This is a genomic window from Pseudoalteromonas sp. L23, from assembly GCF_021728455.1.
Taxonomy (GTDB): domain Bacteria; phylum Pseudomonadota; class Gammaproteobacteria; order Enterobacterales; family Alteromonadaceae; genus Pseudoalteromonas.
In genome coordinates this window covers 1-57,671 of the sequence record NZ_JAKKCW010000011.1, presented here as the reverse complement: position 1 = coordinate 57,671, position 57,671 = coordinate 1, and the positions used below count along the sequence as shown (strand labels likewise).

The window sequence follows — 57,671 nt, the reverse complement described above, 5'->3', positions numbered from 1 at the left end:
AAATTTTAAAGCAAACGCTGGGTAATCAGTATCGTATGAAGTTTGCAAAGTCTGGAAAATTGGCGCTGGAGCTAGTAGATAAGGAACTACCTAACTTAATTTTACTCGATGTTATGATGCCTGAAATGACAGGTTTTGAAGTCTGCTCCAAATTAAAAGAAGATCCTACCACTGCGAGGATCCCGGTGATTTTTGTGACCGCCTTGAGTGAAGAGTTTGACGAAGCTCGAGGCTTTGAGTTAGGTGGTGTTGATTACATCACAAAGCCTATCAGCCCTGCGATAACTAGAGCGCGAGTGAAGACGCACTTGTCTTTAGTCAGTGCTACTGAGCTTAAAAGTGCATACGTTGAACTGATGCAGCGGCTCGGTCAGGCGGCGGAATACAAAGACAATGAAACAGGCCAGCATATTGCGAGAATGAGCCGCTACTGCTTTGTGCTTGCTAAAGCTTGTGGTTTACCGGAAGCGTATGCAGAAGATTTGATGCTCGCCGCCCCGATGCACGATATTGGCAAGGTCGGTATTGCCGACAGCATTTTGCTGAAACCTGGACGTTTAGATGCCGAAGAATATGAGGTGATGAAACAACATGCTGAGCTGGGTGCAAACATACTTGCGGACTCTGATTCAAAACTCGTCAAGCTTGCATATTTAATGGCGATGGAGCACCACGAGAAATTTGATGGAAGCGGTTATCCAAAAGGATTAAAAGGGGAAGAAATCTCACTTGAAGGACGGATCTGTGCGCTTGCGGACGTGTTTGATGCGCTTACTTCAAAGCGCCCATATAAAGAGGCTTGGCCTATCGAAAAGGCATTGGCCTTCATTCATTCTGAAAGTGGTAAGCACTTTGACCCAAAGTTAGTTGAATTGCTCGATGAAAACCTACCAGAAATCCTAAAGATTAAAGCGCAGTATGACTAATCCCCGGTGCGTGGTAGACATTATTCTCAATTTCCCATTGATGAAATTGAAAACGGTGTTTACCAATCAGCGCCAGTCCCAGTTTTTCGTAAAATCGATTTGATTCGTTCTCGACCCAAGTATAGAGCCAGTACCGCTCGCCAAGTTTGTCTACCATATGAGAAAGTAACCGCCGACCTATCCCACATCCTTGAAACCGGCCTAGCACATAGAGTCTCTCTACTTCAAAGCCAAGATCTTGCTGGTGGTATCTCGAGTGACGGTTAGCTTGAATATAACCTTGTATCGCACCTTGATGCGTTGCGATGTAAATGCTTATCTCTTCTTGCTGTAGCAAAGATATAAAGTAGGTTTCTGTAAAGGTAGAAAGCGCATATTCTGCGTATTCTTGTCGGAGTCCTTGGACTGCATAGGTATCGAGCCAAACCTGAATCGATAGCGCGGCAAGCTTTAATGCATCAGAGGGTACAGCTGGGCGAATTGTGGCGTTGGGCATTACGTTACCTTATCCATTATTTGCGCATATTGGTAATACGCTAGTTGGCCCACTCTTCTTAATTGTGGCATTGGAAATTTAGGCAGCGGCTTTGTATAGATGGGTAAATCAGGCACTTTATGACCCATTAATTTTTCAGCAAGACGAATGCTTGCCTGAGCACTAAATGCCACACCTGAGCCACAATATCCGAGCACATATCCAGTGTTATTTTCACTGTAGATATGGGGGAGATCATCAAGTGCGGCGGCAATATAGCCACTCCAGAAGTAATGAACTTTAGCATTGAGGTTAGGAAAGCAATCGTTAAGCGCTGAACGCAAGTTGTGTTGGTATTTTGCGTTATCCTGATCGTGGCCAAACACCGCACCTCGTCCACCGAACAAAATGCGATTGTCGGGAAGGCGACGATAGTAGTATTTAAGCCGTCTGGTATCCATGACGACTTGCTCTGTCATTAAGCCATTGACAGCAAGTTGCTCATCGCTGAGTGGTTCAGTCACGATAATACTACTTAAAATAGGCAGGTAACGTCCTTGAGTTAATGGCGAAAAATGTCGTTGAGCGTAGGCATTTGCTGCGATCACGACTTTGTTCGCCGAGACTCTGTGGCCATTCACTTCTAGCTGGTGGTTGCCATTTTGGTTCTGGTAATGAGTGACCAAACTATTTTCATAAAGTTGCACACCAGCTTGCTGTGCTAAAGCCTTGTAACCTAGTAACAGCTTCAAAGGGTGAACACCAAACGCGTTGTCAAATCGCAATGCGCCAAACCCTTGCTGGTTGTGCATATAGGTTTCGGTCAGTTGTTGCTGAGACAGTAACTGATGGCTCTTGCTACCCATGGTTGCAGTGAGAAATTCGGACTGCGCTTTTAGTAGCGAAAATGCTTGCTGATTGTGTGCAACTTTCAAATAGCCAGATGCTTGCACGTTGCAATCAATGTGATTGGCGTCGATATGTTCACGGACCAAAGCAACGGCGTTGTTGTACTCTTGATATATGGCTTTACTGACATCCAGACCATACTTTTTGGCCAGTTGCGCATAACCAAGCCGTCCCGTACTTGGTAGCACAAATCCCGCATTTCTCGCGCTCGCGCCAAAGCCAACTTGATTGGCTTCAAATAGGGCAACGCTTTGGTGATGAGTGGTTGCCAAATGGTAGGCGGTAAGTAAGCCCGTAAAACCACCACCGATCACAGCGATATCTACTTGTAATGATTTATCTAGCGAAGGGGTGGGGGTACCTATAGGGCAGGTTGCAGCCCAGTAGCTATTGGCAAAAGCTTGGCCTTGGCAATGTGGCTGAGTGAGTGGATCAAACCCTGACATCTTAAAACTCCAATACCATTTCTGCTGCTTGGCAATGGCATTCAGTACCACAAATAGTACAAACATAGCCGTGATAGATACAGTCGTCTAACCACTTATCATCATGGACTTTAATCAGTTTGCCACCGGCCTTAGTAAAGTATTTTACGGCTCCGTTACCTGGGCTTTGTTTCCAAAGATGTGCAACGCCAGCTCTCGCGCCTTGTTGTGTTAATGCTGTTATTGCGTGTTTTAGTAATTGGGGGCCAATACCTTGGCCCTGTGCGTTCGGTGATACCGCGATACATTTAAAATATGCCATATCATTTTGATCAACAGGCCACAATGTTGGCGAGCACCACTTATCTATAGGCCATTGCCCTGCACTGTATGATGTTCTAAAACCGAGCAACTCACCTTCATTGTTTAGCGCAACAAAGGAAGCATTAATGCCCTCTTTACAGCCTTTTTGGTGCATTTGTTCAATACTTACGTCATCAAGATAATTATCACCATGAACGAGATTGCCAAGTGCGATAACACTGTCGAAATGTTGCGACTGTAAAGGAATGATTTTCATAGGCTGCTCCATTATTGTTATTTGTTGTGAGGTCCTAGCATACCACTTTAATCATGTACCAAAAACGCGAAGATTCGGCAATTTTAACTGGCGCTTTTTGAGTAGTGGTAAGAATAAAAAGTGAACAAAATTTGACAGCGATGTCATTTTGTTAATAATTGTTGAACCGGTGATCTTCACCGTTAACAACAACATGTAAAGGAAAAATATGAAAATTCTAAAATTAGCGACCGCAGTTTCGCTTGCTATAACTGCAAGTCAGGTGATAGCAATGAGTCCGCAACCCGATCCACAAAACCCCAATGGTTATATTGTCTCTCGGGTGGCGTTAAATAATGCAGAAAGCGCGAAAACCAACAACCCTATGTATGCTATTTGGTCTAAAGCACTGGAAACAAGAGAAAATACGGTTGTAGAGGCGATTGTGCCGGGCTTTGTAAGTAATCCTGATAATGTAAAAAGGGCTGAGCGGGTATTTGGTCAAACCCAGTGGCAATTTCTTACCCAAATGGCGGCGCCTGAATACACCTACACGCGTTTTTTACGTGCCATTGGTAAGTTTCCCGCATTTTGCGGCGACTATACTGACGGCCGAGATGCTGATGCAATTTGTAAACGCTCTATTGTGACTGCTTTTGCGCATTTTGCCCAAGAAACAGGGGGGCATATTGCCAAAGATAATACTTCTGATAACCCTCTCGGGTTAGAAGAATGGCAACAAGCTTTGGTGCATGTGCGTGAAATGGGTTGGTCAGAAGGACAAGTTGGTTATACCACAGGGTGTGGACAAAATGACTGGCAAAACCGCCGCTGGCCATGTGGGGCGGGACAAGGATATTTTGGCCGAGGCGCTAAGCAGCTTTCATATCACTTTAACTATGGCGCGTTCAGTGAAGTCATGTTTAACGGTGATGCAACGGTGTTATTAAACAATCCGGGCTTAGTGGCTGACTCTTGGCTAAATTTAGCGTCTGCGATTTGGTTTTTCTTAACGCCGCAAGCGCCAAAACCTGCAATGTTACACGTTATTGATAGAACTTGGACGCCATCATTGCGTGAAAGTGAGGCGGGGATTGGTTATGGCTTTGGTACCACGATTAATATTATCAATGGTGGTATTGAATGCGGCGCGCAAAATAAAGACAAAGGCCAGCCCGTTAACCGTATTCGTTATTGGGAAGGACTCTCGCATTATTACAACATCACCATTGAAGCCGATGAAGAAAATACCTGTTGGCAGCAAACACCATACGGAAGCTTAAATCTTGACGGCGCAACTGATGTACTCTACACCAACTGGGAAGGTGATTGGGCTTATTATGCAGATCGCCCCGGAGGATATTCATTTGAGTGTAAACTCGTGGGGTATCAAACGGCTTATTCAGCGCTTGTACCAGGAGACTACGAGAAATGCGTGACAAACTTTTATCAATCACACGCAAGCTGGCCTGAAGTACGAGTTGTCGATGATTTACCAACCAATCCTACCGAACCGCCTGTTGACGGTGTACCCGCTTGGGATGCCGACAAGGTTTACTTAAAAGGTGATAGAGCGAGCTACAATGGTGTGATCTACGAAGCAAAATGGTGGACTAAAGGCAATATACCTGCTGCCGATGGCTCTGGCCCTTGGTTGGCTGTTAACTAGATAGTGTTGGCGGGTTTCCCGCCTCTATTCTTAATAGATTTATTTTTTTCTAAAACTCACCTTGTATTACTTTTAGTTCTATTTATTTTTTAAAAACACCCCGTCTTATTACTACTGAAATTTTATTGTTATTTATTTGATTTTTTGTTTTTATTAATTGTTTTTTGATCGTTTTTGGTTTTTTATATTTTTTAATATTTAAAAAACTGTATGTTGTGTTTTTCAAGTTTTTGAAAAAAATTCCCAAATTTGTTCTTTGTTTCGCTTAATTGAGTTTTTATTGATGTACATTTTGTTGTTTTTATATGTAACTTCGTTGTGGCTAAGGTGCTAGGATGGTATTCCCTTTTGCTCACAGATTAACCAAAGAGTACTCCGTCCTAAAATCACCTTTCCAATCTGTTCTTCTTCGTTTCGCAGCTAAACGGTCTTTTTACCTTGATGTTGCGCAACTTGTTGAAATAAGGCTAGCCCATTATCAACATCAAATGCACTAACCACATTTAGCGCATTGTACACATTGTCTTTCCAGCATCCTCGAAGCATCTATCAATTGCTATGTGTGGCTTTTGAGGTGCTTCTCGACGAGAATTAATCCATTTTAACAGTGCCTCGAGTAAAGTATCTGCATCTAATGCTCTGATTATATTAGCAACACAATGACGTTTTGGAATGTCATTTTCAAAGGAACAATGATGCCTTAGCCAATCCAGTTGCAGCTCACCAAACTTTTGAATTGATTTCCATCCGTCAGCGCCACTAAATATGGCAATCAAAGTTAATATGTCGACAAGACCATTACATCAGGTTCTTTAATATTAACATCAGTTCTAGGGTCTTCAATTCAGCTTAAATGTGCAATGATGCTCATTGTAACGACCTAAAAAATTGCAATGCTCAATCAGATCATAAAAGCCCAATACTCGTCAATTTACAGTTCGCTCCCGTCCTGAGTAGCTAATTAGGACTTTGTACTAATTTGTTACGTTATAGTGCCTGTTTGACAATCCATGATATAGTCTCTAAGAAAATTTTTGTTAATTTGTTATGGTTGAATATTTTGCTTGGTAGGCAAAATATAATGTATCGAGCACCATTCTAAGGATAGGTTTTATGGTTAAAAGAACAGGTACTTTATTTGCCGTTTCGTCTTTGTTATTTGTTTTTGGTTGCGGTGGAGGGAGTGATTCAAATGATCCTATACCGGATCCAATTAAGCCGCCGCCAGATCCTGTTATAGTTGAGCCCGATCCCAGTGTGTTTATGGACGCAATTGAACAGCAGGGCAAACAGTACGTCGCAGATGCAATTGAAGTAATAACCTCGCAAGGCATAAACTGTACAGATACGACAGCGACCCATGAAATGTGCGATATCGTTAATGTAAAGTTTAATGATGGAGTGTTTGACCAATCTCGGACAAAGTCATCGCAAACATTGCTAGTTTTAGATTATGGAATGGACTTTCATACGGCGCTTAGATACCGCTCTCGAGTCAAGGCTGCGTTTAAATATGACCCTCAATCCAAAACTTTTATCGCGGATAACCCAGAGGTAAACATTTCAAAGCTGGGAGTTAAACTTTTAACAGAGGTCAATCAGTTTACCTTTACGAATGAAAAATTTGACTCTCCGCAGCCTGCATTTCTACCCGCCGCGTGGTTATCTGATCTCGCTATTAAATATAGGGCAGTAGTGCCTGCAGATAAAGCAGATAGAGTCACGAAGCGTAATTTTAATAGTCATGGCACTAAGGTATTTGGTTATCTTGCTCAGCATAACCCTGAGGCAGAGTTTGTTGTTATTGATACCGAGTCTTTCTCACCTTTTATTCAGCATAAAAACGCGCTCTGTGCGCAAGATATTGGCGAGTTTTCCAGTTACATGGCAAGTGCCGCAAGCTCGCTGACGGCGGATATTATTGAAGCGAACGAAGTTGAATTTATTAACTATTCGGGTGGCTTTACGCTACAAGATGTGTATATCGCATGGGAGCAGAATGCGTGTGCGGGAGAGCTGAATAGCGCAAAAGCTACTGAATTTTTATATGCTTTGAAGCCTGTTTATGAGGCAATATTTAGCTCTCCCAAAGCGCTTGCATTTCATGCTGGTAATACTGATGCTGTGACAAGCAATGATGACTTGGATCTAATGCAATTTAGCAATCGAATTCGGGTTTATCAGTATTCAACTTCAGCAAAAAACACGACAATTCAGCCATTTGGAAAATCTGAGTGGCAACAGGTTTATATAGAGCAGCCAGACAGTTTTGTGGGCAATGAAAGCATCGATTTGTATATTAATGTCGGCTATGACCCATACGACAGCACGGCAAAAAATAGTACGCCTAAAATGGAACCTGATGTACTTGGTATGCGCTATGGTGTAGAGCAAGCCTTGTATGGCTCCTCTTGGACAACACCAGTTGCAACATCATACGCGATAAATGAGCAGGTAAAGCTTGCTACTGAAACGGGTGTGAGCACCTTTGACCCTCAGGAGCTAAAAACAAGACTACTACCAGACTCTTGTAATGATTCTGGTGGCTATCAAGGAAACGAGACGCTCGCTAAGTTTATTGAACAAGGGCAGGGGATCTGCCGTATTCAGGACCCATTGCGTCACCGAGCTGATGAGCTCAACCGTATTGGATATTTAAGCCGATAATCGACTCGCTGTAATAATGTAAAAATGAATCGAAGTCGCATATTGTTGTGTGCTTCGATTCATTACCTTAATTTTAGCTAATATCATAAACTCCAATTGAAGCCCCTTGGTATGCGCGCTAAAATAGTGTTTTAGCAATAATCGAGACCATATTGTGTCTGTAACTCGCTCGTTAGTTCAAACTCTGTCTGAGTGCATTGAACATGTACTAGATACTTCTCTTCATGCCGATAAAGCATTAACTCAACTGCTACAGAATAACCCTCAGTGGAGCCTTGATGAAAGGCAATATGTGGTAAGTAACTATTACCATATCTTTCGCTTTAAGCGGTTACTGGCTTACTTACTTGAGCATGAAGAAATGCCGCTAGATGGCTTTGGTTACTGGTTAACTTGCCAAGTTGTTACAGCGCAGCCGCTTCCTGAATGGTTGGATACTGAGCGTTATAATCTGGAAAAGCTACAAAGTTTAATCGAGCAGGCGCCTCAAGCTGTTCGCTTATCTTTACCTGATTGGTTGAATGAGGTTGCAAATGAGCAACTGGGTGAGCAGTGGCCTGCGGTTGCATCCGCACTAAATCAAAGTGCTCAACAATATTTGCGAGTAAATAGCCTAAAAAGCGATATAGCAACAGTGACAGAGTCCTTAGCAAAAGAAGGGATCAAGGTTTCACACGTGGCGCTTGACTCTCATGTCGCGCTAAAAGTTGAGTCCAATAGCCACCTGTTCCGCTCTCAAGCATTTCAGTCTGGTTGGTTTGAAATGCAAGATGCAGGCTCTCAGCAAATTGTACCTTTTTTAGAAATAAAGCCTGGTCATAAAGTGGTTGATGCCTGTGCAGGCGCCGGTGGTAAGAGTTTGCATATAGCGGCGCTGATGGAGAATAAAGGTCGCTTGTTGTCTATGGATATTCACGAACATAAGCTTGAAACGCTGAAACAACGCGCGAAACGTGCAGGTGTGCATGTTGCTGAAACGCGTGTTATTCAAAATAATAAAACCATTAAGCGCCTAAAAGAGAAGTTTGATCGCGTGCTATTAGATGTGCCGTGTTCAGGTCTTGGTGTATTAAAGCGTAATCCAGATGCAAAGTGGCACTTGAATTCGCAAAATTTAGACACACTTATTGCTTTGCAAACCGATATTCTGGCGCGCTACAGTCAAATGTGTAAAGTGGGCGGCAAACTGGTGTATGCAACTTGCTCCATTCTTCCTTCTGAAAATGAGCAGCAGGTTGAACGCTTTTTGGCAAATAACCCCAATTGGCAGTTAGAAGACTCACTACGTTTACTTCCAGGAGTAAATTCAGAGTTTGACGGTTTTTACGCCGCACGATTAGTAAAAAATAGTTAGGAAACGAAATGAACCCAATCATTGCATTACTTAAAGAGCACAATATTTCGGATGAACAGATCCAAGCGGTATTTACCCAGCTGACTGAAAATCCAATGATGGCGATGGCGACTATTCAACAACTAGGTATTCCACCCGAAAAACTTCAACAGTTGATGGGCTTGGTAATGCAAAATCCTGCACTGATCAAAGAAGCAGTTAACGAATTAGGTCTTGATTTTGAAAAGGTTGAGGCTGCAAAAGCGCAGCTAAAACAGTAACATTAATGGCTAGGGCTAGACAAGCTCAGGCTTGTCTAGCCCTAGCTGAATAACTCACATACAGATCAAATTTTGTGAGTAAAACCACTGTATACCCCAAATAAAAATGTGAGAATAAAAGAAAATAGTGACGAGCCTATTGCATAGGCTAGGACTGCCTTACCCCAATTTCTCCACTTTACCAACTCATGTTCCGCCATTTTATAGTTAAGTATTATGCTGTACAAACCAGAAAATAAGAGCGAAAAAATTGCGTAAAGCTGCTCGCCGAAGATACCAAGCAGTAGTGGAATTGAGAATAACAGGACGCTTAAGGTTAGAATGAGTAGGTGTCCTATAGCGTACTCCAGCATTGTGTAGGGTACAGAGCGATACACTAGCTTAGAGGCTAATCCGAGTAAAAATGCCAGGATAAAGACGCGATAAACATGAGTTGCCTCATAAAGTGCGATTTCAGATTGCCATTTGAGCTGATCTTTCGATTCCAAAAGTTGACTGCTGGATATGAAACTGATTTCAAGTAGATGCGAGGCCAGCACGATCACGGTGAGTAGAATAAAACTAAACTTGAAGGGATTACCAAAGCGGCTTCTCTGCCCATTCAAATATCCAAGAATAGTCTTAAAAGGTCTAAGTAATAATCCAAAAAGCAACTTAAAAAAAGGGGATTCGAGTTCAAGCAGTGCGCTTTGAAGCAAAATGCGTAAGTGTTTAAAGGTCAGTCTTGAGGCTTTTTTCTGTCCGCAACCTGAGCAGTACTCGCCAACAAGTTGAGTGTGACAATTTAAACAGTGCGATTGATTGTCAAAATTTGCGTGATCCATAGATGTATTTATTATTTTTTAATATCGATGAATGCTACCTTTTTTTGTCTCTAATAATCAAACAAAATAGGTGTTAAGGCCCACTTTTCCAGTACCCCATCTGAACTTATCGTCGTAAGTACATTACTATCGGAGATGTGTACATCATAAACGGTGCTGCCCAGATTCAGTAGTGCAATTGGCCAACTGACAATCTCTTTTCCCGACGTTAATTCCCATAGCGAAATATATTCCTTAGAAGAGGTGGTTAGCAGAAATTTGTCGTCAGCGACGAATTGCGCACTACGAAAAAACTTGAAGCGCTGAGGATAGGATAGAGATAACACTGCTTGACCTGTGCGCGTATCAATGAATTTTTGGTCTTGCAGGGCGTCTGATACGAACAGCCAGTTTTCATTTTGTGATAATGCCAAACTGGTAATACGATGAGGCAGCTCATAATCTACAGTGACTTCTTTACTAGTTAACTCAAGCTTTTTAGCGTGGCCGTCTAAAGAGGCCGAGTAGAGCGAGGTCAAACTCCGGTTAAAAATCAAATGTGTAATGCTACTTTCATGAAGGTTTATTCTGGTGATGATCTGCTCATCTAAACTCAAAAGTAGTATGCTGCCGTCATTGTAGCCAAGGGCGATAAACTGCTCGTCACTGGACCACAGAGCCTTGGTAACGCGAATGAATGAGTCAAGTTCAGGTAATGGATAACTGACAACTTCGTTTGAGTGTAATTGCCAGATGTTAAGTTGGGTGTCTGAAATACTGAGAATACTGCGCTTGCTCGGCGCTATTAAAGCATCGCGAAAAGTAAGTTGGTATTTACTTCCTTCAATTTGTTTCATCAACTGTTGGCTTTGGTTATCCCATACTTGTAGCAAATGATCGTCAATGAGTAATAAGGTTAGCGCCGCGTCATTTGAAAGTTGGGCGAGGCTGACTGGCAACTGAGTCAATTGTATTTGCTCTGTTGGCTCTAGAGTTTGCCTTTTGCTACATCCGGTGAGGATAAGCAAAGCGACTATCATTGCGTAAAAAGCGAGTCTCATTCTATACCTTAAGTTTTAGCCTTTCCCTCTTTCTCAAAGAAAGTTAAACACATCCTAATGACAGTACCAAAAATGGCTTGTGCTGTATTTATATATCGGCGTAAGGTAAAGCTCCATTAATATTAACCTTGGAGTATGGAGTGAAAGGGTTTCTTGGTTTAGTGTTACTTGCCGCAATTTGGGGTGGCTCATTTTTATTTATGAAGGTGGCTGCCGGTGTCCTTGGTCCTGCTGTACTCATTGAATTTCGAGTCTTATTTGGTGCGTTAACGCTCGCCGCGGTTGCTTTAGTACTAAAGCGTAATTTACATTTTTGGCAGTACAAAAAGCATTTTTTAATCCTCGGACTGTTTAACTCAGCGTTACCTTTTATGTTATTCGCTTATGCCGTGCAAACGCTTGATGCTTCTATGCTCTCAATTTTAAATTCAACCGCACCATTTTGGGGGGTGTTAATCAGTGTGTTTTGGTTAAAAGTGCCGACTCAAAAGTCGGTGTGGCTAGGATGTGGATTTGGGATTGCAGGTGTTATCACACTAGTCGGGTTGGATAGCACTGTATTGGACGAGGGTGCATGGTTACCTATTATTGCAACCCTGTGTGCGACTCTGAGCTATGCGGTGGCCTCTCATTACACCAAAACGGCACCAAAAATGAGCGCATTCAATCATGCCCATGGGAACTTATGGGGCTCTGCGCTATTGGTATTGCCTTTTATTTGGTTTATGCCAATGAGAGAAACGCCTGACTCTACAGTGATAAGTGCGGTAGTTGGACTTGGCATATTATGTACGGGCGTTGCCTATATTCTCTATTTTAAGTTAGTCGAAGATCTCGGCGCGGCGTCTGCTTTATCTGTTACCTTTTTAATTCCTGTGTTTGGGATTTTATGGGGGCATCTCTTTTTACAAGAGCAAATAGGTGCTAACACAATCCTTGGTAGTATTTTAGTTTTGCTTGGAGTCAGTTTAGTAACTGGGTTACAAGAAAAGATATTCCCACCAAAAGCGATGAAGGAGCTGTAGGTGAGAAGTGACAGCCCCTCAACATGGTGCTGTAAAAGCGTTTCCCAGAAACGATAAAAGGGCCTAAAAGGCCCTTTGGTGAAGTATCGTTCAAGTTAGTGTGGTCACTTTAACCCCTTAAAGCAACCAACCAATTGTTTTGCAACTGCGGCTTATCTCAATAAGTTTCTAAGCTAGCGAGAGGAAGAAACCTGCAATTGCTGCACTCATGAGGTTAGCCATAGACCCTGCTAACACTGCTCTGAGCCCTAGGCGAGCGATATCCTTTCTACGACTTGGGGCCATACCACCAAGTCCGCCTAGTAAGATGGCAATCGACGATAAGTTAGCAAATCCACATAAAGCAAATGTGACAATCGCTTGAGTGTGCGTGCTCAACGTATCGCGATAATTCATATAATCTAGGTAGGCAACAAACTCGTTAACTACCAATTTTTGGCCGATAAAACTACCTGCCGTCACGGCTTCCGACCAAGGTACCCCAAGTAGCCAAGCAACAGGGGCAAAGACGTAGCCTAAAATTTCTTGTAGCGTCAGTGTTGGGTAATCAAAAATTCCACCAATACTGCCTAGTAAACCGTTTAGTAGCGCAATAAGTGCCACAAACGCAAGTAGCATTGCACCTACGTTCAGTGCCAAGTGCATACCGCTTGATGCACCAGATGCTGCTGCATCAATTACGTTTACTGGTTTATCATCACCACTATCTACATCAGATAGGTTTTCGTGTGGCTTCTCGGTTTCTGGTACAATCATTTTTGCCATTAAGAAACCACCAGGAGCTGCCATAAAGCTCGCGGCAATGAGGTATTTAAGCTCAACACCAATCGCCACATAGCCCGCCATAACAGAGCCTGCCACCGTCGCCAAACCGCCCACCATAACTGCAAACAACTCTGATTGCGTCATTTTTGGAATAAACGGTTTTACGATCAAAGGGGCTTCCGTTTGGCCGACAAAAATATTTGCCGTAGCTGAAAGCGACTCTGGTCGTGACGTTTGTAGTAACTTTTGCAAGCCACCACCCAAAATTTTAATGATCCAGTTCATAATACCAAGGTGATACAACACAGCAACGAGCGCTGAGAAGAACACGATCACTGGTAATACCTGAATCGCAAAGATAAACCCTAGCGAGTCTTGTTTGGCTAATGGCCCGAACAAGAAACCGATACCGTCATTAGCATAGCTAATCACTTTGGCAACTGCGCTAGACATTGAAGCTAATACATTTTTACCCGCTTCAATAAAGAGTACAAAGCCACCAATAAGGACTTGCAGTAAAAATGCAACGCCTACGGTACGCTTATTAATAGCACTGCGATTTGTCGAACACGCAAATGCTACGCCTAGGAGCATCATCATGCCCACTAAGCTCATAATTGTTGTCATGCCAATTTCCCGTTATTCTTGTAGCAAATATTTTATTTTACTTTTAATAATATCAATCGCAACGCGATTCATACCGCCACGGGTCACAACCAAGTCGGCATTATGCTTGGATGGCTCGATAAACTGATAAAACATCGGTCTTACCGTCGCCTGATATTGTTCTACCACAGATGACAGACTTCTTCCTCTGTGCTCTATATCTCTTTGCATGCGACGCAGCAAACAAATATCCAAAGGTGTATCAATGAACACCTTGATATCAAACTCTTCACTTAATGCAGGATCGCTCAGTAGTAATATACCCTCGACGATTAGTATCTTAGCAGGGTTTACTATTCGGGTTTTATCACTACGTGTATGCTGTCCGTAATCGTAGGTAGGAACCTCTACGGATTCACCTAGGCGAAGCTTAGTTAAATGCTCGCGTAACAACTCGTGTTCAAACGCATCAGGATGATCATAATTCGTTTGAGTACGATGCTCTATAGGTAAATGCGATTGATCTTTATAATAGGCGTCCTCTTCGATTACCGCGATAGTGCCTGAGGCAAGCTCATTCACTAATTCGTTGTAGATCGTTTGACTAAAAAGAGACTTACCAGACGCAGACGCGCCAGCTATGGCTATAATAGTTCGTGTCACTAAAGTTCACACCCAGCAGTTGTTTATGTTGGAAGATCACAATAGCAAAAAAGACACGATTAATCTCTTTTGCCTCGCTTAATGAGCAAATTTAACGGGTTTAGCGGACTCAAAACAGGACTTATGTCCGCTTAAGGGCGACAGAGCCAAATTAGCAAGATCGCAGCTTTTCGTGAATTTTGTGACTATTTTATGACAGCGGACTTATGTCCTGTACGATTTTTTTAACCAAACATAAAGTAACCAACGCTTAAGGTAACCATGTATTTAAGAATAAATAACAGCCTGAGCAGTATAGAGAGGTATCTATGGCAAGAGCAATCATTTTAATGGCGGATAGCCTAGGCATTGGCGCAGCACCGGACGCAGAAAAGTTTGGTGACGTAGGCGCGAATACTCTCGCTCATTTATTACAGGCGTATAAAGAAGAAAAAGGACAAGCGTTAGACTTACCTAATCTTTCTAAACTAGGCCTTATTGCAGCATGTGAAGCTGCAGGTAAAGAAACCTGCGCCGTGGCGCAAACCATAGAGCCAAGTGCTGCTTGGGGATATGCAAAAGAATTATCGAGTGGTAAAGACACGCCGTCTGGCCACTGGGAAATGGCTGGGGTGCCAGTATTGTTTGAGTGGGGTTACTTCCCAAATACTAACCCATGCTTCCCACAAGAATTTATAGATGAGTTGTGCAAACGTGCAGACATCCCTGGTATTTTGGGTAACTGTTACGCGTCGGGCACAACGATTTTAGAACAGCTGGGTGAAGAACACGTACAAAGCGGTAAGCCGATTTGCTACACCTCAGTTGATAGCGTCTTTCAAATAGCCGCTCATGAACAATCGTTCGGACTTGACAAGCTTTATCAAGTATGTGAAATCGCACGGGCACTGCTTGATGAAATGAATATAGGACGAGTGATTGCGCGGCCATTTATAGGCACTTCAAGTGCCGACTTTATTCGTACTGGTAACCGCCGAGACTATTCGGTATTACCGCCTTCGCCGACTGTGCTAGATAAGCTAGCCAATGACGGTGGCGAAGTAATTAGTATTGGTAAAATTGCAGATATTTATGCGCATCAAGGGATCACGCAAAAGCACAAAGCGCCTGGTCTTTTGAATCTGCTAGCAAAGACAAGCGAAGTGATGGACACAGCACCAGACCATAGTCTTATCTTCACTAACTTAGTCGACTTCGATGAAAAGTTTGGTCACCGCAGAAATGCAGTGGGATATGCAGAAGCACTTGCTGAGTTTGACGCATTTTTACCTGAAATTATTGCCAAACTAAAAGCTGATGACTTGCTTTTAGTGACTGCCGACCATGGTTGTGACCCAACCGCAGAAGGCACAGATCATACGCGAGAGTACGTGCCTGTATTGGCGTATACACCGGGTATGAACAATACTCCGTTAGGAGAAAGACAAAGTTTTGCTGACATAGGTCAAACGCTTGCCCAGTGGTTTGATTTAGATGCAACGCAGTACGGTGAAGGCTTTAAGGCCGAGATAAAAGCCTAACTAAAGGAAACAATATGAGCACTCCACACATTAGCGCAAAGCCAGGTGATTTTGCAGAAACGGTATTAATGCCGGGCGATCCACTAAGAGCAAAATACATTGCAGAAAACTTTTTGGAAGATGCTCGTCAGGTAACTGACGTTCGCAACATGTTTGGTTTTACTGGTACTTACAATGGTAAACCAGTTAGCATCATGGGTTCAGGCATGGGTATTCCATCTATGTCAATCTACGCTCGTGAGCTTATTGTTAGCTTTGGTGTTAAGAACCTGATTCGCATCGGTACATGTGGTGGTATTAGTCAAGACATCAAGATCCGCGATGTGATCTTTGCACAAGGCGCAAGCACAGACTCAAATGTGAATCGTGCTCGTGTACGTGGCTATGACTTCGCTGCAATTGCTGATTTTGGTTTATTAGAAAATGGTGTAAACGCTGCTCGCCGTTTAGGTATTGAAGCAAAAGTTGGTAATGTTTTCACTACAGATACTTTCTATCAAGCCGATGGCGAATTTTATAGAGAATTAGACAAGCTAGGCGTAATGGCTGTTGATATGGAAACAGCTGGTTTATACGGTGTAGCGGCTGAATATGGTGCAAAAGCGATGGCACTATTCACAGTAAGTGATCATGTTATTACTGGTGAGGCAACGCCACCAGAAGAACGTCAAAGCACGTTCAATGAAATGGTTAAAATTGCGCTAGAGTCAATTTAATACGATTTGAAAAGTTCCTTGGTAACGTAATCGCAGAGTTTTGGAGACACGCCTAAAACAACGCGAATCACACCCAAAAAAGCCGCTTGAAGCGGCTTTTTTTTTGATCTTGGTCCATCCAAAATTCCCTCGACTAGTTTAAACTACACAAAGGTGGTAGAGTTTTCTAATGATAAGGTATTGGTGTTAGGTGATGACGATTCTTGCTCTGGGCTTTTTTGCGTTGATGGCGAATGCCGAAGTTGACTTAGATGCATTTGAATCTCTGGTTAAGAACGCGCCAGATGAAGCGCTTAAGGTATACCAAAACGCGATTGCTCGGGAGGATCTTCCAGTTCAAGATTTATATCAACTTCATTATCTTGCGATTAGAGCGAGTGCCAGTACATTTAATAATGCCATTTTTATTAAAGCGCTAGATACGCTTAAAGCACCACCCTTTAAGACTTTGGCGGACGAAGACAGGGCGAAGATTCTGACTAATATTGGTGTTGGCTATCGTCGCCGTAACCAGAATGAACAAGCTATTTGGCATTATCGATGTGCAATGAACGCTCCAGCCAGCTTCCAGCATAAGTCTGCACTTAAAGTGAACATCGCGATTGCGTACACGCGCCTTGAACAACCCGCGATTGGCTACAATCTCTTAAAAAGCGTGGATAGAGAAATGTTACCAAGCTTTATGCAAGCAGGGCTGTTAACTGCGCTTGGCAATGCAACATTTGCAATGGGCGAAACCGATGAGGCGCTGAGCTACTTTGTTGATGCGGCGATCCATTACGCAGAAGATGAAAACTATAGAGCTGTGAAGCAGGTATCAATCAATAGTCTTGGGATATACGTACTTAACTCAGACTTCTCCAGCTATCGCAAAGCGCTTGCTAATATTGCAGCAGAACCTGCCCTAATAGAAGATAATCAGCTTTACCTTGGTTGGTTGCGGGAGCTGGTACAACAGCTAGAGCAAAACAAACAAGCCTTAACCGTGTCGACAACAATGAAAGCCTATTCGCTAGGCGCTGCGAATGCAGGATATGCGTCCATGGTGAATGCGCATATTGACAAGTTTAATCTGTCGCTGCCGAAAGTCACTTCACAGGTCATCGTCAGAGATCCGCTTCCTGTTGAATTGGGAAAACACTGGTGCCCGAAACTTTGACAAAGCCAATTTTTTTGCCATGGTTATGTTATCGTTAAATAAATACGGCTTGTGAGTTTTGGAGAAATAATGTCGCAATGGGTAAAAGGAGAAATCGTCGAAATCACACATTGGACGCCCACATTATTTAGTATCAAATTTGAAGCGGATATCGCACCGTTTAAGGCTGGTCAATATACTAAATTGAGTTTGCAACAAGGGGAAAAGCGCATCGCGCGAGCATATTCTTTTGTAAACCCGCCGTCAGAACCAATTCATGAAGTGTTGTTAGTCGAAGTACCCGACGGTAACCTCTCTGTGCCTTTACATCAGCTACAAGTCGGTGATGAGCTCGATGTAACTTACCAAGCAAACGGTTTTTTTACACTAGATGAGCTACCATCTTGCGATACGCTTTGGATGATAAGCACAGGTACAGCGGTTGGCCCATTTTTGTCTATGCTCAGAGAAGGTGATGTGTGGCAGAAGGTTAAGCGGGTGATCCTTATTCATGGTGTACGCCTAAATGCAGATTTGTGTTACCGTGAAGAGCTTGAGCAGTTGCAACAACAAAGAGACGGCTTTACTTATGTGCCGCTCGTCACACGGCAAAAACCAGAGCTCGGTTGTCAGGGCCGTGTCACCGAACTGATAGAAAATAAGCAATTATTAACTCACCTAGGCTATAAGCAGTTTCCTGATAGTAGCCATTTTATGCTCTGTGGTAACCCCGAAATGGTGAAACAATTAAGTGCTCAGTTGCAGAGTATGGGATATGAACGCCACAGGCGAGCCAAACCTGGACAGATCACCGTTGAGCAATATTGGTGAACCTATGCAAGTTCGTGTTATTTATCTCTTGTGCTTGTTGCTGCTGGTAACCGCGAACACTGTATCTGCAGAGCCTAAGGTCATTAGGGTCGTGGACGCAGCAGAAGAAAATGGCACGCCGCAGAACCAATATTTTTTGTCAGTCTTGCGGTTAGCATTGGATAAGTCACGCGAACGTTATGGCGAGTATTGGATAGAGCCGATTGATTTACCAATTAATCAATCACGACAATTTAAAGAATTGCTAAAGCACAATGTCGATGTGTTTTGGACGGTTTCAACAGCCGCTAGAGACACTCAGGCAAAGCCTGTGGCCATTCCCATAGCGTTTGGCAGCTTTGGTATAAGAGTACTGGCTATGAATGTGGCTGACAGCGGCAAGCTTAATGTGCATTTATCGTTATCAGAGCTACAAAAGTTCAACGTTGTTTTAGGGCAGGATTGGCCTGATGTTCATATTTTTGAAAAGGCAGGTTTTACGGTAGAAAAATATGTTGATGGCTTGGCAAGTTATCGAGTGCTTGCAAATAGTGCCGGTAAGATCTTTCCTCGAGGTGTCATAGAAGTAGTACCTGAGCTCAAGGCGTTCGATAACAAGCAAGTGACTTATGGCGAAAAGAACCTGTTGCTCTATCCTTCAATGGTGTACTTCTACGTCCGCAAAGAAGATATTAAACTTTATAAACGCCTAGAGTATGGTTTAACACAGGTGCTTGAAGATGGCTCTTTGGCTGCCCTTTTTTACGACAGTACGATGATGACTGAGCTGAAAAAGCACTTTAATTTACAAGGTGCCGCCATCCATCAAATTGAAAATCCGTTGATTATCTCTAAAAAGCAGCTCGACGCGATTTCTCAATTACAAGTCGAGCTGCTAAAACAACTTAACTATTCACCAGCTCGTTAAAGCTTTGGTTGTCTGCAAGACTCGCAAACGCTGGCTCGTGTTGCAGCTCGTTCTTTAAGTTAGGCGCATATTCCAAAGCCATACGGATGTCGGCCATCGCATCTGCGTGCTTGTAAAGCATCGAGTAAGCACATGCTCGTTGCCAATAGGCATAACCATAGTCACTGTCTATTTCTAGCGCTTGATTACACAAAGCAATTGCCGTGTTGGTTTGACCAAGCTCTAATAAAGCATCGGCTTTGTAGGCAATCGCCTCGACATCTTCAGGTTTGCGATTTAGGATCTCATCGTAAATTTCAATTTTAGAATTCATGTCACTCTCAAGATTTGCCCGCATCCACAGAGAGTGTACTTCATTCGTTATGGATATTTTCTTCTGGTTATTGAGGATTTCTTCAGAGCGTTCGCGTAATTTTTCTTCAATAACCTGAAGGCGCTTTTCATATTCATCGGTGATCGTGCCAACGCGCAGGCTAACGATATCTTCTACTTTACTCTTAATATCTCTAAAAGAAGTCCAACCAACAACCACTAAGATGGACGCGGCCGCTGTGATCAAAAAGAGCACATTGTTGATGGTATCTGTGGTGTAGGTAATCGCGCGATCTGCGGTATCTAGCTGAGAGTGACTGATTTTCTTTTCAATATCAGCTCTTAAGCGCATTTGATCTTCTCTGACAGCTCTTAATTCATCAAGAATATAACGCTCAATTAAGGGCCTATACATGGGCTCTTGTAATTGCGACAAAGCCTGTTGTTGTTGGTTTTCTGTCGGCTTTTTTGACGTTGTTTGTTCATTCGCCATGCTAGTAAAACTACAAGCGACGAGTAGGATAAATAGTACTATGCTTTTCATATTGATGTTCTAGAAACTTTATATTTTTAATATGGTGCATGAGTTAAGGTGGAATTGCAAAAAGCGGAGAAGAAATATTGGCTTATGTAATGAAATTAGCGATTTATAGCCTGATTATACTCTCTTTAACGAGTTTGAGTGCCTCTGCAAAAGAGCTACTGGTGGTGACCGAAGAGTGGAAGCCGTACAACTTCACCAATGACAAAGGTGAGGTTGTTGGGAGAGCAACAAAAAAGGTAAGGGAAGTGCTTGCTGCTGCTGAAGTTGACTACGAGATAAAAGTTTACCCTTGGGTACGGGCAATGAAAATTGCCAAAGAGCGCCCAAATACAATGATTTACTCTATTTATCGTACCGCTGAGCGTGAAACTGACTATGAATGGGCATGCCCTTTGATCCGCCCTGTGGGCGTGTATTTCTTCAAGCTTAAAACGCGCAAAGATATTCAAGTGGCTTCATTGGAAGATGCTAAGCAATACACTTCTGCAGTAGTAAAAGGCAATATCTATTATGATTTTTTGATTCAACACGGATTTACTCAAGGAGATCATTTGATGGTCGCCGCCGACTCCAAAAGCTTTTACAAACTCTTTTTCAAAGGGCGGATAGACCTTGTAATGTCAACGGAATATATCATGAGTGAAGAACTTAAGGCGGCCGGGCTCAATTATGATGAGGTTGTACCTCTGATAGAAGTAACCAAAGCTACTCAACAGCGTGGCTGTATGGCATTTAGCAAGGATACAGAACCTATGTTAATAGAGATAATTAGGCGTGCTCTGGCAAAGCACAATCAAGAGTTTGTTGGACCATAATGGGCAATCCTCAGGGAAAGATTGCCCAGAGTGTTAGGGTACTAATCAATGTTAGTAGCTAAGCTCAATTTGACCAACTGCCACGCTGCCTTTATCCCACGTTGTTCTGCACTTGAAATCCAAAACAGCGCTACTTTCGTAGTTATTGTCTAACATTGTGGTGTAGCTAACAAATTGCTCTTCTGCTACGTTTGGATCAGATATATCTGTCCAATAAAAAGCTTTACCAGTTTCAAACTTGAACCATTTATCGATACCGCCATCACTTACTTTACGTATTCTCGAAATCGAACAGAAGGCATTAGTACCAGTTAATCCTTTAGTTGTTCCATGAACGGTTAGCGTAAATTGGCCAATATTGGCATTTAGCGGCACGCTACAGTTGAAGTAACGATCAGTTCTTAAGTAGGCTGGATTGAAAATAAAGTAGCCATTTCCCGTGGCACCCGCTTGTTCGCTGTGTTTTTGTGTTAACGCCTCTAAGTTACCAACCGCATTTGCATGTTTAGTGAAAGCAGCAGCCTCTAGTTTAGTGTCTAAAGCACAGTTATTTGCACCTGAGTACAATTCCACAGTAGCGTATGCTGAGTTCGCAGCGAATAATGAAACGATAATCGCAAGTTTGGTTTTCATACTAATTCCTTGTTTTAGTTAGCGAAGTGGGTACATTAACAGGGAGAGCTGTTCGTGTAAATTAAATGTTTTTTAAATATTAATGAATGTGTTTTTTAGGAGAGTAAGAAGAAAAGCGCACCACATGGTGCGCCTAATCAGTGCCATGGTGAAGGGGAAATTAACTAAAGGTGTTACACCAATCAAACCCTTCATAATGATAAACGAATGAGCAAAATAAAAAGATCATCATTTTTTAAAGTTTTGCAGCTTGTTGCACTACAATCGCGTGGCGCTTTGCTAATCTTTGGTGATCTTTATCGTATCCGCCACCAATCACGGTTGCGACAGGGACACCATGCTTTTGACATAACGTCAGCACCAGTGCATCTCGTTTCGCAATGCCAAGCCATGAGATATCTAATTTACCTAAGTTATCACCTTGCCAAACATCGACACCAGCGTCGTACAGCACGATATCTGGATTTAGGTCAATCAATAATGACTCAAGCGTATGTGCAACAATTTCGAGGTAGTGTGTGTCACTGATCCCTATTTCTAAGCCAATATCTAAATCGCTAGCATGTTTACGGAATGGGAAGTTTTTCTCACAGTGGATTGAGCAGGTATAAACATACGGGTTGTGCTTCAACATGGCAGCGGTGCCGTCACCTTGATGAACATCCAAGTCAAAGATTAAGGCATTGGTGATCTGATTATTGTCGAGCAGATGTGTGGCCGTAAAGGCGAGATCGTTTACCATGCAAAAACCAGAGCCAAAATCATAATGTGCGTGGTGCGTGCCACCGGCTAAATGGCATGCAATACCATGTTTAAGCGCCAGTTCTGCAGTTTTTAGCGTTCCAAGAGGCGCAGTAAAAGTACGTGCCATAAGCTGCTCTGACCAAGGTAGACCTATACGGCGCATCATTTTAGCGTCGAGTTGATTACGCCATAAGTCCCAAATATATTGCTCGCAGTGCACGCTTTCAAGTGGCGATGGGTCGCCGGGTTCTGGGCTATAAACATTGTTATGAATGAGCCTTAATGCATCTACTTCTTGGTATAGACGCGCAAATTTACTCATCACGAAGCGGTGTTTTGGATCAAAATTGAATGAGTAATTAGCGTGATAAACTAGTGGTAAATTTGGGTTGTTCAAAAACGGCTCCAAAAATGGCGATATGGCAGTGTAGCAATATCAATCTCCGAAGCCGAGCGCTTTAGCTTTTAGTGTTGCTTGCGTTCTGTCTCGTACTTGCAGTTTTGCGAGCAAGCAAGAAACCGAGTTACGGATGGTACCTTCCGCTTTATATAACGTATTGGCGATTTCCTTATTGGAATATCCTTTCGCGATTAGTTTTAAAATATCCTTTTCTCGTGTGGTGAGCTTATCTAAAGTGGGGTCAGGTTTTAGTAAGGTCTCAGCAAGCTCGTCTTGGATGATGAGTTCACCTTGATGAACTTGTCGAACGGCATCAATTAACTCTTCTAAGTCCACGTCCTTAAGAAGGCAGCCTTTAGCACCAAGTTCTAGGGCTAATTTTAGCTTTGCAGTATCGTTGAAGGTAGTGAGGATAATGACTTTAAAGTTTATAGCCAAAGGCAAAAGCTCGGTGAGCACATCGACACCATCTAGCTCAGGCATTCGCATATCTAAAAGCACAATGTCAGCTGTAATTTTGTTTGATTGAACCTGTTGAATGAACTCACTGCCGCTGCCACAGCTTCCAGAACAAATAATGTCACCACTCAGCGAAAGCAGTGCTTGCATACCTTGGCGCACAAGCGCCTGATCATCGACTAGGTAAACTGATATTTTAGCCATTTGTCGCCCCAAAATGGATAGTTAATGTTACGCCTTGATGAGTTGACACATCAAGACTGCCGCCGAGTTCTTGGATCCGCTCCTGCATACCAGCCAGACCATTTCCAAATCGAATACTATTTAAGGTAATGCCGTTATCGCTTATTTGTACTTTTAATCCTTGTTGACAATACACTCGTACTTGCATTTTATCCGCCTTGGCGTGCTTCAAGGTATTGGTGATGGCCTCTTGGCAGCATTTTAGAATGCAATTGGCATAACTTAGTTTCTCGAGTAATGGGTGATGTTCATAGTCGAGTTCAATGTTAAGACGAGGGATAGATTCAGTAAGCCTCAGCAAAGCATCATGGAGATCGATATGCTCGTTGCTACGCTTGTCGCTGACTAAATCGCGAATACATTTTAGGGTGTCTTTAGCTTGCAAATAGCAGCTATCTAATAGCTCGGTCAATGGTGCCGCTGCAGTTCGTCTTGCGACATCTAAATTTACAATCAGACTGGTTATTTGATGTCCAACGTCGTCATGTAACTCTCGTGCTAATTGAAGCCGCTCTTGTTTAGCAATACTTTGGCTTAGCAGAGACTGCGTTGCAGATAGCTGACTGTGGGCGAGTTGTAGCGCTTCTTTGGCTTCTTGTTCCTTTTGCATTCTTTTACACACCACGTACGCAAATAACTGAAAACAGGCAAATAACACTGCGTTGAGATATTCAAAGCCATGTCCCCAAAAAAAGTATTGCGACGCAACATACAAGCAAGAGGTAACTAGGATATATCCAAGCGCAAAGCTCAAAGGAACATAAAAAGCAAGGATCCCAACGAGTTTTACATTGTAAATGAGATGAATTGCGGCGGGGGAGGTAAGATTAATTGACTGGATCAAAAGCGCCAATACAAACAGCATCGAATATCTAACCTTGTAGCCATAGTATTTTTCGGATTCATTGATACATAAAAGCACGAGGATCAAAACACCGATATGCTGTACCCAAGGCAGCCATTGTGCTTTTTGCTGAGCATAAACCAAACTTGGTATTGCAACGGCTAACCAAGTGAAAATGGTTGTTACTAACCAAGCCGTCGGATAGCGAAAAAACGCCGACATCTACTTACTCCGCTAAAAACCTGCTCTGCAGGTATTATTCCTTTATTCTCTTGCGAACCTATCCTAGCAGATATTTGTGACTCTGTGATGATGACGAATGTCATAAGTTTTACATTGTAAATCAAAGTGCAATAACAGTTTTTCATCCTTAATAGTGCATTGATTTGTGGCACCACTATTCCTGTTCTATCTTTATGTAACAATCTTTTCATAATTAGGGATACTCAGAATGAAAAGTGTAAAGGCAAAACTTATTTCTGCGGTAACAGCGGGTTTAGTGGTAATGCTCATCGGGGCGATGGTTACTGTTTTGGTGATGAAACGCGTAGCGGAACAGTATGACAACATGATAGACAATGAATTGGCTGCTCGCGAGCAAATAAACATAGTGCTCGATGATTTCAAAACCCAAGTACAAGAGTGGAAAAATGTACTCATTAGAGGAAGAGATCCTGCCCAGCTAAATAAATATTGGTCAAGATTTGAAACCAAAGAAGCTGAGGTACAAAAACAACTCAGTTCAATTGTTTCAGCCTATACGTTACCACCTACCCTAGAAAATAAGTTGCGTGAATATCAAAAAGAGCACCTCACCTTAGGACAAAAATATCGTGAAGCGGTGGATCTATTCAAAAGTTCAGGCTTTGATATTAACCTTGCTGATGCTTCTGTGAGTGGAATAGACCGCCAAGCAAGTGTGTACCTACTTGAAATTAATGAGCAAATTAACGCGTTAGTAGACACGAGAACGAGCGAAATTGTCGCAACAAAAAACCAACTTATCTTTTTTAGTACCCTAGGACTCATCGTTGTTGCGCTTGTGACTTTAGGATTACTGACTTGGTATATGCAGCATTTAATCACTCGTCCAATCCGCCGTGCATCTGATGTGGCAAAGGCAATTGCGAGTGGTCGATTAGACAACAAAGTCGTTGTACACAGTGACGATGAAATAGGTAACTTACTGACAAATCTACGGCAAATGCAAACTAGCTTACTTGATGCGACCCAAAAGCTAGAGCTACAAGCAAAAGAAAACTTACGGATCCGTTATGCGCTAAATAACGTGGCCGCGCCCGTGCTTTTATGTGATGACAGTAATCAAGTGATCTACGTAAACGCACAATGTGAGTCTCTATTTGATCGTTACCGCACTGCGCTAAGCGTGCCTACTGAAATTGTTAATCATCCAATTCCCGAAGCTTTACTTCACAGCTCTAAAGCACTACACCAAGCCTCGGGTCAATTAGTACGCCAGTTAGAGTGGGAGTGGTGCGTAGGTGACATAATCATTGCGGCAACCGCCAACCCAGTTTCCGATCAAAATGGTAGGGTGTTAGGTACGGTATTTGAATTTAAGGATTTAAGTCAGACAAGACGTGCGGAGCAACAGGTTGAACAGCTCATTCAATCAGCTTCCGATGGCAAACTAAGTGAACGTCTAAACCTTGAGGGATACGTTGGCTCCATGAAATTAATAGCCAGCGGACTTAACAAACTACTTGATGCTGTTGAGCAACCCATTAGTCAAACAAAGCAATATCTTACTTCGCTTTCAAAAGGAGAAATTCCTGAGCAGATTAACGGTGAGTTTAAGGGCGAATTTGCGCAAATACATATGGCCTTACAACGTGCCACGTCTTCGCTTTCGTTACTTATTGAAGATACTTACAGTTTAGTTGCCGCTGCAGGAGAGGGGAGGCTTTCTACTCGGGCGGATGAGGCTAAACACCAAGGTGAATTTCGAAAAATCATTCGTGGTGTTAATGAAACACTTGACGCGGTCTCTAAACCCGTTGCACTTACAAGCGGATATCTAGAAAGTATCGCAAAAGGAGAGTTACCCGCATTCACGAATGATGGTTATAAAGGAGAATTTGATAGCATCTATCAAAGCCTCTTCGCTTGTGTTGGTGCGATAAAATTGATGCTAATCGATGCCGAAAAGCTTGCTGAAGCGGCCAGTGAGGGAGACTTACAACATAGAGCTGATGCCAGTAAACACCACGGCGCATACGCCAGTATAATCACAGCCATGAATGAAACGCTGGACTCGATAGAAGCGCCGCTTAAGGAGTGCATGAATGTGATGGATGGGCTATCTCAAGGCAATTTAACTCGCCAAGTTGAAAAAAGCTATGCAGGTGATTTTGCGCTGTTGAAACAATCTGTGAATACCAGCGTTGGCAACTTAGCCAATATGATGCAAAAGCTGCTGGCCATGGCGGAATCCATCACTGTCTCGGTACAGCAGATCACCACAGGTATTGAAGAGTTAAGTGAGCGGTCCTCTTCTCAAGCCGCATCTATTGAAGAAACACGAGTATCAGTCGGTGAAATCACCGAAACCGTGCACTCAAACGCCAATAATGCGCAATCTGCTAATCAGTTGGCTATAGAAGTTAACCAGCAAGCACAGCAAGGTGGAAAGGTTGTTGAGTCAACGATTGAGGCAATGACCGAGATTAGTAAGAGTGCCAAAGAAATACTCACAGTCATTGAGGTTATTGATTCCATTGCATTTCAAACTAACTTATTAGCACTGAACGCCTCTGTTGAAGCTGCACGAGCGGGAGAAAAAGGAAAAGGTTTTGCGGTCGTTGCCTCAGAAGTAAGAAATTTAGCGCTGCGTAGTGCAAGTGCCTCAAAGGATATCTCTGAGCTGTTGGGAAGCAGTAACGTCAAAGTGAAGCAAGGGTCTAAGCTGGCTTCAGAATCCGGTGAAACGCTAAAAACCATTGTGGAAAGTGTATATGGGCTTGCATCGCAAGTGCAAACGATCGCTGAGGCTTGCAATACGCAATCGAGTGGTATTGAGCAAATTAATCTAGCGATTAAACAAATTGATGGTATTACGCAGCAAAACAATACCTTGGTAGAGATGACGAATGCATCGGGGCTGTCGTTGTTGAGTAAAGCTAATGAATTGCGAGAGATGGTTGAGCGGTTTGATATCGGCAAGACTAAAGCGGAGTTGATGAAAGTGGTGAGCTAAAGATCAGCAAAATCTAGCATGTACGGTTGCTGACCTTTATTGTTTTTAGGAACATCACGTGACATGATTGGCGTAATTAGATGGCTTTTTAGCCGCTAACAATGTTAAGGGATAAGGCATAAACCATGGTTACACCAATCATCATTATACTGTTACTTTGCGGCCCGTTATTGTTCGGTGTTATCTATTCAAAGATAAGAGACGTACAGGTAGAGGCAGCAACGCTTGCCTGTTGGGGTCTCGGTATCGCATTTATGTTCTTTTTTATTGGCCATATCGTAAAAGCACAAGGGATGGTAGAAATGTTACCTAGTTGGGTGCCGTATAGGCTTCCTTTGGTGTACTTCACTGGTGTCATCGAACTCGTAGTAGCGATTCTGTTATTTATACCAAAATACCAATTACCTGCAGCAAAAGCGGCAATTGCCATTTTTATGCTGTTTTTTCCCGCAAATGTGTATGCCGCGCTCAACAGCGTTGGCCTAGGAGGACATCAGTGGGGACCAGTTTATTTGCTAATTAGAGCACCACTGCAAATCATATTGATTGCTTGGGCATATTTTATGTGTGTAAAACCGCTATCAATGCCTGTGGCTGAAATTAAATAAAGCTCAGCTCAAGCAGAACACATAAACAGAAAGGGGTGTGAGATTTACCCGCTTCCCTTTCTGCATTTCGCGACTAGACTATTGGTCGTTTGCTTTTTCATTCTCTAAGCAAGGTATACCAGCCAAATGATCAGCCAAAATTTGTGCTATTTTGTCGGTTAGCCAGCTCGGACCTTCGTCAGTCATGTCATTGTGTTTTGCGGTCGCTATCGTGACAACACAATCCTGATATTTGTGCTTTTCAGTACGACTTGGCAACACCCCTTTGTCCGCTGGAAAGTCACTTGCACGTATCGACAATACCTTTACATCAAGGCTTCTCGGTAATGGCACTCTGCGATGATCTAGCGTAATGATTTGGTTTACAAATTTAGCCCCGTGATTGATTAACCATGCTGAAATGTCGCCGCCATTAGAATGGCCAATTAAGAGGATATGCTCAAAATCAAAGGTGGTGAATTTTGGCTTAAAGTAATCGTGAATAAACACCAGCGTATCAGCGCCCCGTTGCCAGTTTTCTGCGCGTGTTTCGTATAAGTTCCCCTCGACGGAAAGAGGAGGATCAGTTGCAAGCTCATGGCCTACAGTAATAACCAAATATCCAGCTCGGTTTAGCGTCTTGACCAAAAATTGATAGTCAGTATGTGAGACACCATAGCCGGCGCTTAGCAGTGCAACAGGACAAGGTGCCGCTTTTGAACAGTGATTGATGTCGGTTGGCAAATGAGTTTCTACTGGAATTGCTCTATCACGAGCTGGATCAATTACAGTTTCAGCGGCCAAAACGAATGGCAGACATAATAATAATAAAAGTGGGCGTAACATATTTATCCTAAAAAATAGTGGCGCTCGGCAAAAGCCAAAAGCGCCACAACTGGTTGGAGTCTTTTACAGATTATTCAAAAATTGATTGACTGAAGCTAGCTCTCTTTGCTTTTGCATGATGCAGGTATTTGTTGCCAGTTCCAGCTGCTTAAGTGATTTACTTAAACCTTCTACTTCTTTTTGCATCGGTTCAAAAAACTGCTGAGCTTGTTTTAATGCATCCGCGTCACAATACGTAAATAGGTAAAAAGGTAGCTGTGGCTTTGCAAAAGGAGGGAAGCGCTCCTTTAAGCGCTCAAAGTGCTGATAAAACCACTTTTGATAAAGCGCTTTTCGCTCATCGCCTTTACCATTCCCGCTTAATATGTAATTAAAGTCGGAGGCCGTTACATGCTCGCTTAGCGCATAATCTAGTACTTGTTGTTGCAATTCTTGTGGACCAAAATAACCCATTGCAAGCAATAGATTAGTACGTTGAGTTGGGTTATTGGTGGTTTCAAAGACTTTTTTGTATGACTTCAACAGCTCAGCATCACCGTAGTAAGCGGCAATTTGCAGGAAGCTTCTAGCCAAGTAGGGGTCGACTTTATCAGGTGACGTTAAATATAAACTCGCTTGCTTTTTTGCATGCTTAATAATGGTTTGATGCTTTGTCTCGAAAGCCAGTGCTCTAACCAATGCTGCACGTATTTCCGATGTGGCAGCTGGTTCATTTGCATTTGCCTCAAGTCCATATCGAGAAAACGCAGGCTCAACATAAGTGGTATAAAGTTTCTCCCAAAGTAACTTATTTGAATCGTCTTCATACTGTTTATGTTGTGATAGTAATTGAGTAAGAGCGGCCTTTGCTACTTTGGGATGAGTGTCGTTAATAAACTCACTGAGCGTTAACATCAACGCATTGGCGTTTATTTTTCCAGACTCCATCAGCGCGTCAACATTGCTTAGTAAGTCTAATCTCTCCCGCTCGTTTAGCTTGTTTGGGGCATGTGATATTAGGCTTGCGAGTTGAGACTCAGAAAGATCCCAGCGATAATAACCTGTCGCGTTGTCGTTTGGTAAGATCCACTCAGGCTCAAAGTCTAATTTAATCTGTTGCGCCTTGGAGTCTAGAAGTATTGTCTTAGTGGCTGTTTTGTCACCTCTACCATAGCGCAGTGTGATGGGGATATGCCAAGTTTGTGCTGCTGCTTCTTGTCCTTTTATTACAAAACGTTGTTGCGATACGGTGGCATTCTGGCCATCTAACTTAATCGTCAAAAGTGGAAATGAAGCTTGTGATACAAATGAGTCTAGCACTGTCGCTACATCTTTATTAGATACTTTACCCAGCTCATTCCATAGATCTTTGGCTTCTGCATTCTTATAAGCAAATTTACGGATATAATTGCGCATGCCTTGCTTAAATACCTCTTCCCCAAGCCACTGCTCAACCATGTAAAGTACCGCGCTACCTTTGCTGTACGCAAGACCCAAGCCGTCTGTTACATCAGACTCTGTAATAACCGGTTTACGGATCGGTGAGGTAGTTGCTTGAGCATCATAGGGCATTGCATTGTGTTGAGATAGGGATAAATTTGTTTCTAGTTCAGGAAATAGCTGCTGGGTGATCTTTGCAGCCATCCAAGTGGCAAACGCCTCGTTTAACCACAGGTCATTCCACCATTTCATCGTAACTAGGTTGCCATACCATTGGTGTGCAAGTTCGTGAGCGATAACATTCACATGTGAGGTTTGAGCTTGTTGTGTTGACGTTGCAGGGTCAATAAGTAGTATATCCTCACGATAAGTCACCAGGCCTGCATTCTCCATTGCGCCGAACGGAAATTCAGGGACTGCAACTTGGTCTAGCTTTTTATAGACATAGGGTAAGTCAAAATAGTCTTCAAGTGCTTTGAGTATCTTTGGCGTGTTTTCGATGGAATAAGCGGCAAGATTTGATTTCTTTTGTGGGGTAATAATGTTACCTGGAACCGACATCCCTTTAACATCAAGTACTTCGAATGGACCAACGGATAAGGCGACTAAGTAAGAAGGAAGAGGCGGCGTCTTGTCGAAGTAATGGGTGGTCATGCCATTCGACTTTTTGGTCTCTAAAACAGGCGTGTTGGCGAATACTTTTTGATCGTCTGGGGCTGTAATAGTGAGCTGAAATGGGATTTTATACTCAGGCTCATCAAATGTAGGCATTGCTCTTCTTGCATCACTCATCTGAAACTGTGTAAATAAGTAAGGCACGCCGTTGTCTATGGTTTTGTAGAGACCGACGCTATTACGGTTGAAGGGGGCGGTATAGTCGATAGTAAGCGTGTAGCGACCGGGTTGCAGTGTTTTTTCGCAACTCAATCTCACTTTACCGGTTTCGAGCATTTTATCTCTGAGCTCACACGACGTTTTTCCGACTAGTGCAGCGGTATCTATCGCATAGTCTAATCCGTTGAGCTCAATAAATTGGGTGGCTTTGAGCACCTCAAGTTTTATAGTCGTGTGTCCTGAAAAACGCTCTTTAGAAGGGTCTAAGTTAAATGTGACCGCTTGCTCTATAGGTTTAGCCACGGTGGCTAGACGATGAAGTTCAGCATTTGATTGGGCCTGAGCTGAAGCGCTGATAGACAGCAAAATAGCACTGCATATTAAAGACCTAGATAGCATAAAAATCCTTTATTCATTTTGTTATTGTTGATTTATCTTGCGAATCAATGCTCTGTATGTTGTCACTTGGTGTGATAAAAGCATAGATAGTTAGCGCAATGTTCCTTTTACTTTAACAAAACTTGTTGCAAAAAGAGTGGGGGTAAAGGTTTACTATCGGGCTAATATTTTAAATATTAAGTAATATCAATAAATTGAAGAGGTGGATTAGCCGACTTTTTGTGTAACAAAAATTGTAACAGACTCCACCGTACTTAATTAACCTGAGGTTTGGATAAGGAATGTTCCCACATATTGAAACTACTTATGTTTCACTATGTGTTCTAACTTCAGATAGGCCCCGATTATAGTTAACCAGTGTAATAACTGTGACTTTGGCTTTGGTTTACAATAATTCATTGTTGCTCCTGTCGTAGTAGTGAATAAACTGCGTTTAGGTTAAGTAATTTATGACTGTATCTTGGGTCAAAATATGGCAGGATACCAACGATAGTTAATTACAATTAATATAAGTTGAGCTTATGGATAAGAGGTTAAGGCACTTAAGTGCACTACGCTGTTTTGAGAGTGCAGCTCGGCTCCAAAGTTACACTCAAGCTGCACTCGAATTGAACATTACGCAAGCGGCAGTAAGCCAACAAATGCGGCAATTAGAAAATGCACTTGCAGTTAAGCTTTTTGTAAGAAAAGGCCGCAATATGCACTTAACTGAAGCCGGCGAAGTGTTGTTAATGTCTACTCAAAGTGCGTTTAAGCGCATTATTGGGGGATTGAACCAAATTCAAACACAAGAATTGGCTGGTAGCTTGACTATCACGTCAACCCAGTCTTTTTGCTCTTTATGGCTAATGCCTAACCTGTGCTCGTTTTACGAGTCTCATGACGACATCCAAATTCGCGTGCTTGGCTCTAATCGCTTTGAAGATATTCGTTTAAATCATATTGATATCGCGATCCGGTTTTCTACCAAGCGAGAGTTAGCCTGCCCCGCCGGACTTGAGCAGTTATATCTTGGGGAAGATAGTAACTATCCTGTTTGTTCACCAAGCTACAAAGAATCGCTGCAAATTAAGTCTCCGAATGATTTAGCAAGGTGCAATCTTATTCACCACGACGATGATAAAGTAAGCTGGGAGCAATGGTTTGAGTCTCAGGGGATATGCGGTTCAAGTATTTGTGCCAAAGGCCCACACACTCGAGTCTCTTCTAATGACATGGCATTGAGTGCAGCGCTTAAAGGCCAAGGTGTTGCAATCGTCTCCAAAGAGCTATTTTTAGACTTTCAACAAGCTGGCCTTATTGTGCAGCTTTTTGATACCCCTCACCCTGTGGTATGGCAACGCTATGTGTTATTTGATCCCTATTCACCAAAAAGAGCTCGGATCCAAGTATTTATTGATTGGCTTATCAATCACTTGCCATAAGGCCTCGTTATGGCTCATTTATTGAGCCACTTTCGTATTATTTCATGAATGCGGAAGTAAATGTGAATTTGAAATAAATATTAAACTAAAATTTTACATTGCCGGATTAGACTCCGTTCCCGCAAGGAAAACTAGCAAGGATGCCAACATTCAAATACCGAGGAAACGATGAAAACTTATACTCTCACGCCAGCCGTGTTGATGCTCATGAGCAGCGTCGCCAGTGCAGAACCTGAAGTTCACTACGAGTCTTGTAAATCCACCTTTAACTATCTAGCCGCACAGTATCAAGGGACAACGGATAAAAATAATTCAGGTTCGCAGTGGTGCTATTTAAAACAAAGCATCGAAGGCGCAACATGGGGTCATGTCAGAACAGAAACCATCCCAGAATTCAAAACGGTAACCGGAAAAGCATGTAAAACGCCATCTGAGTATCAAGGTGAAAAATTTTATGGCTGTACAACCCGAAATCACACCGCACCTTGGTGTTATGTCGAAGAGGGCGGTTGGGAAGAATGTCAACCAGAAGCGCCGCCAACGCTTTTAGCTCACACTCAACCCCTACAAAGTAAACGATTAGATAGAGTTGCGTTAGGTTCATGTTTCAAAACCAAAGGAGATATGCCAGAAGCGCTCGCTAAGTTAATTGGCCAACAACCGGATCTGTTTCTTTGGTTAGGGGACAATATCTACGCAGATACCACTGATATGGCGGTGATGCGCCAGAAGTATGATGATAAAAAGAATAATAGTGAATATCGCAAGTTTTTAGAGGCTAAGATCCCTGTGATGGCGACTTGGGATGACCATGATTTTGGTTGGAACAATGAAGGCAAACATTATCCAGAGAGAGTATACGCACAAAAAGAATATTTGCGTCACTTTGATGTTGATAAGGCTGATCCAAGACTAAACGGTCAAGCTGGTATTTATGAAGCAAAAATGTTGGGGGGATCGGGCGAAACCACGCATGTGATCACATTAGATGCCCGTTACTTCCGCTCTCCAACCTTCTCAAGTTACGGAACGTGTGAGGGGGAAAGTAGCACTATATTGGGAGAGGCGCAGTGGCAATGGCTTGAGCAAGAGTTACAAAAGCCATCAGAAATCAAGCTCATTGCAAGCGGCATTCAAGTACTGCCTCCGCTGCATCAAGGCAGAAGTAAAACTAACTACTGTGCTTATGGAGACGGCAAAACATTTAATGCTGCCATCGCGTCATTAGAAGAGACTAATATGTCTGGTACTAGTTATGAGTCTTGGGCTGAAATGCCAGCACAAAGAGAGCGTTTGCTTAGGTTAGTACAGAAATCAGTGAACGAAGGTAAGACTAAAGCCGTTGTGTTTTTGTCTGGCGATCAGCATTGGGGAGAGCTTCTACAAAAGACTATTCCCGCAAGCAGCACATATGGTCAAGCAGTTAACGTCTACGAAGTGACGGCATCGGGTTTTGGTCAAAACTGGCCTTATCACATTGAAAATCCATTAAGATTACCTATTTACGCAGACGACAAAGGGGATGGCAATTTTGCCAAAGCATGTCAGCTACCGTTCAAATATGCAGGCATTACCTATCAAGGTTGTATCACGCGAGACAATGATAAGCCTTGGTGTTATACCCAAGTGGATGATAACCAAAAAGGTATTGAGGGTGAATGGGGCAACTGTGCGCCAGCTGGTGCTAATATCCCAACGGGACGAGTTGGCGTAGTTAGCAAAGATATCGCAAAGTTGACAACATCTAACCGCCATTTGATTAATAAATCGGGAAGTAACTACGGCTTGATAGACATTGATTGGCAAAATCGTGAGCTGAAAATGTCTATTGAAACGGCAAACGAGGAAGCGGTTTCCACTGTCATTAAATTTTGATATGTTCATATTAGCTGGGCGCTCGCTCAGCTAATATGGGGCTTACATAGTAACTCTTTGTAAATTATCGAAATAAATTGTATACTGCGTGCAATCTCTGAATAAATCAGTTAGACTTCATTATGGATTGTAGGTCACGCAAATTAAAAGGACATTAATTTGAAATTTATCATTTCTCTTTTACCCGCACTTTTTTTAACTAAATTAGTCTTTTACATCACTGATTTTGAATATTTACTTTTTGAAGAGCCTTTCGATTTTGGCAAATTGCTAATTGACATCAGTGTGTTCGGATTCTTCTATTTTACTTCAGTTATCGTTTACGAATACTTTTTTGGTGAAAAGCTAGAGCTCAAACGTCAAGTGACGAGCAAGCGGACTAAAGGTTCAATGTAAACTTATTGGGAGCTGGATGGCTTTTTATAAGGCTCAAGTAAGCGAAATACCATAAAGCCCACCGCGCTTAATACAATTGCGATTTCATATCGCTGATATGCACTAGAGATCCCTATTGCCCCGGTTAACCAGATACCTGCAGCGGTTGCTGTGCCATGTGTGGAATTATCGTTTTTCACAATTGAACCGCCACCAATAAAACCAATTCCAGTAATGACACCGTACATGACTCTCGCTTGTGCTTCATGTGACTCAAATACATCCATACTTGTTAAAATAAAAGCACAACAGGAAATAGCGACTAATGGGAATGTTCTAAGCCCCGCGCTATCAGAGCGACTTTCTCTATTAATAGCTAAAGGTAATGTAAGTAAAAACGCAAAAACAATTTGGTAAAAGTGATACCAAATGAGTGCTAAATCAAGATTAATCCAATCTGGCATTTTTTATCTCCTATACTGTTATTGGGTTAATGCAAAAGGCATTCCTTTGAGTTGGCATAACCCATGCAGGATGAAAGCGTCTATAACTTTTAGGAGAGAACAATGGATTTATTGAGGATCATCATTGCAATTCTGCTTCCACCACTTGGTGTATTTTTACAAGTCGGTCTTGGCGGGGCTTTTTGGTTAAATATTTTGCTGACATTGTTGGGTTATATACCAGGAATTGTGCATGCAGTGTGGGTGATCGCCCGTCGGTAAAAAGCGGACAACAAGTAACAATAACACGGTAATCTTTGCAGGGTATTATCCTGCAAAGATCTCCAGCACAATTGGCATTACTGAAAGTACAAGTAATGCAGCCATCACAAAATTAAACCATCTACGACTTTGCTCATTTTTTAATACATGTTTCAGCGACGAACCAAACACTAACCAGATCCCAACACAAGGAAATGACACCAACAGAAAGACAATGGTGATCATCAAGTTTTGACTCATAAAATCTGCGCCAGCGGAGGTATAAGTTGAAATAGCACCTATTGCCACAATCCATGCTTTTGCGTTTACCCACTGAAATAGCGCGCCTTTTAAAAACGAAAAAGGTTGAGGGGTTGAGTCTGCATCAGTTGTGGGTGAAGACATCGCGACAAGGTAAGCAAGATATAGAAGATAAATGACGCCAATGCACTTTAAAATAAAGTGCAAACTAGGAAATAGCTCAAAAAGCTGCGCAAAACCTAAGCCGACCAGCAAAAGCATAATCGAAAAGCCCACACAAATACCGCTTAATAGCGGAATGCTCCTCTTTAAGCCAAAATTAACACCAGACGTCATTACCATAATATTGTTTGGCCCAGGCGTTACGGAAGACGCAATAGCAAATAAAGTGATAGCAACCAAATAGTCCATTAAGTAGTCCTTTTTATATAGCCGGAGTGTTACATCAAGGCATTTGTTATTTAACCTGAGGTTTGGATAAGGAATGTTCCAACTCATTGTTGCTAAAGCACAACTTAGTTTTTTCCTTGTCTAGCCAGCAAGTTTTAGGGAAAACAAGGCGAATTTACGCACCAATAGCTGGCTATTGGAAGTGAATTCAACGCAGTTAGCGCTAAAACTGGCTGCTAGAAAGGCATTAATTATCCGCAGCTCAGGTTATTTAGAGAGTGTCTTTTGTCTGGTAATGCCAAGTGGATTTCATACTTCACTATTGGGTTTGCGCGCAAAATAGTCAATAGGTGATTAGTCGAGGTGTTGTTTTTAGTTTTGTTATAAGATAACATATTTAAAGTTATGGTATAACATAAATAAAAATAGGATCTCTCTCATGGTATTAAAAGGTAAACTTTTGGCAGTTGCCATTTCCGCAATTCTTCTTTCTGCATGTGGTGGTACTGAACACACAATCGTAAAAGTAGACCCGCCAGCACAAGATAATGGCAACGATGACGATGGTCATGATGATCACGATCATGGAGATACGATCGCAGACGCAAATGGTCGTCTGTTAGTTACTAGCGCTGAAAGTAACGTTGTGAATGTGTACTCAACGGCGGATAAATCACTTATCGACTCGATTGGCGTTACACACTATCCAAAATATGTATATAGCTCTGAAAATCACCGCTTTGCTGTCTTGGTACAACGTGACCAAGGTTTAGTGGAGTTTATTGACGGTGGTTTATATGAAGAGGAGCATGGCGACCATCACCATACTCACGAAGAGTCGCCTGCACTTGCTTCGTTCCATTTAGAATCAGTGAAGCCAACACACGTGACTGTCGGTGAGTCTGGTATTGCTGTGTTCTCAGATGGCGACAAAGACAGCCAACAAAATGCCAGTGCCGCGATGTTTAGTGAAGCGCATATTAGCGGCGAGCAAAGCGAAGTCGCTGCATTACATTACGACACTTACATGCACGGTGCGGCGCAAGCTCGAGGCGAATTTCTAATTAGCACGATCAGAGACCCTCAAACCGAAACTTCTCTACCCTCGCAAATTGGTTTGTATCATGCGCATGGTGACCATTTTCATCAAGAGCAGGTATTTAACGTAAGCTGTCCAGCACTTCACGGCAGCGCACAAAATGAAGAAGCAGTGGCATTTGGTTGTGGTGATGGTGTTGCGGTTATCACTCAGCAAGGCGAAAGCTTTAGTGCAGTAAAACTAGCTAATCCAGATTACTTTGCTGACGGGCAGCGAATTGGCACCCTCAAAGGCCACCATGATGCAGAGCAATTTATCGCATCAGCAGGTAATGATGTGCTGATGGTTGACCCAGAGCACGGCCATATCGAGAAGCTTGAATGGCAAGTAAGTGATAACTATCGCATTGCTAGTTTTGGATTTAGCTTTGCGGGTGAGCATGTTGTGGTGATGGATACCGCAGGTAAACTCAGCATTTTTGCCGGTCATGAGCATGATGGTGAACACCATTTTGAAGCTGCAGGTGAAGTACAAGTAAGTGATGCTGATTTAACTACGATGCCAGAAGGTCACGGCTTCCAAATTACATTTTCTCATTCAGAGCAAGCGGTATATGTGAGCGACCCAATCGCAAAACAAATTAAAAAGTTTGATTTAGAAGAAGCCAAACTGGTAGACACATTTGAGCTAGATTACGTACCAGAAAAACTAGTATGGCTTGGTATTACTGCAGAGGAATCTCACGACCATTAATACTTAACCTCATGTAGTCCCTGACAATTTTTAACACTGTAGATAGTGGCTTTGCCACCTTAGTTAAGCTAAGGTGGCTTTTTTTAAGGGAAATATATGATAATTAGACCAGCCACCATCAACGACTTAACTACACTTCTAGGTTTAGAACAGCAAGTGATCGAAGCGGAGCGTCCGTATAACTCAACAATCAAATCACAAGACGCCAAATACTACGATTTTGAAAAATTACTCACTTGTTCAAATACGTTAGTGGTTGTTGGTGAAGTATCAGAGCAAATAGTGGCAACAGGGTATGTGCAGATAAGAGCATCTAAACAGCAGCTACAGCACACGCAGCATGGTTATCTTGGGTTTATGGATGTAGCACCTGAGCATCGTGGTAAAGGTTTGAATCAAGCGATCATGGAGCACTTAATCGCTTGGTGTAAAACCCAAAACGTCAACGACTTCTACCTTGATGTATACAGTAGTAATGCCGCAGCAATTCGCGCTTATGAAAAAGCGGGATTTACACCTTGCCTGCTTGAAATGAAGCTACACCTCTAGATTAACCAAAGTTTACAGCCAACCTTTGTGTTTAAAGAATAAATAAGGAGCAAAACCAGAGAGCAGCATAATAGCAATGGCAAAAGGATAGCCCCATGCCCAGTTTAGCTCTGGCATATTATTAAAATTCATCCCATACACACTGGCAACCACAGTGGGCGGCAAAAATACGACAGAGGCAATGGAGAAGGTTTTAATAATTTGGTTCTGTTCTATATTGATAAAACCCTGCGTAGAGTCCATCAAAAAATTCACTTTATCGAAGAGAAAGGCGCAGTGCGACATTAGGGTTTCGATATCTCGTGTGACTTCCCGTAGCGTTTCTCGCTCCTCAGATTGCACCCCCACATGACGCATTAAAAACGAGATATTGCGCTGCGTATCCATCAAACATAAGCGCACTTTACCGTTGGCATCTTCTAGCCTTGAAATACGACTAACAGCTTCTTCTAGATCTGAGTCTTCTTCCTCAAGCACATAGGCACTGAGCTTTTCAAGCTGGTGGTGCATATCCTCAAGCATATCCGCGTGGTTTTCGACTTTTTGGTCGAACAAAGTCACTAACAGCTGTTTTGGGTTATCGCACGCCACTTGCCCTTTGCGCGCACGCAGTCGCAGCAACCTAAAATCTGCAAGCTCGTCATCACGAATGGTTAATAAGCAGTTTTTTTGTAATAAGCAGGCCACGGTCACCGTATTAAAACGCCCGTCATTGGGAGACATAAATAAAGCGTGTACATGCAGACCTTCGCTGTCGATAAAACAGCGCGAAGAGGCTTCGATTTCTTCTACGTCATCCGCACCAGGAAGGGTAATATTTAGCGTGTTTGCCAGAGCAACTCGCTCCTCCTCAGTGGGATTAATAGTATCTATCCAATGGGCGTTTTTGATTGCTATTTCAATCGGGGTGTCGGCGCTTGGTTCCATTTCGGAAATTACACCGTGTTCAATCGAAAAAAACCTCAGCATCTCATTACTCTACACGACGACTCTTTGGCAAAGTATAAGAGTGAATGTATTAATCAACAATGACAATCCAGGGATTATCCGCAGATTATTCAGCTTGATAGGTGTAGATATTACGCGCCGCAACCGAGTTATTCATGATTGTTGTGTAATTAGCAACCAATTTAAAGCCATGGCGCTGAAATAAATGATTCACTGCTAAGGCATCTACTCGACAACGAGTGTGGATAGGTTGGCGAGTAGCGGCTAAGGTGTCTTGTAGTAATTGCTTACCAATTCCTTTGCCGCGAATATTCGCATCAACCATAAAGTTCGAAATATATAGGCCTGACGTAAGATCAAAGCGCGCTTTATCTTTAAAATGCGCGATTGGCACTAGCGACAAACTGCCTATAAGTTGCTGTGTTGAGTCATCAAAAATAACACGTACTTCGCCTTCTTCGATTTCCTTTTCCATAAGCAAGCGAATGGCTGCTTGGTCTATTTCTTCATTACGTGGCGGCGCTGAAAAGGTCGCGATGTATAGCTTGGTAAGCTGCTCAACAATATCGCGGGTTGGGGTAGAGATTATTTCAATCATGCAGATACGCTCCGTGTTTTTGGATCAGCTTGGTAACTTTCAAGTAAGTGCTCAATATTACGTTTAAACAACTCGCTGGCATGTTCTGTTAGTACCGTATTTTTCGCTATCGCATGGCCTAGATACAAGTTGTATAGCTCGTACGCCGCGCACTGCGCATCAAGCTCAGGATGAAAAATACCGCTTTCTATCCCTTGCACAATTTTATGCTTAATATAGCTAAATAATCGGTTATGTTGCTCGGTAACTTTGGTATGAATAGGGCTGTCTGTATGGCAATTAAATTCAACCAACGCTTTGATAAACGGGCAAGTTGAATGTGGCTCATTAAATAGTTCACGAGTCCAGTCTGCCCAAATAGAAAAGAGCATTTTGAGTTGCACTAGGGGATCTTGGTGCCGTGCCGGTGCGACGACATGCAGCATAAATTGATCTTCACAGTAATCGAGGATCGCCAACTGCATATCTTCTTTACTGTCAAAATGCGAGATAAGCCCGCTGCGAGACAAGCCACAAAGCTTTGCCATAGAACCAATAGTGACTTCTATTAAGCCATATTGGCTACTAAAGCGCATACCTTGCTCTAAAATGGTTTGTCTCGTTCTCTCGCCTTTATTCATCACTTATGCAGTTATTCTTTGAGTAATACGTTGAATAACGCCAGTATCGCCTAAAATGCGGCGATGTCCAAGGCCTGAGGTTTGGATTAAACGCTCAGGAGTGGCAGCGATAAGCGACTCTACGTGTTCAAATGGCGCAAATCGGTCCTCGGTATCGTGAATAAATGTCGGCTTAAACTTAAGTACACCGTCGTGGAATTTATCTCGGATCAAATGCCAATGCGTGCCATATCTTGTGGTGATAGCGCCTAACACTTGGTGCAGCATTTTTTCAGAAATACCCGCTCGCGCAACGCGCTCAAACATCAGCTCAAAAAACTGCACGGGAGTTGCAACATTTATAACCACACGATTTTCTAGGCGATAATCCGGTAAGTTCATCAGCGCCACAGCGCCCATAGAATGCCCCACCAAAGCCACGATATCATGGCGATCGGCTTCTAGCTTCTCAATCAGGGTATCCAGTGCTTCAACAAAAGCCAGCAAATGGGCTTGCTTACCATGAGATTGTCCATGACCAACATGATCAATCGCCACAACGCAAAATCCCGCTGCTACGAGTTCAGGGATCAAAGTATCAAAGCAACTGCTGTTATCGGCCCAACCATGACTTAACACAACGGTCTTCGGACCAAGGCCAAACACGTTTACATGAACGCGACCTAGCGAGGTAAGAATATTGAACTCACCATTGGGTTTTTTATTTTTAAACTGATACTGACGCTTACCATGCGGACTCATCAGTAGTACCTGACCTAACCTCGAAGTAATAGGTGGCGCAAGCGTGCACATAAGCCCTGTGACACCCCGACTTATCTTGGTAATAAGCGAGCCGTCTTTGTCGTTAAAGTAGCTGAATTTCATCCTGACCTCTAAAAAAGAACACTTGTACTTTTATTAAAATAGAACAACTGTACTTTTTTGTAAAGCATAACAATCACCTTTTAATATTGCAGCTGGTTTACTCTGCGATACACCTCTATGTAGGAGCTGGTTCACCCAGCGACACACCCCGCGTAGGAGCTGGTTTACCCAGCGATACACCTCCGCGTAGGAGCAAGTTTACCCAACGATACACCTCCGCGTAGGAGCTGTTTTACCCAGCGATACACCTCCGCGTAGGAGCTGTTTTACCCAGCGATACACCTCCGCATAGGAGCTGGTTCACCCAGCGATCTTTACCAAGCACCAACCGCTGCACAAAGCACCTTATACGGACTCCACACCACCGCGTAGGAGCTGGTTCACCCAGCGATCTTTGAGGCACCAACCGCTGCACAAAGCACCTTATACTGACTCCACACCACCTCGTAGGAGCTGGTTTACCCAGCGATCTTTATTACCCACAGAATTTACTTGTAACGACATAATTAAGTAGATATGTTCAAAACATAATAACAATTGATGGTTAAATGTAACTAAGGAAGGGTTGTGGATAGTTCAGACCAATCAAAATGGAACAAATATATCGCTCACCCAGATACTCAACTCGGTAATCATCAAAGCGTTTTGGAGCATTTACTTGGGGTAAGTGCACTAACAGCCAAATTGGCCACAAAGATTGGCTTTGCTGAACAAGGCCGGTTAATTGGTTTGCTGCATGATTTTGGTAAATACAGCACTGAGTTTCAAGAGTACACGCGACTGATTATCACAGAACAAAAGGGTTACAACCCTAATAATGATGAAGGTAACAACATCCGCAAAGGGTATTTTCAATGAGTAAGTATTTCGGACATTCAGGGAATAACGAGGATAAGTCTGACTGGCAGCCATTGAGAGACCATCTATGTCGAGTTGCTTCTGGAGCAGAGCTGAATTCCAAATATTTCAAAGCCGCTAAATTATCGTATCTTGCAGGTCTTTTGCATGATTTGGGTAAATATAGTCCAGAGTTTCAGGCGAGACTAGAAGGTGTTACAAACAAAGTAGATCATGCTACGGCTGGCGCTAAAATTGCCGCGGAACTTTTGCCTTCTCCCTACGGTAATCTGATCGCATATGCTATTGCAGGGCATCATACAGGATTAGCCAATGGCTCTGGTGAGGGAGCAGGACGTCGTGCTCTTAAAGACCGGTTAAACCTGCAATTTGGCAAAGATATACCTGCGCTGGATGGTGAAGCTTGGCAGTCTGAACTTGTCTTGCCACCTATCGAGTCCCTTATTCCTGAAATATCACCAAATCCTAATGCGGATTTGCAAGGTTTCCAATTTGCATTTTTAATTCGAATGATATTTTCGTGTTTAGTTGATTCTGATTTCATTGATACTGATAAATTCTATAAACACCTTGAAGGTAAGCCCTTATTGCGTGGAGATTATCCTCAATTAGCAGAGTTAAAAATACAGTTTGATCAAGCTTTAGCTGACAAGATCAAAAGTACTGACCAAACCCAAACCGTTAATCAACTTCGCAAAAAGATTCTTGATACTGCTCGTATCAAAGCGAAACTTACTCCAGGGTTATTCACTTTAACTGTGCCGACGGGGGGTGGAAAAACCTTTAGTTCAATGGCCTTTGCATTAGATCACGCTCTAGCACATAACATGCGCAGAGTTATTTATGTCATCCCGTTTACCAGTATTATTGAGCAGAATGCCAAAGTGTTTCGTGAAGCATTTGGTGATTTAGGCGAGTCAGCCGTTTTAGAACACCACAGTAATTTTGACGATAGTAAAATAAAGGAGGTAGAAGGAGTTGAGGAAACTCGCGATAAACTAAAACTGGCAATGGAAAACTGGGATATGCCAGTGATTGTGACTACGGCAGTACAGTTTTTTGAGTCCTTGTTTGCTGACCGTCCCTCCCGTTGCCGCAAACTACATAACATCTCAGGCAGTGTGATTATTCTGGACGAAGCACAAACTCTCCCGCTTAAATTTCTCCGCCCAGTAATGGCCGCAATTGATGAGTTGGCGCGCAACTACGGCTGCTCTGTTGTACTGTGCACCGCGACTCAACCGGCACTATGTGAGCCTGATTTTACTCACGGATTTAAAGGTGTCCGCGAAATTGCCCCTGATCCAACCAGACTTTTTGACGAACTAAGTTTGGTGAATGTCTCTCATTTGGGAGAATTAAGTGATGATGAGCTAGTCTCGTGTATTCAAGCTAACAAACAGACTCTTACCATTGTAAATAATCGCCGTCATGCTCAATCACTTTTCCTAGCACTCAAAGCACAGCAAACAGAAGGGGTTTTTCATTTAACAACCTTGATGTGTGCAGCACACCGAACGGCAACTTTGGATGAGATTCGTAAGCGTTTAAACCCCAAAAAACCTCAGCCATGTCGTGTAATCTCGACGTCGCTCATAGAAGCTGGGGTAGATGTCAGTTTCCCGTGTGTGATGCGAGCTGAAGCTGGCTTAGACTCGATTGCACAAGCGGCAGGCCGCTGTAATCGTGAACGGTTATGGCTAAAAGCGGATAGCCATGTTTGGATTTTCAGATCTCCCGACTGGCCTATTCCACCCGAATTAAAAGGGCTCTCTGCGGATATGCGAGCGGTACTGAGAAAAGGTCATGACAACTTATTAGACCAAATGGCTATCAAAGATTATTTCTCCAATGTTTATTGGCGCAAAGGGGATGAGCTTGATCAGAAGCAGCTTTTAAAAGCCTATCGAATTGGTGCTTCGAAGTTAGATTTTCCATTTCAGAGAATTGCTAGTGATTTCAGAATGATTGACAGCTTTATGTGTCCGGTTTTAATCAATTATAACGATGAAGCGCGCAAGTTATTGACCGAACTTGAATCTACGGATGAAGTGAGTCGCGTTTTAAGAAAGCTACAGCCGTATATTGTACAGATCCCACAAAGTGGTTTTGACAGCTTACGATTTGCTGGGGTTATTCAAACAATTGCCCCACATCGCTTTGACGAGCAGTTTTGGGAGTTAGTAAACATGGACATTTATGACTCAGAATCTGGGCTCAGTTGGAATGCACCTAATTTTATCAAGACTGAAAATTTAGTTTGGTAATTATTTTTTAATGTCGCCCTTAGGGGCGTGGATTATTTTGTGTGGTAAATCAAGCCAAAAGGAGAGCATCATGGCTTATGGTATTAAATTGCATGTATGGGGCGACTATGCGTGCTTTACCCGACCGGAAATGAAGGTGGAACGTGTTTCTTACGATGTTATTACCCCATCGGCTGCAAGGGGAATATTGGAAGCCATTCACTGGAAGCCCGCCATCTGTTGGGTAATTGATCGTATTCACGTACTGAGACCTGTGCGTTTTGAGTCGATACAGCGCAATGAATTAAAAGAATGCAAGGTTTCGACTAGAACTTTAGGTTCTGCGATGAAAAATAAAACTACGACAAGTTTGGGTGTATATATTGAAGATGAGCGTACACAGCGGGCTACTACATTACTTCGTAATGTAGGCTATGTTATTGAAGCGCATTTTGATCTGACCAATAAAGCAGGCACTGAGGATTCCATCGGAAAGCATCTCGACATCTTTAACCGTCGTGCTCGAAAGGGTCAGTATTTTCATCAGCCCTGTTTAGGTAATCGTGAATTCCCAGCGTACTTTTCTCTCATTGAGCATGAAGGGGATTTTCCTAAATCAGAATTGGCAACGGCCAGTAAAGATCTTGGCTGGATGCTGCATGATATTGATTTTGCTAACGGTGCTGAGCCTAGGTTTTTCAGAGCAGAATTAAAGGACGGAATAATAGATGTGCCGCCTCTTCAATCGTCAGGGGTGGTGAAATGATTTTATCAGCCTTAAACCAATACTACGACCGCCTTAATAATGAAAACCAAGGCAAAGTTCCTAATTTTGGCTTTAGCGAAGAAAGAATAAGCTATGTTCTTATACTTTCAAAACAAGGAGAGTTGGTTGATATAGTTCCAAATTTAACGGACGAGAAAAAGCCTAAACCTAAGTTAGTGCAAGTTCCTCAATCGTTTAAAAGACCTGGTAAAGTTAAAGAACCTAAACCATTTTTCCTATGGGATAAATCGGCTTATGCTCTGGGGGTAACTGCTTCAAAGAGTAAAACTGATGAATTATTTGAGGTGTCTTTACCAACATTTGAAGGCTTTAAAAATCAACATTTAGCGCTACTGGAAAATGCAGATGATGTAGGGTTACAGGCTTTAGCTCTATTCTTGAAAAACTGGCAACCTGAGAAGTTTAAGAGTTCGATACTTACAAAAGAAATTCTAGATACTAATGTTGTTTTCCAGTTGGATGGGGCTAGAAATTTTATTCATGAGACCACAGTCGCAAAATCAATTTGGTCATCAAGTAGATCTTCTTGGGTTGACCCTACTGGAACCAATCTTTCAACATGCTTAGTTACAGGGCAACTCTCGCCAATCGCAAGACTTCATCCCGCAATTAAAGGAGTAAAAGGCGGACAGCCAGCGGGAGTGTCGATAGCTTCATTTGATAAATCTTCATTTGAGTCCTTCGGAAGGAAGCAAGGTAATAACTCACCTGTTTCTGAGAAAGCAGCCTTTGCTTACACGACAGCATTAAATTACTTGCTACGCAGAGAGAATGATCAGGTCATCAACTTAGGCGATACCAGTGTGGTGTTTTGGGCGCTGGCAGAGAGTGAGCAAAAGGCCAAGAGTGCAGAAGCATTTTTTGTTAGGGGTTTTAATCCACCAATGCCGACCGATGAAAGCGAAGTGGCGGCGCTTGGTGCTGAATTGGGAAAGCTGGTAAAAGGGCGACCACTAGCAGAAATATCACCGGATCTAGATCCCAATACGCAATTTTTCATCTTAGGATTGGCTCCTAACGCTGCCCGTCTTTCTATCCGGTTTTGGCTACAAACTGATCTTGGGCATATTCAGCAGAGATTTACTGAACATTTTCAAGATTTGGCGTTAAATCCATTGCCTTGGAAAACTGCGCCGTCAGTGTGGCGTTTATTACTGCAATTGGCACCTCATAGAGAGGGGCAGCAGCCGAAAATTGACGATGCACCAGCCCATTTAGCTGGTGAATTGATGCGTGCTATTTTAACGGGACAACGCTATCCAAGAGCGATATTGGCGCAATTGTTATCACGATTCAGGGCTGATGGCGATATTAGTAGGTTGCGAATCGCGATGGTAAAAGCGGTATTGCAAAGAGAGCTCAGATTACTAGGAAAAGAGGAGATTTCTATGAGTTTAGATGAGTCAAATTCTAACCCAGCATATTTGTTAGGAAGGCTATTTTCTGTTTTGGAAAATATTCAACGAAATGCTTTGGGTGACAAAGTCAATGCGACAATTACAGATAAGTATTACGCATCAGCATCGACAGTACCTTACTCAATTTACCCAAGGCTATTGTCTGGAAGCAAACATCACCTATCGAAATTGCGCAAGGAAAAACCTGGTCTAGCCGTTACGTTGGAAAAAGAGCTTGGCAACATTATGGCGATGCTACCAACAGAATTTCCACGGCACTTTTCAATTGAGCATCAAGGCCGCTTTTCGATTGGCTATTACCATCAAAAAAATGCTCGCTTTTCTCAATCTGAACAAATAAAAACCGATGAATCAACGATAGAAGGGAATGACTAATGACTATCCAAAACCGCTATGAATTTGTTTACTTTTTTGATGTGACAAATGGTAACCCAAATGGAGACCCAGACGCGGGAAATATGCCGCGTCTTGACCCTGAATCGAGTAAAGGCTTGGTAACGGATGTGAGCCTTAAACGCAAGATCCGAAACTATATTCAGCTCAGTGAAGAAAACTCACCAGGTTATGATATTTACGTGCAGGAAAAGAGTGTTTTAAATCAACAAAATCAAAAGGCGTATGATGCGCTTGAAATTAAATCTGAGCCAAAAAAACTGCCAAAAGATCAAGCTAAGGCAAAAGAAGTAACGGATTGGATGTGTGCTAACTTCTTTGATGTTCGTGCTTTTGGCGCTGTAATGACCACTGAAGTGAACTCAGGACAAGTTCGGGGGCCATTACAGTTGGCATTTGCGAAGTCCATCGATCCGATTATTCCACTGGAAATTTCCATTACACGTATGGCTGTGACCAACGAAAAGGATTTAGAAAAAGAACGCACAATGGGTCGCAAACACATAGTTCCATATGGCCTTTATCGCGTGCATGGCTTTGTTTCTGCTAAATTGGCCGAGAAAACGGGCTTCTCTGAAGATGATTTAGAGAAAGTGTGGAAGGCTTTGGAAATGATGTTCGAGCATGACCACTCTGCGGCCAGAGGTGAAATGGTAGGACGTAGTTTAATTGTGTTTAAGCATGAAAATGCTTTAGGAAATGCCCCAGCACATAAATTGTTTGAGCGTGTTACAGTCGAAAGGGTAAATGGGGAAGAAGGCACACCAGCTGCAGCATTTTCTGACTACAAAATTAGTTTTAATGCAGATGGGTTGGAATCTTTGGGCGTTGAAGCCAAACAATATTTTTAGCCGATGAGTTAAAGAGTAAGGTCTATGATTAATGGACTTTACTCTGATTTTGGATGTTTAAATCATGGACGAACAAAAGTTAGTCAACATCTCTGCTTTACAGCACTTTGCTTTTTGTCAGCGCCAGTGTGCGCTGATCCACCTCGAGCAAGTATGGCAAGAAAACTACCTTACCGCACATGGTCGGCAGTTGCACGAGCGGGTAGACAATGGCGAGCCAGAAACGCGCAAAGGTGTGCGTTTTGAACGTGGCGTAGTAGTTTCTGCGCCACAACTAGGCTTAACAGGCAAACTCGATTTGCTAGAACACCATAAAGCTAGTAATCAATTTATACCCGTTGAATACAAACGTGGTAAGCCAAAAACTAATGATATAGACCAAGTGCAACTCTGTGCGCAAGCACTGTGCATTGAAGAGATGCTTAACGTTGAAGTGAAACAGGGCGCGCTGTGGTATTGGCAAACACGAAAACGTATTGAGATTGAATTTGATCAATCATTACGCGCTCAAACCCATGCACTTATTACGCAAGTGCAGAAACTATTCAAGCTTGGCAAAACTCCATCACCGACAACAGGCAAACACTGTAAAGCTTGCTCACTTATTGATATTTGCCAACCAAATTTAACAGAACATGATGGTTCTAATCGTTACATAGCAGAATTATTCAACATGGAGGCTGAATGAAAAAACTGCAAAATTCACTTTATATCACCAAAGATGGTGTGTATTTGCATAAACAACGCGAAACCTTGTTGATTGAGCAAAAAGTAGCTGGCGAAAAGCAAAAGTTGATGCAGCTCCCAATCCATTCCATTGGCAGTATATTTTGCTTTGGTAATATCATGGTTTCGCCGCAGCTGCTCGGTTTTTGTGGTGAGAACGGCACACACTTGGCTTTTTTCGATATGCATGGTCGATTTTTAGCAAATGTAGTAGGTAAACAAACTGGTAATGTATTGCTGCGTAGGCAGCAGTTTAATGTCGACGAGTTAACCGCAAACGAACTAGCAAAATATATTGTGGCCGCAAAAATTCGTTCATCACGTATGTTGCTATTGCGTTTTAGACGCAATCACACAGCGACACCACAAATCGAAAAGGCCATAGAGCGCTTAAAACAAATTATTGAGCAACTTAAAGGCGTGACTGCTTACGACACAATTTTAGGGCTAGAAGGTGAAGCCGCATCACATTATTTTGCTGCGTTTGCTGATATGTTTAAAGGTAATGGTAGTAAACAGCTATTTGATAAGCGCACGCGCAGGCCACCTAAAGATCCAGTCAATGCCGTGATTTCCTTACTCTATTCAGTGCTTGGGCAAGAAGTTAGTGGCGCATTGCAAGGCGTAGGGCTTGATCCACAAGTAGGTTTTTTACATAAAGAACGACCCGGCAGAAACAGTTTAGCACTTGACCTCTTAGAAGAATTTAGAGCCTATATCGTCGATAGTATCGTACTAAAACTCTTTAATAACCAAACTCTAACGATTAAAGACTTTGAAACGGACTGTGTAGGTGGAGTCACAATAAAGGATGATGCGCGTAAGCAAGTGTTTCAAGCATATCAGGCTAAAAAACAAGAAGAGTTAATGCATCCATTTTTAAAAGAGAAAGTGCAAATTGGTTTACTTCCTCATATACAAGCTATGCTATTGGCGCGACACCTGCGAGGAGATCTTGATTATTACCCTCCTTTTGTCATTAAAAAATAAGGAGTTTTATCAATGATGGTATTAGTAACATACGATGTATCATTTACTAGTGAAGATGGACAAAAGCGACTTCGGCAATTGGCTAAAGTATGTCTAGATTATGGTATGCGTGTGCAGTATTCAGTATTTGAATGTGAGATAGACTCAACGCAATGGCTGATTTTTAAAGACAAACTATTGTCTATATATGACCCTAAAGTAGACAGTCTACGCTTCTATAAGCTTGGCAGAAACTGGCAAAACAAAGTTGAGCACCATGGTGCTAAAGTTGCCCTCGATATATTCAGAGATACCTTAATTTTATAATCGCTAGGGTGTAGTTCTCATGAAAACCCCAGTGATCTAGCGATTTTATAAGTTCTTTAAAAATATAGATAAATTTACTTTTTGACTAAGTAATGCAAGCGAACGGCTTTTGTTTGCATAAAGTTAGCGGGAAATAATGCATTATGTTAGTGTAAGCGTGCCTTTGAAAGAAGGCGGTCGCGCCTCCCGCAGGCGCGTGGATTGAAACAATAACCAACTCTGCGCATTCAATCAGTGGTTGAGTCGCGCCTCCCGCAGGCGCGTGGATTGAAACATAAAATATCAGGGATGTTACCGACATAAATACCTGTCGCGCCTCCCGCAGGCGCGTGGATTGAAACACTGATAAAAAGTGATCCATGTATGGAGCAAGTAGTCGCGCCTCCCGCAGGCGCGTGGATTGAAACAATTTCTGCGTTATCAATCCGTTTAGCTTCATCAGTCGCGCCTCCCGCAGGCGCGTGGATTGAAACTTGGGTCTGCCAACTGGCATTTTCTTATCATTCAGTCGCGCCTCCCGCAGGCGCGTGGATTGAAACATAATAGGTTTATATTATCTGATATCTTACTTAGTCGCGCCTCCCGCAGGCGCGTGGATTGAAACCATCTCTACAAGCGTATTAAGCGCTATTTTTAATGTCGCGCCTCCCGCAGGCGCGTGGATTGAAACAGTACATTGCCTAGTAGCGGCTTTTGTGATGATTGTCGCGCCTCCCGCAGGCGCGTGGATTGAAACGAGTATGTCGGTCATGATACCTGCAAGCGTCTTAGTCGCGCCTCCCGCAGGCGCGTGGATTGAAACAAGATAGCCATGCAATTTATCTATTTGCCCTACCGTCGCGCCCCCCGCAGGCGCGTGGATTGAAACATTCTAAGGGGGCGTTATGTCTGGATATGCAGAGGTCGCGCCTCCCGCAGGCGCGTGGATTGAAACATTTAAAGTTAAGGGAGTGGATTTCGAACAGTAGTCGCGCCTCCCGCAGGCGCGTGGATTGAAACTATATAAAATACGTTAGCAATGACTCCTACAAATGTCGCGCCTCCTGCAGGCGCGTGGATTGAAACTGAGGAAAGAGAAATGAGCGCAACTGATACTGCCGTCGCGCCTCCCACAGGCGTGTGGATTGAAGCTGAGAATGACGTGATACCAATCCCAGCAATAACGTCGAACCTCCGCGTAGGAGCTGGTTTACCCAGCGATCTTTTTAAAACGCCGGCTGCGGATTACTCACGGCTATGAGGGCATATCCTCAATAAGGTTTGGCTTTAAAGAACGGTTAAGCGTGAAAAACGATGAAAATGTTTCAAATTACGTAAAGTTGGTGAAGTATTGAGTGTTTTATTGTTTTTTCATTGCAATTTATCGAGAGAAGCTTGTCTTTATATTTAACTAAATGTAATGTTTGGGTTAATTTCAAGGGAGCTAACGTAAAACAATGGTGGACAGATGCAAACGCCAGAGGAATATGAGGTAAGCCAGCGGATAGGTAGGTTAATACTTGGGTTAAAGCGTACTAGAGGTATGACCCGAGAAGATGTCTGTAAACGTTTAGGTATAGGCTCGCGCACGTTAGACAATTACTTAAACGGGGTGAGCTCATTTAAACTTGGGACATTGTTAAAGTTTGCGGATCTTTGCAAGGTAAAACTGGCTGATATTTTGGATGATACCGAGGCGCTGAAGCGCTTGTATCCTGAGAATATTAAAGACAAAGGCAATATCTTTTTGCTATTTACGGGCTATTTTGTCGGCGTTATGGTGCTTGAATTTACCTTATTTGCTTTTCTTATTTTGTTATTGTTTTATGCGCGTAATGACAAGAATAGCCAAAGCATTGTTGCAATTTTTATATTTGCTTTTTCGTTAGAAATCGTTGTTGCATACTGGTTGAATTATGTCGTCTTCCCAGCTATTGAAAGCTATTACATTGAAAATATCTATGCTTTTGCAACTCAACTTTTACTGAGTTTACTGCTGGCGCTAATGATCAAATACAGAATGTTTTTAGGTGCGTGGTTTACCAAAGGGAATTCAGCCAGCATTTTTGAGAAGAACCAAGTAGATGCGCCGCTTTATGCACTCGCATGTACGTTAGCTTTGATTGATTTTGCCGCATTGATGGAAAACTTTATCCGTAACCTAGAGCGTTTAGGTATAGATGAAGAAGTTGCCAAACCATTTTGGGAGCTGACCTTTATTTATGATTACTTTGCTTATATTAAGGCCGTGCCTTATCTGCTCTGCATGTTTGTTTTATACGCAGGAATAACAGCGCGTCGTAAGCAGGTTTTAAATAAAGCAAATGCTGCGCCTACACAATAATGTGAAGATTTTCACATAAAAATAGAGAAGTTTGTGTGTTTTTTAATTATTGATTTTAATGGTCTGCAAAACAACAAATAAGCAGGTTTAGCGAGGGTTGCTTAAATCAATTGATACCAAAAATTCAAATATAGTGATAAGTTTGTTTCTATTTTGGGTTGTTTTGCGAGTGTGCACCTAAAAATAGTACTGTCATCTACTTGTCTTTATATTTAACTAGATGTAAACTTTTGGTTAACTTGGTTGGGGTGATTGAGAGATATGGTGGGGCGATGCAGACGCCAGAAGAATACGAGGTAAGCCAACGTATCAGCCGACTGATACGGGGGCTAAAGCGCAAAAAAGGGATGACCCGAGAAGAGGTTAGCCGGCGTTTAGGTGTGGGTGACAGGACCCTGGATAACTATTTAAATGGCTCTAGCTCCTTTAAGCTTGGGACATTGCTTCGGTTTGCTGAAATCTGTAAAGTAAAGTTATCAGATATTTTAGAAGATACAGATAAGCTCTCTGGCTTGTATGGAGAAAATAGTGAGGAAAAGAACAATGAAGGCTGCACAGAAAAAACTAATAAAAATAGCCCTTAGTCACTCATTGTGTAAGCAAGTTGCTGGTGGCGTAGGCATGACCACTGGAGAGGGGCTAGGAGATCGACGAGAAGCCTCATCACAAGAAAAGTCGAATTGTTGAGGTGTATCTTGAAAAGTTTATATAGCCTGATGTTGCCAACGAGTCAAAAGAAGCCCACATATAAAACTCTTTGTCGCTCGGTTTGTGAGCAAATCTATGGTGGCACGGGTTACGGTAAAGGGGATGGTGCCAAGCCACAGGCAACTGAAAACCCTGAAAGTGAGGTAGGTGCATGAAAAGTTTGTTTAATTTAGCTTTGTTAACGAGTATTGCAGCAGCACTATCGATTACTTTTATTAATACCTCTTTGATAGAGCTAGCAGTACCCATAGCTCTGATTATTTTAGTTTTTATGTCTAAAAATGATCATAACAGTCAGATGCTTACGCTTTGTTTTGCCTTCGTGTTTGTAATAACTTCAGTTGCCATGTATGTGTTAGATGCAGTAATTAAACCAGCAGAACCGAATGTGTTTTATCAGAACATTTATGCTTTCTTGATAAATCTATCATTGAGTTTAATCTTGCTTTTTCTACTCAAGCATAGAATGACAGTTGCTGTATTACTCACACGCGGCAAATCAGCTTCTGTATTTGAGAAAAATTATGCTGAAGGTCCACTTTATTTACTGGTTTTGTTTCTTGTGTTCGTAGACCTTATGGCTTTGTTAGAAAACTTTATCCGTAACCTTGAGCATATCGGCGTAAACGAGGAAACGGCGAAGATTTTCTGGGAGTGGACTTTCTTTTATGATTACTTTGAATACCTCAAAGCAGTACCTATTTTCTTGTGCGTTGCACTTTTATACGTTGGATTGATTGTCCGGACTAGAAGACAACCAATCCAAAGCCAACCTTAAACCCAAGCAAGCGCAGTATCCTCATTTGTCGTGATACTGCGTTTTAGTATTTGTAACTGAGATGAAATTTACTATTTAAGAACAAGAATTTTTAATTTTCCTTGTTTGTAATTTCGATTCAATATTGTTCGCTTCTCTCAATCCTAATATATGAACCGCTTAATCACAAACTGCCCTGAACATTTACTTGTCTTTATATTAAACAAAATGTAATGTTTGGGTTAATTTTGTGGTTTGGTTAAAGGGAAATGTGGGGCGATGCAAACGCCAGAAGAGTACGAAGTAAGCCAGCGCATAGGGCTACTAATAAAAGGTCTAAAGCATAAACGTGGGATGTCGCGAGAAGATATATGTCGCCACCTCGGGATTGGCATGCGAACGCTAGACAACTACCTTAATGGTGTTAGTTCCTTCAAGCTTGGTACGTTAATGAAGTTTGCCGATCTCTGCAGAGTTAAACTCGCCGATATTTTAGATGATACCGAAGCGCTCTCACGACTATATCCAGACAATATGAAGGACAAGGGCAGTATTCTAACATTGCTTTTGGGTTCTTTCGCTTCCGTTATGCTCTTTGAATCCGTTTTCTTAGTTTTACTAATTTTACTGCTTTGCTACTCACATAAAGATAAAAATAATCAATGCATAGTTGCTATTTTTGTTGTGGTCTACGTGCTAACTAATATCGGTGGCTACTGGCTAAACTATGTCGTTTTTCCTGCAGCTGAAAACTATTATATGCAAAATGTATATGCATTTTCACAGCACCTATCATTAAGTCTGTTACTACTCATTCTGCTCAAGTACAGGCTGATGTTCTCGGTATTGATTACTCGAGGCAAATCGGCAGCTGTTTTCGAAAAAAGCCTTATTGAAACTCCTCTCTACTTTTTGGCTACGCTGCTAGTTGCTATAGACTTTTTGGCGTTAATAGAGAACTTTATTCGTAATCTAGATCGGTTAGGAGTGGATGAAGAAAAAGCTAAAGTATTCTGGGAGTTAACCTTTTTTTATGATTACTTTGGATATCTCAAGGCTGCACCATTATTGCTTAGTTTAGTACTCCTCTATGCAGGAATACTCGCACGGAAAAGAAATACGCAGCAGCCCCAAAGTGCGTAATAATAAGTCGATAAGTAAATCACGGAAATAGAAGGATAGCGAGGCGATGCAAACGCCACAAGAGTACGAAGTAAGCCAGCGTATAGGACTATTAATAAAGGGTCTTAAGCATAAACGCGGGATGTCACGAGAAGATATATGTCGCCACCTCGGGATTGGCATGCGAACGTTAGACAACTACCTTAATGGCGTTAGCTCCTTCAAGCTTGGTACGTTAATGAAGTTTGCTGACTTATGTAGAGTCAAACTCGCTGATATTTTGGATGATACCGAAGCGCTCTCACGACTGTATCCAGACAATATGAAGGACAAGGGCAGTATTCTTACGCTAATCTTGGGATCTATTGCTGGGTATTTTCTTATTTTCGAATCTATCGTATTCCTCCTTCTATTATTTTTGTTTTGTTGCTGTTACAAAGATAAGAATAGTCAAACTATCACAGGCATTTTCCTTTTTATTTATGCACTTGAGGTCGCTGTCGCATATCTCTTGAAGTTCATTATTTTCCCAGCTGTTGAAAGCTATTATATTGAGAATATTTATGCTTTTGGACTGCAGTTAACTCTTAGTCTCATGTTACTGTTTTTACTTAAACATAGAATGACGATTAGTGTATTTTTAACTCAGGGAAGATCTGCATCTGTATTCGAAAAAAATGGTATAGAAGCCCCAATTTATCTTTTGGCAATGACGTTAGCACTTATCGATTTTTTGGCTCTAATGGAAAATTTTATTCGAAATTTAGAGCGCTTGGGGGTTAGTGAGGAAACAGCAAAGGTATTTTGGGAGGTGAGATTCTTTTATGATTATTTCGAATACCTCAAGACAATCCCAATTTTTCTCTGCATTGCTTTACTCTATGTTGGGTTTATCGCGCGAAGAAATGCTCCGCTACACGTTAGAGTTACACTGTAACTTTAGTAATAACAGGTTCAGTACTAATTGATAGTTTAATATAAAAGGATAGTAAGGCGATGCAAACGCCAGAAGAGTACGAAGTAAGCCAGCGCATAGGACTGCTAATAAAAGGTCTAAAGCATCAACGCGGAATGTCGCGAGAAGATATATGCCGCCACCTCGGGATTGGCATGCGAACGCTAGACAATTACCTTAATGGCGTTAGCTCCTTCAAGCTTGGTACGTTAATGAGGTTTGCCGATCTCTGCAGAGTTAAACTCGCCGATATTTTAGATGATACTGAAGCGCTCTCACGACTATACCCAGACAATATGAAGAACAAAGGCAGTATTCTTACGCTTATCTTGGGATCGGCTTTTGGCGTCATTATTTTTGAATCTACTTTATTTATCTTATTGTTAGTTTTGTTCTTTTACTCTTACAAAGACAAAAATAGTCAGCTGTTGACGCTTTGCTTTGTAGTAGTATTTTTGTGTTCAACGGTAGTTGCTTATGCGCTGGTAAATGTTATTTTCCCAATTCTTGATAGTGGATATCATAAGAATATCTGTGCGTTCACCATTCAATTTTCACTCAGCCTTTTATTACTTTTTTTGCTAAAATATCGGATGGCTTTTGCAGTGTTTCTAACTCGAGGAAGAAGCCCTTCTGTGTTTGAAAAAAACTATGCGGAGGGGCCATTACATTTCTTAGTTTTGACCTTAGCGTTAATAGATTTTTTTGCGTTAATGGAGAACTTTCTGCGCAATCTGGAGCATTTAGGTATAAACGAAGAAACCGCAAAGGTGTTCTGGGAAGTAACCTTCTTTTATGACTATTTTGCTTACTTAAAGTCAGTGCCTATGTTGCTGTGTGTCGCAGTACTTTATATCGGTTATATCGCACGTAATCAAGTATCAAGATCGGCTGAACATGTTGAGTAATAATGGTAGTATCTGATGTCAATTATACTGATTTTTCGTTTATGAGTTGCTGCTATAGTTTGGTCTCCTCAACCCTTTGAGGATAGCGTTAAATCATAGATTACTTTGCAAAAGCACACAAAATCGTCTGCGGTGGGTGTCAGTGATTTTTCGGCTCAATTTTTAGGAGTTAAATTGAAGCGTAGTTTACAGTTTAAGATTCATTTGGCTCTACTCGTAGCGTAAGCGTACCGCTAACTACACCTAGAGGCTAACATGCCAGGGCAGTAAACTGTTGATATCGTACTGTGGCTGGGCTAATTCGTTTAAGCAATGCATCACATAATCGAATGGGGTGTGGCCGTTTGC

Annotated in this window: 54 protein-coding genes, 1 pseudogene and 1 CRISPR repeat array (1 of these 56 running past the window's edge); of the genes and pseudogenes, 35 read left to right on the top strand and 20 right to left on the bottom strand. The window is 42.4% G+C overall.

Going from position 1 to position 57,671, the window contains the following annotated elements; all coding sequences use genetic code 11:
• Window positions 1-926, top strand: the 3' portion of a protein-coding gene (locus L3V43_RS17275) for an HD domain-containing phosphohydrolase (protein WP_017217673.1). Its footprint begins 58 nt before the window's first position; only the last 926 of its 984 coding nucleotides appear in the window; its start codon lies off the left edge, out of view; its stop codon occupies window positions 924-926.
• On the opposite strand, the gene L3V43_RS17270 is transcribed toward L3V43_RS17275, so the two are convergent.
• From L3V43_RS17270 to L3V43_RS17260, 3 genes are read right to left on the bottom strand one after another with little or no spacing between them, the layout of a single operon-like run.
• Complete coding sequence (locus L3V43_RS17270; RefSeq protein WP_237117085.1) at window positions 907-1,422, bottom strand: GNAT family N-acetyltransferase; 516 nt, start codon at window positions 1,420-1,422, stop codon at window positions 907-909. The two genes, L3V43_RS17275 and L3V43_RS17270, sit on opposite strands and share 20 nt — an antisense overlap.
• Window positions 1,422-2,756 carry an FAD-dependent oxidoreductase gene (locus L3V43_RS17265; RefSeq protein ID WP_206472497.1) on the bottom strand — a complete coding sequence of 445 codons (1,335 nt, stop codon included), beginning with the start codon at window positions 2,754-2,756 and terminating at the stop codon, window positions 1,422-1,424. The genes L3V43_RS17270 and L3V43_RS17265 overlap by 1 nt, the downstream gene beginning before the upstream one ends.
• A 1-nt stretch (window position 2,757) precedes the next feature.
• Window positions 2,758-3,315, bottom strand: coding sequence for a GNAT family N-acetyltransferase (locus tag L3V43_RS17260; RefSeq protein WP_237117086.1), 558 nt, complete (start codon window positions 3,313-3,315; stop codon window positions 2,758-2,760).
• Window positions 3,316-3,523: 208 nt separating this feature from the next.
• Between L3V43_RS17260 and L3V43_RS17255 the strand changes: the two genes are divergently transcribed.
• The 4 genes from L3V43_RS17255 to L3V43_RS17240 all read left to right on the top strand — a co-directional run bounded on the left by L3V43_RS17255 (window position 3,524) and on the right by L3V43_RS17240 (window position 9,244).
• Window positions 3,524-4,963, top strand: a complete 1,440-nt coding sequence (locus tag L3V43_RS17255) for a chitinase (protein ID WP_237117087.1) — start codon at window positions 3,524-3,526, stop codon at window positions 4,961-4,963.
• 1,113 nt (window positions 4,964-6,076) lie between these two features.
• Window positions 6,077-7,630, top strand: coding sequence for a hypothetical protein (locus L3V43_RS17250; RefSeq protein ID WP_237117088.1), 1,554 nt, complete (start codon window positions 6,077-6,079; stop codon window positions 7,628-7,630).
• 154 nt (window positions 7,631-7,784) lie between these two features.
• Window positions 7,785-8,984: an RsmB/NOP family class I SAM-dependent RNA methyltransferase gene (locus L3V43_RS17245; protein ID WP_237117089.1), complete on the top strand. Its 1,200-nt coding sequence runs from the start codon at window positions 7,785-7,787 to the stop codon at window positions 8,982-8,984.
• Between the two features lie 8 nt (window positions 8,985-8,992).
• A complete protein-coding gene (locus L3V43_RS17240; protein ID WP_010369956.1) occupies window positions 8,993-9,244 on the top strand; it encodes a DUF2999 family protein in 252 nt (83 codons plus the stop codon).
• A gap of 65 nt (window positions 9,245-9,309) precedes the next feature.
• Here L3V43_RS17240 and L3V43_RS17235 read toward each other — a convergent pair whose 3' ends face one another.
• Window positions 9,310-10,068 (bottom strand): DUF3667 domain-containing protein, encoded by a 759-nt coding sequence (locus L3V43_RS17235; RefSeq protein ID WP_227387705.1) that lies wholly within the window; start codon window positions 10,066-10,068, stop codon window positions 9,310-9,312.
• A 50-nt stretch (window positions 10,069-10,118) separates the two neighbouring features.
• Window positions 10,119-11,108 carry a hypothetical protein gene (locus tag L3V43_RS17230; protein ID WP_237117090.1) on the bottom strand — a complete coding sequence of 330 codons (990 nt, stop codon included), beginning with the start codon at window positions 11,106-11,108 and terminating at the stop codon, window positions 10,119-10,121.
• 140 nt (window positions 11,109-11,248) lie between these two features.
• Here L3V43_RS17230 and L3V43_RS17225 point away from each other — a divergent pair, with 140 nt between their 5' ends.
• A complete protein-coding gene (locus L3V43_RS17225) occupies window positions 11,249-12,133 on the top strand; it encodes a DMT family transporter (RefSeq protein ID WP_010603724.1) in 885 nt (294 codons plus the stop codon).
• 168 nt (window positions 12,134-12,301) lie between these two features.
• On the opposite strand, the gene L3V43_RS17220 is transcribed toward L3V43_RS17225, so the two are convergent.
• Entirely contained in the window at window positions 12,302-13,525 is a 1,224-nt protein-coding gene (locus L3V43_RS17220; RefSeq protein WP_010369948.1) for a NupC/NupG family nucleoside CNT transporter, read from the bottom strand.
• Window positions 13,526-13,537: 12 nt separating this feature from the next.
• The gene (udk, locus tag L3V43_RS17215; RefSeq protein ID WP_010603723.1) at window positions 13,538-14,167 is read right to left on the bottom strand and encodes a uridine kinase; all 630 of its coding nucleotides are present in this window, start codon (window positions 14,165-14,167) and stop codon (window positions 13,538-13,540) included.
• Between the two features lie 308 nt (window positions 14,168-14,475).
• On the opposite strand from udk, the gene L3V43_RS17210 reads away from it, so the two are divergent.
• The 5 genes from L3V43_RS17210 to L3V43_RS17190 all read left to right on the top strand — a co-directional run bounded on the left by L3V43_RS17210 (window position 14,476) and on the right by L3V43_RS17190 (window position 19,279).
• Window positions 14,476-15,687, top strand: a complete 1,212-nt coding sequence (locus L3V43_RS17210; RefSeq protein WP_010603722.1) for a phosphopentomutase — start codon at window positions 14,476-14,478, stop codon at window positions 15,685-15,687.
• 14 nt (window positions 15,688-15,701) lie between these two features.
• On the top strand, window positions 15,702-16,403 hold the full coding sequence (deoD, locus tag L3V43_RS17205) for a purine-nucleoside phosphorylase (RefSeq protein WP_102058407.1): 702 nt from the start codon (window positions 15,702-15,704) through the stop codon (window positions 16,401-16,403).
• Window positions 16,404-16,596: 193 nt separating this feature from the next.
• The gene (locus L3V43_RS17200) at window positions 16,597-17,562 is read left to right on the top strand and encodes a hypothetical protein (protein WP_010603720.1); all 966 of its coding nucleotides are present in this window, start codon (window positions 16,597-16,599) and stop codon (window positions 17,560-17,562) included.
• Between the two features lie 69 nt (window positions 17,563-17,631).
• Entirely contained in the window at window positions 17,632-18,372 is a 741-nt protein-coding gene (locus L3V43_RS17195) for a ferredoxin--NADP reductase (protein ID WP_237117091.1), read from the top strand.
• Between the two features lie 4 nt (window positions 18,373-18,376).
• The gene (locus L3V43_RS17190; protein WP_199539711.1) at window positions 18,377-19,279 is read left to right on the top strand and encodes a hypothetical protein; all 903 of its coding nucleotides are present in this window, start codon (window positions 18,377-18,379) and stop codon (window positions 19,277-19,279) included.
• Here L3V43_RS17190 and L3V43_RS17185 read toward each other — a convergent pair.
• Window positions 19,257-20,135 (bottom strand): tetratricopeptide repeat protein, encoded by an 879-nt coding sequence (locus tag L3V43_RS17185; RefSeq protein ID WP_102058410.1) that lies wholly within the window; start codon window positions 20,133-20,135, stop codon window positions 19,257-19,259. The two genes, L3V43_RS17190 and L3V43_RS17185, sit on opposite strands and share 23 nt — an antisense overlap.
• 89 nt (window positions 20,136-20,224) lie before the next feature.
• Between L3V43_RS17185 and L3V43_RS17180 the strand changes: the two genes are divergently transcribed.
• Window positions 20,225-20,950, top strand: coding sequence for a transporter substrate-binding domain-containing protein (locus L3V43_RS17180; protein WP_237117092.1), 726 nt, complete (start codon window positions 20,225-20,227; stop codon window positions 20,948-20,950).
• A 51-nt stretch (window positions 20,951-21,001) separates the two neighbouring features.
• Here L3V43_RS17180 and L3V43_RS17175 read toward each other — a convergent pair whose 3' ends face one another.
• The 4 genes from L3V43_RS17175 to L3V43_RS17160 all read right to left on the bottom strand — a co-directional run bounded on the left by L3V43_RS17175 (window position 21,002) and on the right by L3V43_RS17160 (window position 24,495).
• Window positions 21,002-21,583, bottom strand: coding sequence for a hypothetical protein (locus L3V43_RS17175; protein ID WP_010603715.1), 582 nt, complete (start codon window positions 21,581-21,583; stop codon window positions 21,002-21,004).
• A gap of 235 nt (window positions 21,584-21,818) precedes the next feature.
• Window positions 21,819-22,724 (bottom strand): histone deacetylase, encoded by a 906-nt coding sequence (locus L3V43_RS17170; protein WP_010603714.1) that lies wholly within the window; start codon window positions 22,722-22,724, stop codon window positions 21,819-21,821.
• 39 nt (window positions 22,725-22,763) lie between these two features.
• On the bottom strand, window positions 22,764-23,390 hold the full coding sequence (locus L3V43_RS17165; RefSeq protein ID WP_237117093.1) for a response regulator transcription factor: 627 nt from the start codon (window positions 23,388-23,390) through the stop codon (window positions 22,764-22,766).
• Window positions 23,383-24,495 carry a histidine kinase gene (locus L3V43_RS17160; RefSeq protein WP_010603712.1) on the bottom strand — a complete coding sequence of 371 codons (1,113 nt, stop codon included), beginning with the start codon at window positions 24,493-24,495 and terminating at the stop codon, window positions 23,383-23,385. The genes L3V43_RS17165 and L3V43_RS17160 overlap by 8 nt, the downstream gene beginning before the upstream one ends.
• Window positions 24,496-24,724: 229 nt before the next feature.
• On the opposite strand from L3V43_RS17160, the gene L3V43_RS17155 reads away from it, so the two are divergent.
• Both L3V43_RS17155 and L3V43_RS17150 read left to right on the top strand, forming a co-directional pair.
• On the top strand, window positions 24,725-27,490 hold the full coding sequence (locus L3V43_RS17155) for a methyl-accepting chemotaxis protein (RefSeq protein WP_237117094.1): 2,766 nt from the start codon (window positions 24,725-24,727) through the stop codon (window positions 27,488-27,490).
• A gap of 125 nt (window positions 27,491-27,615) precedes the next feature.
• Complete coding sequence (locus tag L3V43_RS17150; protein ID WP_010603710.1) at window positions 27,616-28,098, top strand: hypothetical protein; 483 nt, start codon at window positions 27,616-27,618, stop codon at window positions 28,096-28,098.
• A 78-nt stretch (window positions 28,099-28,176) separates the two neighbouring features.
• On the opposite strand, the gene L3V43_RS17145 is transcribed toward L3V43_RS17150, so the two are convergent.
• Both L3V43_RS17145 and L3V43_RS17140 read right to left on the bottom strand, forming a co-directional pair.
• On the bottom strand, window positions 28,177-28,923 hold the full coding sequence (locus tag L3V43_RS17145; RefSeq protein ID WP_235368221.1) for an alpha/beta hydrolase: 747 nt from the start codon (window positions 28,921-28,923) through the stop codon (window positions 28,177-28,179).
• Between the two features lie 63 nt (window positions 28,924-28,986).
• Window positions 28,987-31,575: a M1 family metallopeptidase gene (locus L3V43_RS17140; protein ID WP_237117095.1), complete on the bottom strand. Its 2,589-nt coding sequence runs from the start codon at window positions 31,573-31,575 to the stop codon at window positions 28,987-28,989.
• Between the two features lie 521 nt (window positions 31,576-32,096).
• Between L3V43_RS17140 and L3V43_RS17135 the strand changes: the two genes are divergently transcribed.
• The 3 genes from L3V43_RS17135 to L3V43_RS17125 all read left to right on the top strand — a co-directional run bounded on the left by L3V43_RS17135 (window position 32,097) and on the right by L3V43_RS17125 (window position 35,270).
• A complete protein-coding gene (locus L3V43_RS17135; RefSeq protein WP_010603707.1) occupies window positions 32,097-32,999 on the top strand; it encodes a LysR substrate-binding domain-containing protein in 903 nt (300 codons plus the stop codon).
• 168 nt (window positions 33,000-33,167) lie between these two features.
• Window positions 33,168-34,874: an alkaline phosphatase D family protein gene (locus tag L3V43_RS17130; RefSeq protein ID WP_237117096.1), complete on the top strand. Its 1,707-nt coding sequence runs from the start codon at window positions 33,168-33,170 to the stop codon at window positions 34,872-34,874.
• A 159-nt stretch (window positions 34,875-35,033) separates the two neighbouring features.
• A complete protein-coding gene (locus L3V43_RS17125) occupies window positions 35,034-35,270 on the top strand; it encodes a hypothetical protein (protein WP_010603705.1) in 237 nt (78 codons plus the stop codon).
• Window positions 35,271-35,272: 2 nt separating this feature from the next.
• Here the strand turns inward: L3V43_RS17125 and L3V43_RS17120 are convergent, their stop codons facing one another.
• Window positions 35,273-35,713 carry an MgtC/SapB family protein gene (locus L3V43_RS17120; RefSeq protein ID WP_010603704.1) on the bottom strand — a complete coding sequence of 147 codons (441 nt, stop codon included), beginning with the start codon at window positions 35,711-35,713 and terminating at the stop codon, window positions 35,273-35,275.
• 102 nt (window positions 35,714-35,815) lie between these two features.
• Here L3V43_RS17120 and L3V43_RS17115 point away from each other — a divergent pair, with 102 nt between their 5' ends.
• Window positions 35,816-35,974: a YqaE/Pmp3 family membrane protein gene (locus tag L3V43_RS17115; protein ID WP_010369885.1), complete on the top strand. Its 159-nt coding sequence runs from the start codon at window positions 35,816-35,818 to the stop codon at window positions 35,972-35,974.
• Between the two features lie 45 nt (window positions 35,975-36,019).
• Here the strand turns inward: L3V43_RS17115 and L3V43_RS17110 are convergent, their stop codons facing one another.
• Window positions 36,020-36,625: a LysE family translocator gene (locus L3V43_RS17110; RefSeq protein WP_237117097.1), complete on the bottom strand. Its 606-nt coding sequence runs from the start codon at window positions 36,623-36,625 to the stop codon at window positions 36,020-36,022.
• A 418-nt stretch (window positions 36,626-37,043) separates the two neighbouring features.
• Between L3V43_RS17110 and L3V43_RS17105 the strand changes: the two genes are divergently transcribed.
• Both L3V43_RS17105 and L3V43_RS17100 read left to right on the top strand, forming a co-directional pair.
• Window positions 37,044-38,396: a hypothetical protein gene (locus tag L3V43_RS17105; RefSeq protein ID WP_237117098.1), complete on the top strand. Its 1,353-nt coding sequence runs from the start codon at window positions 37,044-37,046 to the stop codon at window positions 38,394-38,396.
• A gap of 96 nt (window positions 38,397-38,492) precedes the next feature.
• On the top strand, window positions 38,493-38,945 hold the full coding sequence (locus L3V43_RS17100) for a GNAT family N-acetyltransferase (protein ID WP_237117099.1): 453 nt from the start codon (window positions 38,493-38,495) through the stop codon (window positions 38,943-38,945).
• Between the two features lie 12 nt (window positions 38,946-38,957).
• On the opposite strand, the gene corA is transcribed toward L3V43_RS17100, so the two are convergent.
• The 4 genes from corA to L3V43_RS17080 form a co-directional block, all read right to left on the bottom strand.
• Window positions 38,958-39,914 carry a magnesium/cobalt transporter CorA gene (gene corA / locus L3V43_RS17095; protein ID WP_010603700.1) on the bottom strand — a complete coding sequence of 319 codons (957 nt, stop codon included), beginning with the start codon at window positions 39,912-39,914 and terminating at the stop codon, window positions 38,958-38,960.
• An 85-nt stretch (window positions 39,915-39,999) separates the two neighbouring features.
• A complete protein-coding gene (locus tag L3V43_RS17090; RefSeq protein WP_237117100.1) occupies window positions 40,000-40,491 on the bottom strand; it encodes a GNAT family N-acetyltransferase in 492 nt (163 codons plus the stop codon).
• Complete coding sequence (locus L3V43_RS17085; RefSeq protein WP_029215706.1) at window positions 40,488-41,111, bottom strand: TetR/AcrR family transcriptional regulator; 624 nt, start codon at window positions 41,109-41,111, stop codon at window positions 40,488-40,490. The genes L3V43_RS17090 and L3V43_RS17085 overlap by 4 nt, the downstream gene beginning before the upstream one ends.
• A 3-nt stretch (window positions 41,112-41,114) precedes the next feature.
• Entirely contained in the window at window positions 41,115-41,975 is an 861-nt protein-coding gene (locus tag L3V43_RS17080; RefSeq protein WP_010603697.1) for an alpha/beta fold hydrolase, read from the bottom strand.
• Between the two features lie 567 nt (window positions 41,976-42,542).
• Between L3V43_RS17080 and L3V43_RS17075 the strand changes: the two genes are divergently transcribed.
• The 15 genes and pseudogenes from L3V43_RS17075 (at window position 42,543) to L3V43_RS17005 (ending at window position 57,323) form a co-directional block, all read left to right on the top strand.
• Complete coding sequence (locus tag L3V43_RS17075) at window positions 42,543-42,833, top strand: CRISPR-associated endonuclease Cas3'' (protein WP_237117101.1); 291 nt, start codon at window positions 42,543-42,545, stop codon at window positions 42,831-42,833.
• Complete coding sequence (locus tag L3V43_RS17070) at window positions 42,830-45,100, top strand: CRISPR-associated endonuclease Cas3'' (RefSeq protein WP_237117102.1); 2,271 nt, start codon at window positions 42,830-42,832, stop codon at window positions 45,098-45,100. The genes L3V43_RS17075 and L3V43_RS17070 overlap by 4 nt, the downstream gene beginning before the upstream one ends.
• A 70-nt stretch (window positions 45,101-45,170) precedes the next feature.
• Complete coding sequence (cas5c, locus tag L3V43_RS17065; RefSeq protein ID WP_010603694.1) at window positions 45,171-45,845, top strand: type I-C CRISPR-associated protein Cas5c; 675 nt, start codon at window positions 45,171-45,173, stop codon at window positions 45,843-45,845.
• Window positions 45,842-47,659 carry a type I-C CRISPR-associated protein Cas8c/Csd1 gene (gene cas8c, locus L3V43_RS17060; protein WP_237117103.1) on the top strand — a complete coding sequence of 606 codons (1,818 nt, stop codon included), beginning with the start codon at window positions 45,842-45,844 and terminating at the stop codon, window positions 47,657-47,659. Before cas5c ends, cas8c begins: the two co-directional genes overlap by 4 nt.
• Complete coding sequence (gene cas7c / locus L3V43_RS17055) at window positions 47,659-48,528, top strand: type I-C CRISPR-associated protein Cas7/Csd2 (RefSeq protein WP_237117104.1); 870 nt, start codon at window positions 47,659-47,661, stop codon at window positions 48,526-48,528. The genes cas8c and cas7c overlap by 1 nt, the downstream gene beginning before the upstream one ends.
• 64 nt (window positions 48,529-48,592) lie before the next feature.
• Entirely contained in the window at window positions 48,593-49,216 is a 624-nt protein-coding gene (cas4, locus tag L3V43_RS17050; protein WP_237117105.1) for a CRISPR-associated protein Cas4, read from the top strand.
• The gene (cas1c, locus tag L3V43_RS17045) at window positions 49,213-50,244 is read left to right on the top strand and encodes a type I-C CRISPR-associated endonuclease Cas1c (protein ID WP_237117106.1); all 1,032 of its coding nucleotides are present in this window, start codon (window positions 49,213-49,215) and stop codon (window positions 50,242-50,244) included. Before cas4 ends, cas1c begins: the two co-directional genes overlap by 4 nt.
• A gap of 12 nt (window positions 50,245-50,256) precedes the next feature.
• Window positions 50,257-50,550: a CRISPR-associated endonuclease Cas2 gene (gene cas2 / locus L3V43_RS17040; RefSeq protein ID WP_010603689.1), complete on the top strand. Its 294-nt coding sequence runs from the start codon at window positions 50,257-50,259 to the stop codon at window positions 50,548-50,550.
• A 176-nt stretch (window positions 50,551-50,726) separates the two neighbouring features.
• Window positions 50,727-51,681: a CRISPR direct-repeat array (repeat unit 32 nt; unit sequence GTCGCGCCTCCCGCAGGCGCGTGGATTGAAAC).
• Between the two features lie 316 nt (window positions 51,682-51,997).
• Window positions 51,998-52,873: a helix-turn-helix transcriptional regulator gene (locus tag L3V43_RS17035; RefSeq protein ID WP_237117107.1), complete on the top strand. Its 876-nt coding sequence runs from the start codon at window positions 51,998-52,000 to the stop codon at window positions 52,871-52,873.
• Window positions 52,874-53,145: 272 nt separating this feature from the next.
• Window positions 53,146-53,412: pseudogene (locus L3V43_RS17030) on the top strand (helix-turn-helix transcriptional regulator); the annotation flags it as partial.
• Window positions 53,413-53,568: 156 nt separating this feature from the next.
• Entirely contained in the window at window positions 53,569-53,736 is a 168-nt protein-coding gene (locus L3V43_RS17025) for a hypothetical protein (RefSeq protein WP_174169497.1), read from the top strand.
• Complete coding sequence (locus L3V43_RS17020) at window positions 53,733-54,359, top strand: hypothetical protein (protein ID WP_045965562.1); 627 nt, start codon at window positions 53,733-53,735, stop codon at window positions 54,357-54,359. Before L3V43_RS17025 ends, L3V43_RS17020 begins: the two co-directional genes overlap by 4 nt.
• Before the next feature lie 258 nt (window positions 54,360-54,617).
• On the top strand, window positions 54,618-55,481 hold the full coding sequence (locus L3V43_RS17015) for a helix-turn-helix transcriptional regulator (RefSeq protein ID WP_237117108.1): 864 nt from the start codon (window positions 54,618-54,620) through the stop codon (window positions 55,479-55,481).
• Window positions 55,482-55,527: 46 nt separating this feature from the next.
• Window positions 55,528-56,397, top strand: coding sequence for a helix-turn-helix transcriptional regulator (locus L3V43_RS17010; protein ID WP_237117109.1), 870 nt, complete (start codon window positions 55,528-55,530; stop codon window positions 56,395-56,397).
• A gap of 59 nt (window positions 56,398-56,456) precedes the next feature.
• Window positions 56,457-57,323, top strand: coding sequence for a helix-turn-helix transcriptional regulator (locus tag L3V43_RS17005; RefSeq protein WP_237117110.1), 867 nt, complete (start codon window positions 56,457-56,459; stop codon window positions 57,321-57,323).
• Window positions 57,324-57,671: the final 348 nt, after the last annotated feature.

What these genes read in the sequence shown, in the direction of transcription:
- L3V43_RS17270 (WP_237117085.1), bottom strand. Translation starts at nt 1,422, where the DNA reads ATGCCCAACGCCACAATTCGCCCAGCTGTACCCTCTGATGCATTAAAG.
- L3V43_RS17265 (WP_206472497.1), bottom strand. Translation starts at nt 2,756, where the DNA reads ATGTCAGGGTTTGATCCACTCACTCAGCCACATTGCCAAGGCCAAGCT.
- L3V43_RS17260 (WP_237117086.1), bottom strand. Translation starts at nt 3,315, where the DNA reads ATGAAAATCATTCCTTTACAGTCGCAACATTTCGACAGTGTTATCGCA.
- L3V43_RS17255 (WP_237117087.1), top strand. Translation starts at nt 3,524, where the DNA reads ATGAAAATTCTAAAATTAGCGACCGCAGTTTCGCTTGCTATAACTGCA.
- L3V43_RS17250 (WP_237117088.1), top strand. Translation starts at nt 6,077, where the DNA reads ATGGTTAAAAGAACAGGTACTTTATTTGCCGTTTCGTCTTTGTTATTT.
- L3V43_RS17240 (WP_010369956.1), top strand. Translation starts at nt 8,993, where the DNA reads ATGAACCCAATCATTGCATTACTTAAAGAGCACAATATTTCGGATGAA.
- L3V43_RS17235 (WP_227387705.1), bottom strand. Translation starts at nt 10,068, where the DNA reads ATGGATCACGCAAATTTTGACAATCAATCGCACTGTTTAAATTGTCAC.
- L3V43_RS17230 (WP_237117090.1), bottom strand. Translation starts at nt 11,108, where the DNA reads ATGAGACTCGCTTTTTACGCAATGATAGTCGCTTTGCTTATCCTCACC.
- L3V43_RS17220 (WP_010369948.1), bottom strand. Translation starts at nt 13,525, where the DNA reads ATGACAACAATTATGAGCTTAGTGGGCATGATGATGCTCCTAGGCGTA.
- L3V43_RS17210 (WP_010603722.1), top strand. Translation starts at nt 14,476, where the DNA reads ATGGCAAGAGCAATCATTTTAATGGCGGATAGCCTAGGCATTGGCGCA.
- deoD (WP_102058407.1), top strand. Translation starts at nt 15,702, where the DNA reads ATGAGCACTCCACACATTAGCGCAAAGCCAGGTGATTTTGCAGAAACG.
- L3V43_RS17200 (WP_010603720.1), top strand. Translation starts at nt 16,597, where the DNA reads ATGACGATTCTTGCTCTGGGCTTTTTTGCGTTGATGGCGAATGCCGAA.
- L3V43_RS17195 (WP_237117091.1), top strand. Translation starts at nt 17,632, where the DNA reads ATGTCGCAATGGGTAAAAGGAGAAATCGTCGAAATCACACATTGGACG.
- L3V43_RS17190 (WP_199539711.1), top strand. Translation starts at nt 18,377, where the DNA reads ATGCAAGTTCGTGTTATTTATCTCTTGTGCTTGTTGCTGCTGGTAACC.
- L3V43_RS17185 (WP_102058410.1), bottom strand. Translation starts at nt 20,135, where the DNA reads ATGAAAAGCATAGTACTATTTATCCTACTCGTCGCTTGTAGTTTTACT.
- L3V43_RS17180 (WP_237117092.1), top strand. Translation starts at nt 20,225, where the DNA reads ATGAAATTAGCGATTTATAGCCTGATTATACTCTCTTTAACGAGTTTG.
- L3V43_RS17175 (WP_010603715.1), bottom strand. Translation starts at nt 21,583, where the DNA reads ATGAAAACCAAACTTGCGATTATCGTTTCATTATTCGCTGCGAACTCA.
- L3V43_RS17165 (WP_237117093.1), bottom strand. Translation starts at nt 23,390, where the DNA reads ATGGCTAAAATATCAGTTTACCTAGTCGATGATCAGGCGCTTGTGCGC.
- L3V43_RS17160 (WP_010603712.1), bottom strand. Translation starts at nt 24,495, where the DNA reads ATGTCGGCGTTTTTTCGCTATCCGACGGCTTGGTTAGTAACAACCATT.
- L3V43_RS17155 (WP_237117094.1), top strand. Translation starts at nt 24,725, where the DNA reads ATGAAAAGTGTAAAGGCAAAACTTATTTCTGCGGTAACAGCGGGTTTA.
- L3V43_RS17150 (WP_010603710.1), top strand. Translation starts at nt 27,616, where the DNA reads ATGGTTACACCAATCATCATTATACTGTTACTTTGCGGCCCGTTATTG.
- L3V43_RS17145 (WP_235368221.1), bottom strand. Translation starts at nt 28,923, where the DNA reads ATGTTACGCCCACTTTTATTATTATTATGTCTGCCATTCGTTTTGGCC.
- L3V43_RS17140 (WP_237117095.1), bottom strand. Translation starts at nt 31,575, where the DNA reads ATGCTATCTAGGTCTTTAATATGCAGTGCTATTTTGCTGTCTATCAGC.
- L3V43_RS17135 (WP_010603707.1), top strand. Translation starts at nt 32,097, where the DNA reads ATGGATAAGAGGTTAAGGCACTTAAGTGCACTACGCTGTTTTGAGAGT.
- L3V43_RS17130 (WP_237117096.1), top strand. Translation starts at nt 33,168, where the DNA reads ATGAAAACTTATACTCTCACGCCAGCCGTGTTGATGCTCATGAGCAGC.
- L3V43_RS17120 (WP_010603704.1), bottom strand. Translation starts at nt 35,713, where the DNA reads ATGCCAGATTGGATTAATCTTGATTTAGCACTCATTTGGTATCACTTT.
- L3V43_RS17115 (WP_010369885.1), top strand. Translation starts at nt 35,816, where the DNA reads ATGGATTTATTGAGGATCATCATTGCAATTCTGCTTCCACCACTTGGT.
- L3V43_RS17110 (WP_237117097.1), bottom strand. Translation starts at nt 36,625, where the DNA reads ATGGACTATTTGGTTGCTATCACTTTATTTGCTATTGCGTCTTCCGTA.
- L3V43_RS17105 (WP_237117098.1), top strand. Translation starts at nt 37,044, where the DNA reads ATGGTATTAAAAGGTAAACTTTTGGCAGTTGCCATTTCCGCAATTCTT.
- L3V43_RS17100 (WP_237117099.1), top strand. Translation starts at nt 38,493, where the DNA reads ATGATAATTAGACCAGCCACCATCAACGACTTAACTACACTTCTAGGT.
- corA (WP_010603700.1), bottom strand. Translation starts at nt 39,914, where the DNA reads ATGCTGAGGTTTTTTTCGATTGAACACGGTGTAATTTCCGAAATGGAA.
- L3V43_RS17090 (WP_237117100.1), bottom strand. Translation starts at nt 40,491, where the DNA reads ATGATTGAAATAATCTCTACCCCAACCCGCGATATTGTTGAGCAGCTT.
- L3V43_RS17085 (WP_029215706.1), bottom strand. Translation starts at nt 41,111, where the DNA reads ATGAATAAAGGCGAGAGAACGAGACAAACCATTTTAGAGCAAGGTATG.
- L3V43_RS17080 (WP_010603697.1), bottom strand. Translation starts at nt 41,975, where the DNA reads ATGAAATTCAGCTACTTTAACGACAAAGACGGCTCGCTTATTACCAAG.
- L3V43_RS17070 (WP_237117102.1), top strand. Translation starts at nt 42,830, where the DNA reads ATGAGTAAGTATTTCGGACATTCAGGGAATAACGAGGATAAGTCTGAC.
- cas5c (WP_010603694.1), top strand. Translation starts at nt 45,171, where the DNA reads ATGGCTTATGGTATTAAATTGCATGTATGGGGCGACTATGCGTGCTTT.
- cas8c (WP_237117103.1), top strand. Translation starts at nt 45,842, where the DNA reads ATGATTTTATCAGCCTTAAACCAATACTACGACCGCCTTAATAATGAA.
- cas7c (WP_237117104.1), top strand. Translation starts at nt 47,659, where the DNA reads ATGACTATCCAAAACCGCTATGAATTTGTTTACTTTTTTGATGTGACA.
- cas4 (WP_237117105.1), top strand. Translation starts at nt 48,593, where the DNA reads ATGGACGAACAAAAGTTAGTCAACATCTCTGCTTTACAGCACTTTGCT.
- cas1c (WP_237117106.1), top strand. Translation starts at nt 49,213, where the DNA reads ATGAAAAAACTGCAAAATTCACTTTATATCACCAAAGATGGTGTGTAT.
- cas2 (WP_010603689.1), top strand. Translation starts at nt 50,257, where the DNA reads ATGATGGTATTAGTAACATACGATGTATCATTTACTAGTGAAGATGGA.
- L3V43_RS17035 (WP_237117107.1), top strand. Translation starts at nt 51,998, where the DNA reads ATGCAAACGCCAGAGGAATATGAGGTAAGCCAGCGGATAGGTAGGTTA.
- L3V43_RS17020 (WP_045965562.1), top strand. Translation starts at nt 53,733, where the DNA reads ATGAAAAGTTTGTTTAATTTAGCTTTGTTAACGAGTATTGCAGCAGCA.
- L3V43_RS17015 (WP_237117108.1), top strand. Translation starts at nt 54,618, where the DNA reads ATGCAAACGCCAGAAGAGTACGAAGTAAGCCAGCGCATAGGGCTACTA.
- L3V43_RS17010 (WP_237117109.1), top strand. Translation starts at nt 55,528, where the DNA reads ATGCAAACGCCACAAGAGTACGAAGTAAGCCAGCGTATAGGACTATTA.
- L3V43_RS17005 (WP_237117110.1), top strand. Translation starts at nt 56,457, where the DNA reads ATGCAAACGCCAGAAGAGTACGAAGTAAGCCAGCGCATAGGACTGCTA.